Source organism: Niallia yueguangensis, from assembly GCF_052663115.1.
Window position 1 is genome coordinate 115,344 of the sequence record NZ_JBQTCX010000007.1, and the last position, 57,671, is coordinate 173,014.

The 57,671-nt window shown below is 36.5% G+C and carries 52 protein-coding genes and 3 other annotated features (1 of these 55 only partly in view); of the genes, 47 read left to right on the forward strand and 5 right to left on the reverse strand.

Annotated features, from left to right (window positions below):
* From hemB to ysxE, 4 genes are all read left to right on the forward strand, one after another.
* Positions 1-379, forward strand: the end of a protein-coding gene (gene hemB, locus ACTYA4_RS08690) for a porphobilinogen synthase (protein WP_443480717.1). It extends 599 nt beyond the left edge of the window; only the last 379 of its 978 coding nucleotides appear in the window; its start codon lies off the left edge, out of view; the stop codon is at positions 377-379.
* 16 nt (positions 380-395) lie between these two features.
* Positions 396-1,685 carry a glutamate-1-semialdehyde 2,1-aminomutase gene (gene hemL, locus ACTYA4_RS08695; protein ID WP_443480718.1) on the forward strand — a complete coding sequence of 430 codons (1,290 nt, stop codon included), beginning with the start codon at positions 396-398 and terminating at the stop codon, positions 1,683-1,685.
* Between the two features lie 345 nt (positions 1,686-2,030).
* The gene (locus ACTYA4_RS08700; protein WP_443480719.1) at positions 2,031-3,290 is read left to right on the forward strand and encodes a LysM peptidoglycan-binding domain-containing protein; all 1,260 of its coding nucleotides are present in this window, start codon (positions 2,031-2,033) and stop codon (positions 3,288-3,290) included.
* Between the two features lie 110 nt (positions 3,291-3,400).
* A complete protein-coding gene (ysxE, locus tag ACTYA4_RS08705; protein ID WP_443480720.1) occupies positions 3,401-4,444 on the forward strand; it encodes a spore coat protein YsxE in 1,044 nt (347 codons plus the stop codon).
* 256 nt (positions 4,445-4,700) lie between these two features.
* On the opposite strand, the gene ACTYA4_RS08710 is transcribed toward ysxE, so the two are convergent.
* Positions 4,701-4,892: a YszA family small membrane protein gene (locus ACTYA4_RS08710; protein WP_443480721.1), complete on the reverse strand. Its 192-nt coding sequence runs from the start codon at positions 4,890-4,892 to the stop codon at positions 4,701-4,703.
* Between the two features lie 257 nt (positions 4,893-5,149).
* Positions 5,150-5,376: a binding site (T-box leader), on the forward strand.
* 72 nt (positions 5,377-5,448) lie between these two features.
* Here ACTYA4_RS08710 and ACTYA4_RS08715 point away from each other — a divergent pair.
* The 24 genes from ACTYA4_RS08715 (at position 5,449) to pheA (ending at position 29,978) form a co-directional block, all read left to right on the forward strand.
* On the forward strand, positions 5,449-8,100 hold the full coding sequence (locus ACTYA4_RS08715; protein ID WP_443480722.1) for a valine--tRNA ligase: 2,652 nt from the start codon (positions 5,449-5,451) through the stop codon (positions 8,098-8,100).
* Positions 8,101-8,187: 87 nt separating this feature from the next.
* The gene (locus tag ACTYA4_RS08720; protein WP_443480723.1) at positions 8,188-9,483 is read left to right on the forward strand and encodes a bifunctional folylpolyglutamate synthase/dihydrofolate synthase; all 1,296 of its coding nucleotides are present in this window, start codon (positions 8,188-8,190) and stop codon (positions 9,481-9,483) included.
* Positions 9,484-9,920: 437 nt separating this feature from the next.
* The gene (locus ACTYA4_RS08725) at positions 9,921-11,636 is read left to right on the forward strand and encodes a sensor domain-containing diguanylate cyclase (RefSeq protein WP_443480724.1); all 1,716 of its coding nucleotides are present in this window, start codon (positions 9,921-9,923) and stop codon (positions 11,634-11,636) included.
* A gap of 838 nt (positions 11,637-12,474) precedes the next feature.
* Positions 12,475-13,251 carry a prepilin peptidase gene (locus ACTYA4_RS08730; RefSeq protein WP_443480808.1) on the forward strand — a complete coding sequence of 259 codons (777 nt, stop codon included), beginning with the start codon at positions 12,475-12,477 and terminating at the stop codon, positions 13,249-13,251.
* Positions 13,252-13,270: 19 nt separating this feature from the next.
* On the forward strand, positions 13,271-13,507 hold the full coding sequence (locus tag ACTYA4_RS08735) for a hypothetical protein (RefSeq protein ID WP_443480725.1): 237 nt from the start codon (positions 13,271-13,273) through the stop codon (positions 13,505-13,507).
* Between the two features lie 72 nt (positions 13,508-13,579).
* Entirely contained in the window at positions 13,580-13,939 is a 360-nt protein-coding gene (locus tag ACTYA4_RS08740; protein ID WP_443480726.1) for a hypothetical protein, read from the forward strand.
* A 102-nt stretch (positions 13,940-14,041) separates the two neighbouring features.
* Positions 14,042-15,109: a hypothetical protein gene (locus tag ACTYA4_RS08745; RefSeq protein ID WP_443480727.1), complete on the forward strand. Its 1,068-nt coding sequence runs from the start codon at positions 14,042-14,044 to the stop codon at positions 15,107-15,109.
* A gap of 219 nt (positions 15,110-15,328) precedes the next feature.
* Positions 15,329-15,910, forward strand: a complete 582-nt coding sequence (locus ACTYA4_RS08750; protein WP_443480728.1) for a Maf family protein — start codon at positions 15,329-15,331, stop codon at positions 15,908-15,910.
* A gap of 62 nt (positions 15,911-15,972) precedes the next feature.
* Entirely contained in the window at positions 15,973-16,656 is a 684-nt protein-coding gene (gene radC / locus ACTYA4_RS08755) for a RadC family protein (protein ID WP_443480729.1), read from the forward strand.
* A 159-nt stretch (positions 16,657-16,815) separates the two neighbouring features.
* On the forward strand, positions 16,816-17,838 hold the full coding sequence (locus tag ACTYA4_RS08760) for a rod shape-determining protein (RefSeq protein WP_443480730.1): 1,023 nt from the start codon (positions 16,816-16,818) through the stop codon (positions 17,836-17,838).
* Between the two features lie 31 nt (positions 17,839-17,869).
* Entirely contained in the window at positions 17,870-18,751 is an 882-nt protein-coding gene (mreC, locus tag ACTYA4_RS08765; RefSeq protein ID WP_443480731.1) for a rod shape-determining protein MreC, read from the forward strand.
* A complete protein-coding gene (mreD, locus tag ACTYA4_RS08770; protein ID WP_443480732.1) occupies positions 18,748-19,263 on the forward strand; it encodes a rod shape-determining protein MreD in 516 nt (171 codons plus the stop codon). The genes mreC and mreD overlap by 4 nt, the downstream gene beginning before the upstream one ends.
* Before the next feature lie 637 nt (positions 19,264-19,900).
* Entirely contained in the window at positions 19,901-20,578 is a 678-nt protein-coding gene (gene minC, locus ACTYA4_RS08775; protein WP_443480733.1) for a septum site-determining protein MinC, read from the forward strand.
* 1 nt (position 20,579) lies between these two features.
* A complete protein-coding gene (gene minD, locus ACTYA4_RS08780; RefSeq protein WP_443480734.1) occupies positions 20,580-21,383 on the forward strand; it encodes a septum site-determining protein MinD in 804 nt (267 codons plus the stop codon).
* Between the two features lie 163 nt (positions 21,384-21,546).
* Positions 21,547-22,323, forward strand: coding sequence for a peptidoglycan DD-metalloendopeptidase family protein (locus ACTYA4_RS08785; RefSeq protein WP_443480735.1), 777 nt, complete (start codon positions 21,547-21,549; stop codon positions 22,321-22,323).
* On the forward strand, positions 22,316-23,182 hold the full coding sequence (locus ACTYA4_RS08790) for a site-2 protease family protein (protein ID WP_443480736.1): 867 nt from the start codon (positions 22,316-22,318) through the stop codon (positions 23,180-23,182). The genes ACTYA4_RS08785 and ACTYA4_RS08790 overlap by 8 nt, the downstream gene beginning before the upstream one ends.
* Positions 23,183-23,317: 135 nt before the next feature.
* Complete coding sequence (locus ACTYA4_RS08795) at positions 23,318-24,754, forward strand: Rne/Rng family ribonuclease (RefSeq protein WP_443480737.1); 1,437 nt, start codon at positions 23,318-23,320, stop codon at positions 24,752-24,754.
* A 78-nt stretch (positions 24,755-24,832) separates the two neighbouring features.
* Positions 24,833-24,914, forward strand: a sequence feature (ribosomal protein L21 leader region).
* A 15-nt stretch (positions 24,915-24,929) separates the two neighbouring features.
* Positions 24,930-25,238: a 50S ribosomal protein L21 gene (gene rplU, locus ACTYA4_RS08800; RefSeq protein WP_443480738.1), complete on the forward strand. Its 309-nt coding sequence runs from the start codon at positions 24,930-24,932 to the stop codon at positions 25,236-25,238.
* Positions 25,239-25,250: 12 nt separating this feature from the next.
* A complete protein-coding gene (locus ACTYA4_RS08805; RefSeq protein ID WP_443480739.1) occupies positions 25,251-25,583 on the forward strand; it encodes a ribosomal-processing cysteine protease Prp in 333 nt (110 codons plus the stop codon).
* 16 nt (positions 25,584-25,599) lie between these two features.
* Positions 25,600-25,890: a 50S ribosomal protein L27 gene (gene rpmA, locus ACTYA4_RS08810; RefSeq protein ID WP_443480740.1), complete on the forward strand. Its 291-nt coding sequence runs from the start codon at positions 25,600-25,602 to the stop codon at positions 25,888-25,890.
* A gap of 337 nt (positions 25,891-26,227) precedes the next feature.
* A complete protein-coding gene (locus ACTYA4_RS08815) occupies positions 26,228-26,776 on the forward strand; it encodes a Spo0B C-terminal domain-containing protein (RefSeq protein WP_443480741.1) in 549 nt (182 codons plus the stop codon).
* Positions 26,777-26,857: 81 nt separating this feature from the next.
* Positions 26,858-28,147 carry a GTPase ObgE gene (gene obgE / locus ACTYA4_RS08820; RefSeq protein ID WP_443480742.1) on the forward strand — a complete coding sequence of 430 codons (1,290 nt, stop codon included), beginning with the start codon at positions 26,858-26,860 and terminating at the stop codon, positions 28,145-28,147.
* Positions 28,148-28,174: 27 nt separating this feature from the next.
* Positions 28,175-28,630 (forward strand): transcriptional regulator ThrR, encoded by a 456-nt coding sequence (gene thrR, locus ACTYA4_RS08825; RefSeq protein WP_443480743.1) that lies wholly within the window; start codon positions 28,175-28,177, stop codon positions 28,628-28,630.
* Between the two features lie 496 nt (positions 28,631-29,126).
* Complete coding sequence (gene pheA, locus ACTYA4_RS08830) at positions 29,127-29,978, forward strand: prephenate dehydratase (protein ID WP_443480744.1); 852 nt, start codon at positions 29,127-29,129, stop codon at positions 29,976-29,978.
* 36 nt (positions 29,979-30,014) lie between these two features.
* On the opposite strand, the gene ACTYA4_RS08835 is transcribed toward pheA, so the two are convergent.
* The gene (locus ACTYA4_RS08835) at positions 30,015-30,554 is read right to left on the reverse strand and encodes a transcription repressor NadR (RefSeq protein WP_443480745.1); all 540 of its coding nucleotides are present in this window, start codon (positions 30,552-30,554) and stop codon (positions 30,015-30,017) included.
* Between the two features lie 577 nt (positions 30,555-31,131).
* Between ACTYA4_RS08835 and safA the strand changes: the two genes are divergently transcribed.
* The 10 genes from safA (at position 31,132) to yajC (ending at position 41,502) form a co-directional block, all read left to right on the forward strand.
* Positions 31,132-32,928, forward strand: coding sequence for a SafA/ExsA family spore coat assembly protein (gene safA / locus ACTYA4_RS08840; protein ID WP_443480746.1), 1,797 nt, complete (start codon positions 31,132-31,134; stop codon positions 32,926-32,928).
* Positions 32,918-33,898: a phosphotransferase gene (locus ACTYA4_RS08845; RefSeq protein WP_445505595.1), complete on the forward strand. Its 981-nt coding sequence runs from the start codon at positions 32,918-32,920 to the stop codon at positions 33,896-33,898. Before safA ends, ACTYA4_RS08845 begins: the two co-directional genes overlap by 11 nt.
* A 532-nt stretch (positions 33,899-34,430) precedes the next feature.
* Positions 34,431-35,078, forward strand: a complete 648-nt coding sequence (locus ACTYA4_RS08850; protein WP_443480748.1) for a YhcN/YlaJ family sporulation lipoprotein — start codon at positions 34,431-34,433, stop codon at positions 35,076-35,078.
* A 184-nt stretch (positions 35,079-35,262) separates the two neighbouring features.
* The gene (locus tag ACTYA4_RS08855; protein ID WP_443480749.1) at positions 35,263-36,171 is read left to right on the forward strand and encodes an NAD-dependent epimerase/dehydratase family protein; all 909 of its coding nucleotides are present in this window, start codon (positions 35,263-35,265) and stop codon (positions 36,169-36,171) included.
* Between the two features lie 197 nt (positions 36,172-36,368).
* Positions 36,369-36,899 carry a BofC C-terminal domain-containing protein gene (locus tag ACTYA4_RS08860; protein WP_443480750.1) on the forward strand — a complete coding sequence of 177 codons (531 nt, stop codon included), beginning with the start codon at positions 36,369-36,371 and terminating at the stop codon, positions 36,897-36,899.
* A gap of 148 nt (positions 36,900-37,047) precedes the next feature.
* On the forward strand, positions 37,048-37,656 hold the full coding sequence (gene ruvA, locus ACTYA4_RS08865; protein ID WP_443480751.1) for a Holliday junction branch migration protein RuvA: 609 nt from the start codon (positions 37,048-37,050) through the stop codon (positions 37,654-37,656).
* Positions 37,657-37,722: 66 nt separating this feature from the next.
* Positions 37,723-38,724, forward strand: a complete 1,002-nt coding sequence (ruvB, locus tag ACTYA4_RS08870) for a Holliday junction branch migration DNA helicase RuvB (RefSeq protein ID WP_443480752.1) — start codon at positions 37,723-37,725, stop codon at positions 38,722-38,724.
* A 244-nt stretch (positions 38,725-38,968) separates the two neighbouring features.
* On the forward strand, positions 38,969-39,997 hold the full coding sequence (queA, locus tag ACTYA4_RS08875) for a tRNA preQ1(34) S-adenosylmethionine ribosyltransferase-isomerase QueA (RefSeq protein WP_443480809.1): 1,029 nt from the start codon (positions 38,969-38,971) through the stop codon (positions 39,995-39,997).
* A 49-nt stretch (positions 39,998-40,046) separates the two neighbouring features.
* Positions 40,047-41,186 carry a tRNA guanosine(34) transglycosylase Tgt gene (gene tgt / locus ACTYA4_RS08880; protein WP_443480753.1) on the forward strand — a complete coding sequence of 380 codons (1,140 nt, stop codon included), beginning with the start codon at positions 40,047-40,049 and terminating at the stop codon, positions 41,184-41,186.
* Positions 41,187-41,217: 31 nt separating this feature from the next.
* Positions 41,218-41,502 (forward strand): preprotein translocase subunit YajC, encoded by a 285-nt coding sequence (gene yajC / locus ACTYA4_RS08885; RefSeq protein ID WP_443480754.1) that lies wholly within the window; start codon positions 41,218-41,220, stop codon positions 41,500-41,502.
* 38 nt (positions 41,503-41,540) lie between these two features.
* Here the strand turns inward: yajC and ACTYA4_RS08890 are convergent, their stop codons facing one another.
* Positions 41,541-41,927: a TIGR04086 family membrane protein gene (locus ACTYA4_RS08890; protein WP_443480810.1), complete on the reverse strand. Its 387-nt coding sequence runs from the start codon at positions 41,925-41,927 to the stop codon at positions 41,541-41,543.
* Between the two features lie 354 nt (positions 41,928-42,281).
* A complete protein-coding gene (gene spoVB, locus ACTYA4_RS08895) occupies positions 42,282-43,826 on the reverse strand; it encodes a stage V sporulation protein B (protein ID WP_443480755.1) in 1,545 nt (514 codons plus the stop codon).
* Positions 43,827-44,034: 208 nt separating this feature from the next.
* Between spoVB and ACTYA4_RS08900 the strand changes: the two genes are divergently transcribed.
* The 7 genes from ACTYA4_RS08900 (at position 44,035) to dtd (ending at position 53,423) form a co-directional block, all read left to right on the forward strand.
* A complete protein-coding gene (locus tag ACTYA4_RS08900; protein WP_443480756.1) occupies positions 44,035-44,334 on the forward strand; it encodes a post-transcriptional regulator in 300 nt (99 codons plus the stop codon).
* Positions 44,335-44,808: 474 nt separating this feature from the next.
* Positions 44,809-47,058, forward strand: a complete 2,250-nt coding sequence (gene secDF, locus ACTYA4_RS08905; protein ID WP_443480757.1) for a protein translocase subunit SecDF — start codon at positions 44,809-44,811, stop codon at positions 47,056-47,058.
* An 82-nt stretch (positions 47,059-47,140) separates the two neighbouring features.
* Positions 47,141-47,440 (forward strand): LapA family protein, encoded by a 300-nt coding sequence (locus ACTYA4_RS08910; protein ID WP_443480758.1) that lies wholly within the window; start codon positions 47,141-47,143, stop codon positions 47,438-47,440.
* Between the two features lie 177 nt (positions 47,441-47,617).
* Positions 47,618-49,987, forward strand: coding sequence for a single-stranded-DNA-specific exonuclease RecJ (gene recJ / locus ACTYA4_RS08915; protein ID WP_443480759.1), 2,370 nt, complete (start codon positions 47,618-47,620; stop codon positions 49,985-49,987).
* Positions 49,978-50,490: an adenine phosphoribosyltransferase gene (locus tag ACTYA4_RS08920; protein WP_443480760.1), complete on the forward strand. Its 513-nt coding sequence runs from the start codon at positions 49,978-49,980 to the stop codon at positions 50,488-50,490. Before recJ ends, ACTYA4_RS08920 begins: the two co-directional genes overlap by 10 nt.
* 285 nt (positions 50,491-50,775) lie before the next feature.
* Complete coding sequence (locus ACTYA4_RS08925; protein WP_443480761.1) at positions 50,776-52,971, forward strand: RelA/SpoT family protein; 2,196 nt, start codon at positions 50,776-50,778, stop codon at positions 52,969-52,971.
* A gap of 11 nt (positions 52,972-52,982) precedes the next feature.
* Positions 52,983-53,423, forward strand: coding sequence for a D-aminoacyl-tRNA deacylase (gene dtd / locus ACTYA4_RS08930; protein ID WP_443480762.1), 441 nt, complete (start codon positions 52,983-52,985; stop codon positions 53,421-53,423).
* Positions 53,424-53,983: 560 nt separating this feature from the next.
* Here dtd and ACTYA4_RS08935 read toward each other — a convergent pair.
* Positions 53,984-55,498 carry an N-acetylmuramoyl-L-alanine amidase family protein gene (locus ACTYA4_RS08935; RefSeq protein ID WP_443480763.1) on the reverse strand — a complete coding sequence of 505 codons (1,515 nt, stop codon included), beginning with the start codon at positions 55,496-55,498 and terminating at the stop codon, positions 53,984-53,986.
* Positions 55,499-55,724: 226 nt separating this feature from the next.
* Here ACTYA4_RS08935 and ACTYA4_RS08940 point away from each other — a divergent pair, with 226 nt between their 5' ends.
* Positions 55,725-55,907 (forward strand): hypothetical protein, encoded by a 183-nt coding sequence (locus ACTYA4_RS08940; RefSeq protein WP_443480764.1) that lies wholly within the window; start codon positions 55,725-55,727, stop codon positions 55,905-55,907.
* Positions 55,908-55,967: 60 nt separating this feature from the next.
* Positions 55,968-56,201, forward strand: a binding site (T-box leader).
* A 177-nt stretch (positions 56,202-56,378) separates the two neighbouring features.
* Complete coding sequence (gene hisS, locus ACTYA4_RS08945; RefSeq protein ID WP_443480765.1) at positions 56,379-57,653, forward strand: histidine--tRNA ligase; 1,275 nt, start codon at positions 56,379-56,381, stop codon at positions 57,651-57,653.
* Positions 57,654-57,671 lie beyond the last annotated feature (18 nt).

Genomic DNA, 57,671 nt, shown 5'->3' on the forward strand with positions numbered 1-57,671 from the left:
TTACGGTCCATTCCGTGAGGCAGCAGACAGTACACCGCAATTTGGGGATCGAAAAGCCTATCAAATGGACCCTGCCAACCGTTTAGAGGCGTTAAGAGAAGCAGAATCGGATGTGGCAGAAGGGGCAGATTTTCTTATTGTAAAACCTGGTATGCCATATTTGGATATTGTTCGCGATATGAAAAATGCACTTCATCTTCCGATTGTTATTTACAACGTAAGCGGTGAATACAGCATGGTAAAAGCTGCAGCACAAAACGGCTGGATTGATGAACAGAAAACAGTAATGGAAATGCTTGTCGGCATGAAACGAGCAGGTGCGGATTTAATTATTACCTACTTTGCGAAAGATGCAGCACGCTGGTTAAAAGAACAATAGGAAATGAGGGGAAAATATGCGTTCATATCAAAAGTCAGAAGAAGCATTTAAAGAAGCGGTCCAGTTAATGCCAGGTGGTGTTAACAGCCCAGTTCGAGCGTTTAAATCGGTTAAAAGAGATCCGGTATTTATACAGTCAGGAAAAGGCTCTAAAATTTACGATTTAGATGGCAATGAATATATTGATTATGTGCTGTCATGGGGACCATTAATTTTAGGACATGCGAATGATCAAGTAGTGGCAGGTATTAAAGAAGTAGCGGAGCTAGGAACAAGCTTTGGTGCGCCTACATTAATTGAAAACAAGCTTGCTACCCTTGTAAAAGAGCGTGTTCCATCGATCGAAATTATTCGCATGGTATCCTCTGGAACAGAAGCAACGATGAGTGCCATTCGTTTAGCACGCGGGTATACAGGTCGAAATAAGATTATTAAATTTGAAGGCTGCTACCATGGACATGGTGATTCCTTATTAATTAAAGCAGGTTCAGGTGTTGCTACATTAGGATTGCCGGACAGTCCTGGTGTGCCAGAAGGAGTTGCCGCAAATACGATTACGGTAGCGTACAATGATTTGGAAAGTATCAGATATGCTTTTGAAACATATGGCGAAGATATTGCAGGTATTATTGTCGAGCCTGTTGCTGGAAATATGGGTGTAGTACCGCCTCAACCAGGATTTCTGCAAGGACTTCGAGATATTACGACACAATATGGTGCCTTGTTAATATTTGATGAAGTAATGACTGGCTTCCGTGTAGATTATGGCTGTGCTCAAAGCTATTTTGGCATTACGCCTGATTTAACTTGCTTAGGAAAAGTAATCGGAGGAGGACTGCCAGTTGGGGCATATGGCGGAAAAGCAGAAATTATGAATCAAATTGCGCCGAGTGGTCCGATCTATCAAGCAGGTACGCTTTCTGGTAATCCGCTGGCTATGACAGCAGGTTATGAAACGTTATCCCAACTAACAAAAGAAACGTATCAAACGTTTATCGAAAAAGCAGACAAGCTAGAAGCAGGCTTATATGAAGCAGCCAAAAAATACGATATTCCATTTACGATTAATCGTGCTGGCTCCATGATTGGCTTCTTTTTCACAAATGAGGAAGTAAAAGATTATGATAGTGCAAAAACGTCCAATTTAGACTATTTCGCTGACTTTTATAATGCAATGCTTGAGCAAGGCGTATTCCTGCCGCCTAGCCAATTTGAAGGATTATTTTTATCGACTACATTAACGGATGAAGATATTGAAAAAACAATTACAGCTGCAGAAACAGCATTTTCTCAGTTGAAAAAATAAAATAAAGTAATGTAAAGATGACTCCAAAGTTTGTAGAAACTTTTGGAGTTATTTTTTTTAGAGAAAAAGGATGGCGTGAACGGGGGGCGGCCGGACGAAGAAGGAAACTCGTCGGACGGAGAGGGAAACTCGCCGGACGAAGGAGTAAATTCGCCGGACGAAAGAGGAAACCCGCCGGACAAAAACAGAAAATGGAAATTAGAAGACAGGCTGTTTCTAGATATCTTTAATTTTGTAAAAGAAACAATTGTTTTGAACCAGATTCTAATCATAAATTGAATATTCTATTCATAAATTGTAATTGACATAGTGATAAACGTGAAAGGAATGAAAGGAGGAGTCGCTTTGTCTCAAGAAAATTCGTCTACTTTGCGGTTTTCATTGGAAGAGTCAGTCTGGTTTCAAAGAGGACAGGAAGTAGCTGATCTGCTTTCCATTTCACTTGACCCAAATATAACAATTCAAGAAAATGATCAGTATATTACGATTCAAGGTTCATTAGAATTAACGGGAGAATACACGCGGTCACAAGAAAATCAACTAGAGGAAGAGGAGGTTTTTAAGGCTCCTAAATTAATTCATTCCGTTATGGAAAGAGAGGAAGGGGTTTGTGAGTTTTTACACCATTTTCCTGTTGATATAACGATTCCGATTTCAAGAATTACTAGTATAGATGATATTGAGGTAGAAATTGAAACATTTGATTATGTATTTCCTGAAAGCAGCTGCTTAAATTTATCAGCCGATTTATCGATTGCAGGATTGACAAATGGTGAGCAGCAAGAGTTTCAAGAGGAGGAGGTGGAAGAGGACGAATTAGACCTTGCTTTTAGAGAGCAAGAAGGGGAAGAAGAATTTGCTTTTCACGAACAAGATAGGGAAGAGCAAGAAGTAGAAGAAGAATTTGCTTTTAGAGGGCTGGAAGATACAGTGGAACTAGAAGATAACCAATATGAAGAAGAACCTGTTGAAATCACGGTAAGCCCTTTTCAAGCAGTGAGTCCTCTTTTAGAAGAAGTTCGAACTTCAAACGAAGAAGCTGAAGATGACAATGAAGTATATGAACCATTTGAAGTGGAAGTACGAAAGTCTCCCGAAATGGAGGTTGGATCGGCAGAAAATAATATTGTCCCATTTGTTTCGGAAGAAAACAAAGAAAAAGAAGATATTCCAACATACAAAGACAATGTAGAGGAACAAGACATGAAAGTGGCTATATTTCGAAATAACAAAGAAACATACCAAGCTGAAGATGTTTTTCAAAAGCCGCCACAAGAATCTTCTGAATCTTCTTATGAGCAAGAACAAGATGTGATGGAAGCAGAAGAAGAGATTGAAGAATCTTCTTCTAGTGATGACAAAGAATTGAAAAAGAAAAAAGGTATTTTCAAAAAAACAAAAACATTAACATTTACCGAATTTTTTGCAAGAAAAGAGGAAGAAACACATACGAAAATAAAGGTTTGCATTGTGCAGCAAGGCGAAACATTAGAGAAATTAAGTGAACGCTATAATATTCAAGTTCATAGTATTTTAAAAGAAAACCGTATGGAAGCAAATCAGGATATATACGAAGGACAGGTGTTATATATCCCTGTTAAATAAGCAGATAGGTAAGAAAAAGGAACAGGCAAGTACGGTCATCATCCCTGCTTGACTGTTTTCTTTTTTCAAAAGATGGAATTTGTTTTTGTTTTAAGAAAGAGTGGGAAAGTATGAGTGAAAAAAACACAATAAAAAAATATACCCCGATTTTAAAGCCTTACGCAGTGGAACCACATTTTGTGGAGGAATTTGGCCATCTTACAAAAATCTACTGCAGTAAAGGAACCTTTGCTTTAAAGGGGATTGATCCACATAAAGGATCTGATTTTATCAGGCATGTCCGAACCCTTTATCAAAAAGGATACAATCGTATTGTTCCGATCTATCCAACGGTCGATGGAAGATATGCGATACTCTATGAGCAAAAGCTGTATTATTTAATGCCCTGGCTCCCGAATGAAGATCGAGAAAATTATTTCAAAAAACATCAGCAAATGTTTCGGGAATTAGCAAGACTTCATATTTTATCATCGAAGGAAGTAACGATTGAAAAGGAAGACAGACAAGAACACTATGAAAATACGTTATTAGAGCTGGAGAAGGAACAGGAATTTTTGGATGGATTTATTGAGCAGTGTGAAAATACGGAATATATGTCCCCTTTTGAGCTCATGTTTTGTATGTATTATCATGATATTAGGCAAGCATTAAAATACTCAGAAAATAAATTAAAAGATTGGTATGAACAAACAAAAGAAGATGAAAAAGCAAGGGTTTCGATTATTCACGGCAAAATCTCTCCAGAGCATTTCCTTTATGATGACCGAGGATATGGCTATTTTGTTAATTTTGAAAATGCTAAATATGGTTCCCCTAGTCATGACTTATTGCCATTTTTAGCCCGCTCATTAAAAACAACTCCAAAACAAAATGAAGACAGTATGGATTGGTTGTATACGTATTTTAACTATTACCCGCTGCGTTCGGATGAAATGTTATTGTTTTTAAGTTATTTAGCCCACCCAGGCCCTGTCATAAAAATATGTGAACGATATATACAAGAAGATTTCATTGCCAACGAACGAAAATTTGTGCAAAAGCTGTTGAAAAATTATTGGCTGTTAAAAAATACAGAATATATTGTGATGAGAATAGAAGAAATCGAGAAGCAAAAAAAAGCGCAGCAAGAGGCGCAGAAAGAGACCCAAGATTAAGATCATCTTGGGTCTCAGAGTATAGAAAAATTATATATGTGCAGGAACTTTAGGCTGATCGAAAACGTTTGTATTTCGAGGCGTGAAGCCTTGGGAGGAGCGGCGGGCAACAGGATGTTGGTCAGAACGACGTTGTCACAGGACGTGACGTACTTAGTCGTTCATCCTCTGTTACCCAGTAATGAGCATCCGAGCAAGGCGAACAACGAAGAAATCGAGCGTTTGTCGACAGCCTGAGATTGAAGCAGCTTGGGTCTTAAATTATGTCTAGGTATATGGATAATGCAAGCACAATTAGAAGAGAAAGAAATAATACGTCAAATGTGGTTGGCAATAGCATCGTGCGGATTGCCTGAAATATACAAAAGGGAATAATAAACTTTGAACAGCCATTCCGAACCGCTCTTAACCATGGCGGCATAGAATAGGGATTAAACTTTCGCTTCATAAAAATGATACCTCCTTAACCCTCTTTACACATAGTATATGTACAGATAGCCCATAAAGTACCTACTAAAACAATGAGTTCCCCATATGGAATGGACATTTTGAAAAACGCAAAATTGTTTCCACGAAATAATTCACACCTTTTAAAAAACAGACATATTATTTTATAAAAAAATACTTGTATAATTTTAAAAAATAATGGGTAACCTTATTGACGAAAATCACTTTTGTTCGGTAGTATATCATATATACATAATGAAAATAGCGATGACAGGGAGTAGTACAATGGTAAGTTGTTTTGCAGAGAGGAAATCAGCTGCTGAAAGATTTCTATTCAACCCATTTGAAGTAGCCCTAGAGCTTCTTTTGCGAACGGTAAACCTTATTAGTGAGAGACGGAGAGAATCCGATATCATCTTTAAAGAGCCAATGATTTTTATTGGAAAAAAGGTGGTACCGCGAAAAAAACTCCATTCGTCCTTTTATGACGTTTGGAGTTTTTTTATTTGCAAAAAATCCCTTTAGAAAAGGAAAAATAGATAGCAGGAGGAAATTAAATGGAAACAAATGATCTTACAATGCCGACAAAATACGACCCGAAGGAAATAGAAAAAGGGCGCTACGATTGGTGGGTAAACGGCAAGTTTTTTGAAGCAAAACCGGATGAAGGGAAAGAGCCTTATACAATTGTAATTCCTCCTCCGAATGTAACAGGAAAACTTCATTTAGGACACGCTTGGGATACGACGCTGCAAGATATTTTAACAAGAATGAAACGTATGCAAGGATACGATGTATTATGGCTGCCTGGCATGGACCATGCTGGAATTGCGACGCAGGCAAAGGTAGAAGAAAAGCTTCGCAGTCAAAATATTAGCCGATATGACCTTGGAAGAGAAAAGTTTGTAGAAGAAACTTGGAAATGGAAAGAAGAATATGCAAGCCATATTCGTGAACAGTGGGCGAAATTAGGATTAGGCTTAGATTATTCTAGAGAGCGTTTTACTTTAGATGAAGGCTTGTCAAAAGCAGTTCGCGAAGTATTTGTTTCTTTATACAAAAAAGGGTTGATCTATCGCGGCGAATATATTATCAACTGGGATCCATCGACAAAAACAGCTCTTTCTGACATCGAAGTAATATATAAAGATGTTCAAGGTGCTTTCTATCATATGAAGTATCCGTTGGCAGACGGATCTGGCTATATTGAAGTAGCAACGACTCGTCCAGAAACGATGCTTGGAGATTCTGGAGTTGCCGTACATCCTAAAGATGAACGCTATCAGCATTTAATCGGCAAAAAGGTAATTTTACCGATTGTGGGAAGAGAAATTCCGATTGTGGCTGATGACTATGTAGAAATGGACTTTGGTTCTGGTGCAGTAAAAATGACGCCTGCACATGATCCAAACGACTTTGAAGTTGGTAACCGCCATAACCTAGAACGAATTCTTGTGATGAATGAAGACGGTACGATGAATGAGCGTGCAGGCAAATACGAAGGAATGGATCGTTTTGAATGTCGCAAACAAATCGTAAAAGACTTACAAGAAGCAGACGTATTATTTAAAATCGAAGAACATATGCATTCTGTTGGACATTCAGAAAGAAGCGGTGCCGTTGTAGAACCATATCTTTCTACCCAATGGTTTGTAAAAATGCAGCCGTTGGCAGATGCATCTGTTGCCCTTCAAGGCAAAGAAGAAGAAAAAGTCAACTTTGTTCCAGAGAGATTTGAAAATACGTATTTGCGCTGGATGGAAAACATCCGCGATTGGTGTATCTCTCGTCAGCTTTGGTGGGGGCATCGAATTCCTGCTTGGTATCATAAAGAAACAGGCGAAGTATATGTTAACCAGGAAGCACCGGAAGATATCGAAAACTGGGAGCAGGACAAAGATGTATTGGATACATGGTTCAGTTCGGCATTATGGCCGTTTTCTACAATGGGCTGGCCACATGCAGAAGCAGCAGATTTCAAACGCTATTATCCAACAGCAGCACTAGTAACTGGTTATGATATTATCTTTTTCTGGGTATCCCGCATGATTTTCCAAGGAATCGAATTTACGGAAGAAAGACCATTTAAAGATGTCTTAATTCATGGTTTAGTTCGTGATGAACAAGGCCGCAAAATGAGTAAATCATTAGGCAATGGTGTTGATCCAATGGATGTAATTGCTCAATATGGCGCCGATTCCCTTCGCTTCTTCTTATCAACAGGAAGCTCTCCAGGTCAGGATTTGCGTTTCAGCATGGAAAAAGTAGAATCTACTTGGAACTTTGCAAATAAAATCTGGAACGCATCTCGTTTTGCTTTAATGAATATGAATGGCTTAAAATATGAAGAAATAGATTTATCTGGAGAAAAATCTGTTGCAGATAAATGGATTTTAACAAGACTAAATGAAACAATCGAAACAGTGACAAGACTTTCCGATCGTTATGAATTTGGAGAAGTTGGCCGTGTGCTTTATAACTTCATCTGGGATGATTTCTGTGACTGGTATATTGAAATGGCGAAGCTTCCTTTATATGGAGAAGATGAAGCAGCGAAATTGACAACTCGCTCCATCCTTGCCTATGTATTAGATAACACGATGCGTTTATTGCATCCGTTTATGCCGTTTATAACAGAAGAAATCTGGCAGAACCTTCCTCATGCTGGTGAAACGATTACAGAAGCAAAATGGCCAGAAGTAAATCCAGACTGGACAGATGAAAAAGCTGCAAACGATATGAAACTATTAGTAGAAATCATCCGCTCTGTACGTAACAGCCGTGCCGAAGTAAATACACCAATGAGCAAAAAAATCAGCATTCTTTTAAAAGCAAAAGATGCAGAGGTTCAAAGCACGTTAGAAGAGAATAAAGCATATATTGAACGTTTCTGTAATCCTGAAACGCTGGAAATTGCGACAGAACTAGCGATTCCTGATAAGGCGATGACTTCTGTTGTAACCGGTGCAGAAATTATTCTTCCATTAGAAGGATTAATTAATATGAAAGAAGAAATCGCACGACTTTCAAAAGAATTGGATAAATGGAATAAAGAAGTAGAACGTGTTCAAAAGAAATTAAGCAACGAAGGCTTTGTGAAAAAAGCTCCTGAAAAAGTAATCAACGAAGAAAAAGCAAAAGAACAAGATTATTTAGAAAAAAGAGCGACAGTGGAAGCGCGCATTAAAGAATTAAAAGGAGAAGCTTAATTATTAGCTTTTTAAGGAGGCGAATCCGATTAGGGTTCGTCTTCGGTTTATGAAAGCAACAATTAATAAGAAAAGCAGGTGAATTAGATGTTCCAAACATATGAGGAAGCATTAAATTGGATCCATTCTCGATTACGATTAGGAATAAAGCCCGGTTTAACAAGAATGAACATCATGATGGAGAAATTGAATTTTCCGGAAAAAAAAATAAAAACAGTCCACATAGGTGGAACAAATGGCAAAGGATCAACAGTCACCTACTTGCGCTGTATATTACAAAGTGCGGGCCTTTCCGTTGGAACGTTTACTTCTCCATATATCGAACAATTTAATGAAAGAATCAGCGTAAATGGCATCCCGATCAGTGACGGAGAAATTAAAGATTTAGCAAATAAGTTGTATCCTATTGTGGCAGAAATGGATCAATCAGACCAAGGCGGACCATCAGAGTTTGAAATTATAACAGCTATGTCTTTGTATTATTTCGCTTATGTTCATCCAGTAGATCTCGTTATTTATGAAGTAGGTTTAGGCGGTCGATTTGATTCAACTAATGTAATTTCACCGCTTTTATCCATTATTACAAGCATCGGGTTAGATCATACTGCTATTTTAGGAAACACATACGCAGAAATCGCCTATGAAAAAGCAGGAATAATAAAAAAGGATACCCCGATTATTACTGCTGTGAAACAAAAGGAAGCTCAAGAAGTTATTTTGAAAAAAGCCGATGAGGAGAAGGCGCCGGTTTATTTATTAACGAAACATTTTATCCTCGAAAATCACCAATCCATTGATAAAGGAGAAAGTTTCTCTTTTAAAACAGCTGTAGAAAATATGCATGATTTATGTATTAATATGATGGGTGTCCATCAAATAGAAAATGCTTCTTTAGCGATAATGGCAGCAATTTTATTAAAAAAGGCAACTTTTCCAGAAATAAAAGAAGAATCGATTCGAACTGGCTTACTGGAGGCAAAATGGCCGGGCCGTTTTGAAATAATTGCCGATCAGCCTCTTATTGTTTTGGATGGTGCTCATAATGAAGAAGGAGTACAAGCATTATCAAAGGAATTAACAAAAAGATTTGCCAATCGAAAAAAGACAATCGTTTTCACAGCACTTTCCGATAAAAAAACAGATAAAATGATTCAAAGCCTAGATGAAATCGCAAATAAAATAGTGTTTGTTTCATTTGATTTTCCACGAGCTGCTTCAAGTTATGACCTTTATCAGGAAAGCAGTCATCCGCAAAAATCTTATCAAGACGATTGGAAGCATGCAATAAACGAGCAAATTGAAAAAATGGAAGATAATGACATGTTAGTAATAACAGGCTCCCTTTACTTTTTATCGGAAGTAAAAGCATTCTTTAAGCAATAAAAAACGAGCATAGGTTTTCACCTATAACTCGATATGGAAATGAGACTTTTTATTATAGAGTCTCATAAGGGGAGAGCGAAGCCATTCCATACAAATATTTATTAAAAAAAACTAAAGACGCATTCTATTTTTAACATCAAAACTAAAACAAGTGGAGCCCATCCCCTTCTCCAAAAGGGCTGATAAAAAGTAGCTCTATCTGTAAAATGGATATGTTATCTAGTGATTTAGGATACAAAAAATAATGGAATTTTGTACAAAAATTACCTAAAAACGAGAAAAAAACGATAGATTATTAGGACAGAAAGGGTTAGTATTATAATAATAGGTGAAAAGTATGGATAATTTGGAATCATTACTTTTGTCATAATAAATGATGAAAATAATGTTTCTGAAAAACTATAGTAATATATCATCGTGGAAATTAGGTGAGATTTGTGGTTAATTCCTCTGTCAAAGTAGTAATTTGGACGATTTGGAGTATTGTTTTTCCTGTTGGATTGTGGTATATCTATCATAATTTTCCGCCTACCCTAGCAGAGCGTAATTGGCATGTTGCAGTATTTTTGTTTTTTATGTCTATTGTTGCATCGATGCCAATGATCATAAATGGGCGTCCTGTTTTCTTTTTGCAATGGGCTAGCCTTTCTGTTTTTTTAATCTTTGGTTTGTTTGTCGAGACAATGCTTGTACAGATTGCTTTAGTTGTTGTACTTTTGCAGACGAAGGTAAGCAAAAAAGGATTATATCTTTTTCCATTGAACTCCATGATGTTCCTCGTTGTTTCAGTATGCAGTGGCTTTATTTATTACGGTTTAGGTGGTAAACATGCTGCTAATATTTTATTAGATATACAGTCACTTTCGTTAGTTATTCTTTATCCGTTTCTTTATTTTGTGCTTAATACTTTGTTGATTTTTATGATTAGTCGTTTTGTTTACCAAAATAAGGAAAAGTTTATGACCCGTGATTTAGTGTGGGAGTTTATTGCAACAGTTATTACGTATCCTGCAGGCATTGCCTTATATATTATGTATGAGGATATTGGTTTAATGGCCCTTATTTTAATAGGAATCCCGTTTATTTGTCTTTCTATTATTTTACGATTATATCACTCTAGCGAATCAATTAATTATTATTTAAAAAAAATTGCCGAGATTGGCCATCAATTATCGCAAAATTTATATGCAAAAGAAGTAGTCGATTTTTTTACTGCAACATTATTTGATCTGCTGAAAGTCGATGTTATTTTTATTCTCGAAGTGACTGGAAATAACGAACTTAAAATGATTGCAAGAGTGGAAGAGAATAAGCAAATGCCATTACGGACATGGAGACTAAAGGAAAATGAAGGAATATGCGGGAACGTATTAGCGTCGAAAGAAATGGTTATTTATCATAAGAAAACGGACTGGCAGCCTATTAATAAAGGCTATACCCCAATCTCAGCTGATATGGAAAGTGTATTATGTATGCCTTTAGTAAAAAACAGCCAGGTAATTGGTACTTTATTATTAGGAAGCAAAAAGAAAAAAGCATTTGCTCATGTAAGATTAATGATTCTAGATCTACTTTGCACTCAGTTTGCCGTAGCTTTTGAAAACGCGAAATTTTTTGAAAAAACGAAAGAACACAGTGAACGCTGTGCACTGACGAAATTGTATAACTACCGTTTTTTTGATCAGATTTTAGCAGAAAAATTTATAGAACTGAATAAGCAGCAAATTAATAATATCGGGTTGATCATGTTAGATATTGACTATTTTAAATCGGTTAACGATACATACGGACACCAAGCTGGGAACGAAATATTAATAGAGTTTTCTGAGAGGCTTCAAAATATAATCGGAGAAAATGGAATTGTTGCTAGATATGACGGGGAAGAATTTATTGTTTTATTAACCAATACAGACGCAAAAGATGCATGGAATTTAGCAGAATTTATTAGAAAAAGTATTGAAGCAAGGTCGTTTACAATAAAACAGAATATGCACGAAAAGCAAAAACAGGTCCACATAACAGCGTCATTAGGACTTGCCATTGCCCCACACGATGCAGATGAGCCATTAGCATTAATTAGACACGCAGACAGAGCCCTTTATGTAGGCGCAAAACGAGAAGGTAGAAATCGGGTTGCGAGTTATATACGGTAAGTAAAATTTTGAACTTCGATATGTGAAGTTCTTTTTTTATGAGGTCTTTAGATTCATAATAAGAGCAGAAAAAACTATCATAGTAAAAAAGTGCTTGATATAATGAAGTTGATAGCAGATTATTTAGGGGATTTGTAATGTAATTGGAGTGAACACAATGAGGAAAAATTCTTTTTCTAGTAAATATATCGTGTTTTTTGTGTTATTAATGGTAATGGTCCCGACGACTACTAGTGCAGCAGCAACTGCTCTTGCTGTAAGTTTTACGGTGACGCCGGCTCAAAGCGTGATTGTTAAACCAAGCGGTTCAACAGACGAGACAAATTATTTTAATGTGAATTATTCCTTAAAACCTACAAATCTTGTAAATGATAAAGAAAGCGGACAGTTGAAGAACTTAGTAATTGAACAGCAGCTTCCGAACGGTGTAAGATTCGCGGGAAATACTTCCAATGCTGTCGAGGAGAAGAGAGACGGTAAATATTATGTGATTATTACACCGCCGAATAATACAATCAATTATGCAAATGGAAGGTTTTCAACTAATGATGTTCCTGTGAAAGTGCCATTGAAAGTCGAGTATGCTGTTTATAATGTAACCATGCCAAGAGCAGAATTAAAGTATACAGATTCACGTTTTCCAGGAACCAATACAACAAGTATACCTGCTTCGACTCAGGCTATAAATATGACTGTTCAATTAAAAGAAGCACAAGTGAATAAATATATAGGTGACTCAACAGGGATGATAGAGAACCGAGATCAAGCAACCAATAAAAAACTTGCGAGTACGGCATTTCCCAATGATTATGGTCTCTCTAATAAAGCTATTAAGGACATGATATTTAAAGAAGGTTCTCACAATCAGGCAATTGAGATACTAATCTTCCTATACGGAATCACCCTTGGCTCTTTCTACAACGTAGTCGGGCTGAGGGTGCCTAATAAGCAATCGATTATAAGGCCTAGATCTCATTGTACAAGCTGTGGGCATACATTGTCGCTGGCAGAATTGATACCAGTTTTAAGCTATATGTTATTAAGGGGGAAATGCAGGTGCTGCAAGGCATCTGTTTCCCCTTTATATCCTATATTCGAGCTTTTGACAGGTGTTCTGTTTGTGTTATGTCCTCTTATTCTCGGCTGGAGATCTGAGCTGTTTGTTGCATGGACACTTATTTCATTATTTATGATTATTACGGTTTCCGATATCACTTATATGATTATCCCTAATAAAGTATTGTTGTTTTTTTCTGGTTTATTGCTTGTGGAAAGAATCTTCATTCCGTTAACCCCGTGGTGGGATTCTTTATTAGGTGCAGCTGTCGGATTTACCCTATTATTGCTTATAGCCATTGTTAGTAAAGGCGGAATGGGCGGCGGTGACATAAAACTATTTGCCGTAATTGGTTTTGCGGTTGGTACAAAGCTTGTGTTAACGGCGTTTTTCTTATCGACATTATTTGGAGCTATTGGTGGACTGATTGGCATGCTGTTTGGAAAAGTGAATAAAAGAAAGCCAATTCCATTTGGTCCTTTTATTGTAATCGGAACATTGGTAAGTTATTTTTATGGCAATGATTTGATAGATTGGTATATGCAATTCTTTTATTGATAATGAACGAGTATTGATCATGGCATTATTTAGCTTTGGAAAAAACAAAGTCATCAACTTAATCATTAAGGACCATGTCATTCGTTTTGTCGAACTTAAACATACAGAAGATCTTCTCGTGCAAAACTGGGGAGAACGCTACCTTTCTGTTGGATTGATTCATGAAAGCACGATTCAAGATGTAGAGACGTTGTCGATGATATTGGATGAATGTATCCAAGATTGCGAAAAAGCAAGTGCGTTTTCTTGTTCCTGATTCTTCCGTCGTCATCGAAAGATGCCAATTCCTGATGATGTAAGCGTCGATGAAATAAAAGGGTATTTGTATATGGAATTCGGCACATCAATCCATGTACCTTTTGAAGACCCTGTCTTTGATTATTATTTATTACAAGAACGGGAGCATAATAAACAGCAAATTTTATTATTTGCAGCACCTGAACATGCGGTTTCAAGCTATACGGACTTGGTAGAAGAGGCAAAAGCTAGTACCGGTTTCTGCGGATATTTCTGCCCTTGCTTTATATCGTTAATATGTAAAAACAGCTATGTAGTCATTCAAAATAATACAGCGACTGCTGTGTGTGTAAAAGGGGTTAAAAGGAATTTGTGCACAAAAGAAGAAGTTGAAACTCCGATTGAATACAGCGACTTGAAACCAAGTCTAATTGTGAAGAAAGCTAACTAAATTTGACGAAATACTTTTATAACAAGACGACAAAAGTCTTGTTATTTTTTTTTGCTAGTATGATAGGATGGGACAAAACTAGTGAAAATGGGGGTAGGAAGAGTGAACGAAAACTCAGGAAGCCGTAGCAAAACGATTACGATCAAAATCAACGGTAAAGAACGTTCATTCCAAAGGAAAGACAAGGAAGAAAATTCAACCTCTTTTGTTGAAGCAAAAAAAGATAGTCAGGATAAAAACTTTACAGAAGAAATTGCTGCCGGAAGTGAGACAATCGGAGAAGAAAGTTTTGATTGGATTCTTCCAAATGATGAACCAGTAGAAGAAATAACAGAGTTGCCAATTCCTGAACAAGAAACAAAAAAGAAGGCAAGTTTTTTTGATAGAAACAAGAGAAATACGAATAAAAAAACTTTGCCAAAAGGAATGGTTCAATCGATCTTTTTTACGGTGCTGTTTGCTGTTATTTTAGGGACAGGCTTTGGATTTATTTTATTAAATATCGTCAGCAGCGATCAGAAGGCCTCTGCCCCAACAACCTCAGCTGCCCTTCAGACGAACACAACAGATAAAATAGGCACAACAACTAGGACTACGGTGGCAGTAAAAAAAGAAATTTCTACTTATATGGTCCAGCATATCATTTTATCAAAAGCAGAGGCAGTCAACCAGGAACAATCGCAATTGTTAAAAAAAGGATATGTTAGCCAGAGAATCGACATAGACGGAAAGATGATTATTTATTTAGCGGCAGCAAGCAATATAGATGATGCAAAAAAAATGCAAAAAGAGATACAGGAAAATAATGTCGCTGCTTTTGCAAAAGAAATAACATTTAGCGGCGGGAAAGTAAATGACATTAGCAAAAATGAAAAAAGCTTTATTGAACGCTCTCCAGATATATATGCTGTGCTGACAAGTGCTGTTACAGCTGCTCAATTTGATCAATCGATTCCAAACGATGTCAAAGAAGAACTTAAAAAACAACAAGCATCATTAAATCAATTAAAAGTAAAAGAATTTAAACATCAACAAATAAAATCGATGGCAGCAGAATTATCGACAAGCTTAGCAAATGCAATGTCCTTGTCAGGAAACAGTTCTAAAGAAGAATTACAATCCATTCAAAAAAGTTTATTGGCGTTTTTAGGAGAGTATTCGACACTTTAAAAAAAAATACAACAATTACCTGGGAAATAATATAAAGTTCTTCGGAGAGCGCCAGTCGTTTCTCCTTTTTTGTCGGAAATTTTTGATAAATTTCGACAAGATTACATATCATCTACTATTTCATAAAAAATTTAGGTTCTAAATTGTCTATTAAGACATTCTTTGATACGATTAACTTGTATCTCCCAAATATTATTGAAACTAGGCAGGTGGAAAAAATTGAAGCAAACGCAAACCCTCATATTAGCCTCATCTTCTCCTCGACGAAAAGAACTCCTTGAAGATCTTCGTTTATCTTTTGAAGTTTCCAGTAGTGATGTGGATGAAAGTTTTGATCATGCACTCTCACCAGAAGAAGTTGTCATGGATTTGGCAAAAAGAAAAGCAGAAGCTATATCTAGCAATAAAAATAATACTTTTATTATTGGTGCTGACACGATTGTATTTTATGATGGAAATATATTAGGAAAACCGAAAACACGTGAACAAGCCTTTTCCATGTTAAAACAGCTGTCAGGAAAGACTCATTCTGTTTTTACTGGTGTGGCGATTGTTGCTAATGGAAGCAGTTCACAATTTTACGAAAAAACAAATGTATTATTTTGGGAATTGTCAGATGAAGAAATACACCGTTATCTAGACACCGGGGAGCCATTTGATAAAGCGGGAGCGTATGGAATTCAAGGAGTTGGCAGAATTCTGGTGAAAAAAATAACAGGAGACTATTTTACAGTAGTAGGACTTCCGGTTTCCCGATTGATGCGAGAATTAAAAGCTGTTGGATTTTCCAGCCCTTTCTAACATTTATCATCTCCCCCATCTATTATTCATGAGATAGTAGAAAGAGAGGGATAAAAGAGTAAATGGATTCTTTATTGATTCGTGACTTTCCTGATGATGAACGACCGAGAGAACGTTTTATGAAGCAAGGACCTGAAAGCTTATCGAATCATGAGCTAATCGCACTCCTTATACAGACAGGTTCTAAAAATGAATCTGTATTAACATTAGCAAATAGATTGCTAGTCCATTTTGATGGACTGCGTTTGCTAAAAGATGCTAGCCTTGATGAATTAATGACGTTAAAAGGAATTGGAACTGCTAAAGCCATTCAGCTTTTAGCAGCAATAGAATTAGGAAGAAGAGTATCGAATTTAGCATACAGCGATCGTTATTGTATTCGTTCACCAGAGGATGCAGCAAAATACATGATGAATGAAATGCGTTTTCTGACGCAAGAACATTTTGTATGCTTATACTTAAATACAAAAAATCAAGTCATGCATAAACAAACAGTCTTTATTGGCAGTTTAAATGCATCGATTGTACATCCGAGGGAGGTGTTTAAGGAGGCTTTTAGACGCTCTGCTGCTTCTATTATTTGTCTGCATAATCATCCGTCCGGTGACCCAACTCCAAGCAGGGAAGATATTGAGGTGACAAAAAGATTAGTGGAATGCGGAAAAATTATTGGGATAGATTTATTAGACCATGTGATTATTGGCGAAAATAAATTTGTCAGTTTAAAGGAAAAAGGATATGTATGATACTGTTCATTTTTCTTGTTATAGGATATAATAATGTTTATGATTTTTTGACTGAAAATGTCTTTTTATGACAAAAAAACACACATATATTGAGATATGAGGGAAAATCTATCTGCTAGTAAATAATAGCATTTAGTTTCAAGAAAGGGAGATACAACGATGTTTGGAATTGGAACAAGAGATCTTGGAATTGATTTAGGAACTGCAAATACATTAGTTTATGTAAAAGGAAAAGGAATTGTCGTAAGAGAACCTTCCGTTGTAGCCTTTCAGACAGATACAAAAAGTATTGTCGCTGTTGGAAATGATGCAAAAAATATGATTGGAAGAACTCCTGGAAACGTGGTTGCGCTTCGTCCGATGAAAGATGGAGTAATTGCAGATTATGAGACAACTGCAACGATGATGAAATATTACATTAAACAAGCAATGAAAAATAAAAGCTATTTTTCTGGGAAGCCATATGTAATGGTTTGTGTACCATCCGGAATAACAGCGGTAGAAGAAAGAGCGGTTATTGATGCTACCCGTCAAGCAGGAGCTCGTGATGCCTATACGATTGAAGAACCGTTTGCAGCAGCAATTGGAGCAAATCTTCCTGTATGGGAACCAACTGGAAGTATGGTCGTTGATATTGGTGGAGGTACAACAGAGGTTGCCATCATTTCATTAGGCGGGATTGTCACAAGCCAGTCCATCCGAATTGCTGGTGATGAAATGGATGATGCAATTGTCAATTATATTCGCAAAACGTATAATTTGATGATTGGTGAACGTACATCAGAAAGCATTAAAATGGAAATTGGATCTGCAGGAAATCCCGAAGAAATTGAAAACATGGATATCCGCGGCAGAGATTTATTAACAGGTCTTCCAAAAACGATCACTATCAGTGCAGATGAAATTGCGAAAGCATTAAAAGATACAGTTACTGCGATTGTAGACGCTGTGAAAGTAACGCTTGAAAAAACACCACCAGAATTAGCGGCAGATATTATGGATAGAGGAATTGTATTAACTGGCGGTGGTGCTTTGCTTCGCAATCTTGATAAAATTATTAGTGAAGAAACGAAAATGCCTGTATTAATTGCGGAAGATCCGTTAGACTGTGTGGCAATTGGCACAGGAAAAGCACTAGACCATATTCATCTATTCAAAAATAAGGCAAGAGATTCACGATAATATTGTTAGGTAGATTGAGGGGTAAAGAAGTATGCCACAGTTTTTTATGAATAAAAGATTGATTATTTTGCTCGTCAGTATTATTATTCTCGTGGCATTAATAGGGTTTTCGATTAAAAGCCGTGATAAGCTTACCTGGCCGGAGCAATTCATTAAAGATACAACCGGCTGGGTGCAAACCCTAGTATCAAGACCTACACATTATGTTGCAGGCCTTATTGAAAATGTCCGTGATTTGCAAAATACATATGAAGAAAATAAAGTGTTAAAGTCTAAAGTGCAAAACTTAGGAATGCTTGAAGCGCAAGTGCAAGACTTGCAAAAAGAAAATGACAAGCTAAACGCAATACTAAAAGAAAAAGAAAGTTTAAGTGATTACGAATTGATGAAAGCGACCGTTATTAGAAGGAATCCTGATGGCTGGAATGAGCTGTTAACCATTAATAAAGGGACAAGCAACGGAGTAGAAAAAAATATGCCTATTATTACTGCTGAAGGATTAATTGGAAAAGTGAAATCTGTCAGTTCTGGTACGGCAACTGTTCAGCTGCTAAATTCGGAAGATCCGACAAATCGCATCTCTGCAGTCATTCAAGAAGATAAAAAGAAAAAATTGAGCAGTATTTTTGGATTGATTGTAGATTATGATAAAGAGTCTAAACAGCTTATCATGCAATGGACAGAAGAGCCGAATAAAGCAAAGGTAGGTAAAGGTCAATTGGTTACTACTTCCGGACTGGGTGGAGTGTTTCCAAAAGGTCTGCTGATAGGAAAAGTAGTAAAGGTTGAACCGGATGAAGATGGATTAACGAAAAAAGCCTATTTAGAACCAGCTGCTGATTTTTATGATATTGAGCATCTTATGATTGTGAAAAGACTAATGCAGCAGGTGAAGGAAGAGGACGGTTTATGAGAAAGTATGTAGTAGGTGGCTTATTAGCATTAATGTTCATATTAGAAAGCATTTTTGTAGAGCTGCTTCCAGCAGAGCTTTTTCATAGTAATCGAATATTAATTCCACATTTTCTTATTTTAACAATCCTGTTTCTTTCCATATACGGCAGTCGGAATATCGGGATTGTTTATGCATTTGCTTTTGGGTTATTATTTGATATTGTATATACAGAAATTTTAGGCATTTATTTTTTTATCTTTCCTTTTATTGTATATGTTTGCAGTAAAATCATGAAGGTTTTTCATCCTAATATTGTAGTGGTTTCTGTCGTATCATTGATTGGAATGAGCTTATTAGAAATAGTCGTGTATGAGATGATTTTGATTATTCATCGTACAAGCATGGATTTTAATAGTTTTATTCATTTGCGTCTGATCCCAACATTAATATTGAATACTGCTTTTCTTATTATTGTAGCTCACCCTATTAAACGTTGTTTTGAAAAATATGCTGCTGAAAGAAGAGAGTAGCAGCAAACTGCTAGGAAAATAGTATAGGTGCATAAAAATGTGGCAACAAATAACCCTTTCATTTAAGGTGGCGTGAACGAAGCTAAACCTTTTCACTTTCTAGGAAAACAGAAAGAAAAAGCAACTTAATGATACGGATGCTGTTCCAATATGTGCAGCTCCGTCCCCTTTTCCACAGAAAAGGGGTTTTCTAGTAAGATAAGAAAGTATAAAATTTCGAACGTAGTTTAGTGTCTAGCTCGGGCGCCTAGCCCCTGTGAAAGATAACCTCTTGCCTCTAAAAGTAAAAAACACTTTTTGAGTCAAGAGAACATTTTTCTTCGGGGCTGAGCAAGGCGCCTGCGCTTTTCTTATAACGTTTACATACGTAGAGTTAATTCAATGATTTAAAAAGTAAATGTCGTTTTATATAGAGAGGATTTTACAAAAGTTTTGTCGAATGTAATGATGAATCATTTTATATTTTTAATCATTGTGATTAATCAAATAATAGATGGATAAAAGATATATTTCAAACTTTATATTTGTTGTGAAAACACTTGTGTCATACAGCAGGTTTTAACGTTTGGAATAAGTACAACAAATAAAATATTTGAGAAATGCATTCCTTTTTCCTAGCAGAGGTGAACATCTTGAAATGAATAAAAAGCAGTTAGTAACAATTAAAGGAACAAAAAATGGCTTAAGTCTTCATCTGAATGATAATTGTTCATTTGAAGAACTGAAACAAGAGTTAGATGCAAAGCTGAGTGAAAGTTTAACTATTCAGGAGGATCGGCCAGATATTAAGGTAAATGTGGAACTCGGCAATAGATACTTATCTGAAGATCAACAAGAAGAAATTGCAACCGTCATACAAGCGAAAAAAAACCTTTCTGTTCATGCAATCAACAGCAATATTGTCACAAAGCAAGAGGCGGAAAAATGGGCAAGTGAAAAGGAACTAGTTTCTGTTACCAGCATTGTCCGTTCTGGTCAAATATTAGAGGTGCCAGGAGATTTATTATTAATTGGAGATGTTAATCCTGGCGGAAAGGTAATTGCTGGTGGAAATATATTTATTATGGGGCAGTTAAAAGGGATTGCTCATGCAGGCTACAATGGAAATGATCAAGCCATTGTTGCTGCTTCTGTAATGAGGCCTACTCAGCTGCGAATCAGCAGTTTAATTAATAGAGCACCAGATCATTATCCTGATGATGAGAAGCGTGAAATGGAATGTGCTTATGTCGATAATAGCGTGATTTTAATTGATAGATTACAAGTTTTGACACATTTAAGGCCAAATTTAACAAAATTGGAAGGGGGAATTTAGGATGGGAGAAGCAATCGTTGTAACATCTGGCAAAGGCGGAGTTGGCAAAACAACAACTACTGCAAATATTGGAACTGCACTTGCCTTACAAGGGAAAAAAGTATGTTTAATAGACACAGATATTGGTCTTAGAAATCTAGATGTCGTAATGGGACTTGAGAATAGAATTATTTACGACCTAGTAGATGTAGTTGAAGAACGATGCAAAATACATCAAGCCCTTGTAAAAGATAAACGTTTTGATGATCTATTATACTTATTGCCTGCAGCTCAAACGAGTGATAAAACAGCCGTTCATCCTACCCAAATGAAAGAATTGGTAATGAAATTAAAGCAGGACTATGATTATATTATTATTGATTGTCCTGCTGGGATTGAACAAGGATATAAAAATGCAGTGGCAGGTGCAGATAAAGCAATTGTAGTTACTACTCCGGAAGTATCTTCCGTAAGAGATGCTGACAGAGTAATCGGTTTATTGGAAAAAGAAGAAAATGTTGCCCCGCCTCTGCTTGTAATTAACCGTATTCGCAACCATATGGTGAAAAACGGAGATATGTTGGATATTGACGAAGTAACTACTCATTTGTCGATTGATTTATTAGGAATTGTTGCGGACGACGATGAAGTTATTCGCGCATCTAACAATGGAGAGCCAATTGCTCTTAATCCAAACAGCAAATCATCGATCGCATACCGAAATATTGCCCGCAGAATACTTGGAGAATCTGTTCCACTGCAGCATTTAGAAGAAGAATCTAAAGGCGTATTTGCGAAAATAAAAATGTTTTTTGGCGCGAAATAGTGAACGGATAGAAAAAACGGTTTCCTTTATGGAAATCGTTTTTTCTTTGCAAAAATTATTTCTTTACTAAAAATTCTATTTTTCTTACCAATTTGTCATACTCTTTCCACCACATTCATAAACTTGTACCAACCAAGAACGAACCGTAAGGGAGGGGTGTGTAATGAGTTCTAGAATAGATGATATTCGGAAAAGAATTGAAAAAAGGAAACGAGAACAATCCAGAATGGAAAAAAATGTGGATAGTCGAATAGTATGGACGGATGAAGACAATTCCTCTTTTCCTCGTAATAATGAGCCGTATGATGATGACAGGCATCATGTCCATCCGCTTTTTCGCAAAGAATTATTTCTTTTGAAAATTTTAGGTGCAGCCATCCTATTTTTGGCTGTTGCTATCATCACAAAACAACAGTCTGAGACATTTGCTCCCGCTGAAAACGCAATCAGGCAAGCGATGAATCAAGAATTTAACTTTGCAGGCGTTTCTAAATGGTATGAAAACCAATTTGGCAAACCGCTTGCTTTTTTACCGAGTGATATGGATGGAAAATCCAATAACGAAACGAATCACTTACAACAATACGCTCTTTCTGCTTCTGGAAAAATATTAGAAGACTTTAAAGAAAATGGACAAAGGGTTGCGATTGAAACAGGAAGTGATACAACTGTTCAGGCAATGAATGAAGGAACGGTTGTTTTTGCAGGTGAGAAAGAAGGATTTGGAAACACCGTGGTTATTCAGCATAGTGATAAAAGTGAATCTTGGTATGGAAATTTAAAAGAGATAGATGTAAAAATATACGATACGTTAAAACAAGGTGACAAAGTGGGAGTTGCGTCCAGTTATGAACATAATGATTCGTTGGGATTATTCTACTTTGCCATAAAAAAAGGCAATGATTTTATCGATCCAATTCAGGTGATTGATTTTGAATAAATATGTTCGTGTTTTTCGATATTTATATATCCATCCATTATTATGGGTTGTCATTGCGATTGGGGTCATGACTGCTCATTTTTATGAATTATGTTTACTTTTATTGATTATTACGATACATGAATTAGGACATGGAATGGCAGCATCCTTTTTTTCTTGGAGGATCAAACGGATTGCTTTATTGCCATTCGGTGGTGTTGCAGAGATGGATGAACACGGAAACCGCCCTCTTAAAGAAGAAGCGATTGTGCTGATCGCAGGTCCGTTGCAGCATATTTGGATGTTTGCTGTTGCTTATTTGCTTCATATAAATGGATTTCTTTCTCTTTCTCTTTATGAAGCATTTTGGCAATATAACACGATGATTCTACTGTTCAATTTGCTACCTATATGGCCGTTGGACGGTGGGAAATTCGTTTTTCTTTATTTATCATTAAAAAAATCCTTTCCAGTTGCTCAAAAATTATCTTTAGTCTTCTCGTTAATTTGCGTTTGTTTATTTATTCTCCTAGTAGTGAGTATAATGCCAACGAATCTAAATGCATGGATCATTATATGTTTTTTAGCTTTTTCCCTTTATTTTGAGTGGAAGCAAAGCAAATACATCTTTATCCGCTTTTTATTAGAACGATATTATGGCAATGCAATTGAGTTAAGGCAATTAAAACCGATTGAGGTAGATGAAGGGGAAAAGATTTTTCAAGTATTACAACATTTCCATCGAGGCTGCAAGCACCCGATTATTATTACTTCAAAAGAAAAAGACAAAAGAATGCTGGATGAAAATGAAGTGCTTCACGCCTATTTTACCGATAAATTAGTTTCGGTGAAGATAGGGGATTTAATATATCCAGTATAATTTTTTTTGGAAAAGTGTTGTTTGAAGAAAAATTCAATATATTTAAGATGATCCTAAAAGAAAGTTTCCCTTTTGATAAATTTATTATAATATCGTGTATGAAGATATTATCGTGGAAGATAAAGGGTGAACTAGTTGGATAAAGTACTAATTAATGTAAAAACAACAGAAAAACGTTTTGTTTATATAAAAGAAAATAGGCTGGAGCGGTTGTATGTTCAGCAGCCGCAGCAAGTATCATCGGTTGGCAATATTTATTTAGGACAAGTGACTAAAGTAGTTCCGGGCATGAATGCTGCTTTTGTAGAAATTGGCGAAGGAAAAGGCGGCTATTTATCGAAAGAAAAAATTGCCTCCTATGCTTGCGATAACCGGAATATAGAACAGAAGAAAAATATCAGCATTTCTTCCTTCGTTAAGCAGGGAGAACGTGTGCTAGTACAAGTTGTAAAAGATGCTTCTGGTACTAAGGGACCGAAACTAACAGGTATTTTGGAGTTTTCTGGGGAAAATATCGTGTATATGCCCTTTGGCAGATATACGGCTGTTAGTAAAAAAATAGGCGATGCAGAAAAAACTCGTTTTTTACGTGGATTAGGAAATGAGATGACGACAGAAAATGAAGGTATTATTTTTCGAACATCTGCAGCAAACTTAACAAAAGAACAATTGACTTTAGAACTTGATCATTTGCGAGAACAGTTCCAGGAAGTTGCAAATAAAGCGGCCATGCTAAAAAAGGTCACCGTATTAAAAGAAAAGGACGATTTTGAAAAAGAATTAATCAATGTGTTAGACCAACTGCAAGATGCAGAAGTAATGGTAGATGACTTAGAAGATACAAAAAAATGGGCTCGAAAATATCCTAACTTAATAGTCCAATTTTATCAGCATAATAAAGATATGTTTTCTTATTATGGTATTGAAAAAGAAATCGATAAAGCGTTAAAAAGGATTGTGTGGTTAGAGAACGGTGCTTATATCATTATAGATGAAACAGAAGCGTTAACGATGATTGATGTGAATACAGGTAAATTTTCTGGGAAAAATCGGTTGGAAGATACCGTTTTTCAAACAAATAAACTTGCTGCTAAGGAAGTGGCAAGACAGTTGAAAATCCGCGATATATCAGGGATTGTTTTAGTCGATTTTATTGATATGACAGCGTTTAATCAAAAGCAAATTCAAGAGGAAATGATAAACGCTTTACAACAGGATAGCAGGCAGACAAAAGTGCTTGGGTTTACGTCGCTTGGCATTCTGCAATTAACGAGAAAGAAAACAGTAAAGGCTTTAAAAGAGGTGCTGCATACAAAATGCACCGTATGTGATGGGACAGGTTTTGTATTAAGCCCAGAAAGTGTGGCGTTTCAATTAGAAAGAGAACTCTGGGAGTATCGGTACACAGATTGTGAACGGATTTTAATTGAAGCCACCGCTGATGTGATCCAAGTATTTTCTGGTCCAAAAGACATCCATAAGTCAAGGTTAGAAGAAATCTTAGGCATCAAGCTGGAATTTCAATCCTCCAGCATGGCTAAACCGCATTATTCGATTATCTATACAGGTTAAGAGTGTGGAAAATCATGATAGGTTCTTGTTGACAGTAGGAAAGAATCATGATAGTATTTTACTGTTGTTTGTAGCACCCGTGCTCTACAACCGCTCAGAACAGGTAGATAAGTTTTTGCTGGTTGCAAAACGCCTGTGATTGGCGAGTCTTAGTCTAACAAGGAGGTGCAGTTTAATGTACGCAATTATTGAAACTGGCGGTAAGCAAATTAAAGTTGAAGAAGGTCAAGCTATCTACATTGAGAAATTAAATGCAGAAGCAGGCGAGACTGTTACTTTTGACAAAGTTCTTTTCGTTGGCGGAGAAAATGTAAAAGTAGGAAGCCCAGTTGTTGATGGAGCTACTGTTACAGCTAAAGTTGAAAAACAAGGCCGTCAAAAGAAAATCATCGTTTTCAAATATAAAGCGAAGAAAAATTACCGTAAAAAACAAGGTCATCGTCAACCGTACACAAAAGTTGTTATTGAAAAAATCAACGCGTAAGGTTGTTTTTGGATGATCGATATTACGATTAACAAAACAGATTGTGGTCTTATTGATTCGTTTACAATTAGCGGTCATGCTTTATTTGCAAATAAAGGGAAAGATATTGTTTGTGCAGGAGTTTCAGCTGTTTCGATTGGAACCATTAATGCTGTTATTGCCCTTACTGGTATTACCCCTATTATTAAGCAAGGAAAAGATGGTGGATTTTTAAGCTGCACGATTCCAACAGAAATAGCGGATGAGAGCAGACAAAAAATACAGCTTCTTTTAGAAGGGATGATTGTTTCATTCGAAACGATTGAAAGGGACTATGGAAAATACGTAGCTATCACTTATAATTAAATAGGAGGTGGAACGAATGTTAAGATTAGATCTTCAGTTTTTTGCATCGAAAAAAGGGGTAGGTTCTACAAAGAACGGACGCGACTCTATTTCAAAACGTTTAGGTGCTAAACGTGCAGATGGTCAATTAGTAACTGGTGGAAGTATTCTTTACCGTCAACGCGGTACAAAAATCTATCCAGGAGTAAACGTTGGTCGTGGTGGCGATGATACACTATACGCAAAAGTTGACGGAATCGTTAAATTTGAGCGTCTTGGTCGTGATCGCAAACAAGTTAGCGTATACCCAGCAGCACAAGAAGCTTAAGCTTTTATGATAGGCTGACTCATACTTTGAGTCAGCCTATCAATTTGTATAGAGCAAAATAATTGTTTGTCCTTCAACTCTTAGACAGCAAGTAAGCTAAGCTTCTTTCTGTCTAAGAGTTGAATTTTCTATTAAAGGATGTTCAAAAAGGCACCAAACTAAAACTGTGAAACTCTTCGTTGGCTTGCTTCTAATTTGTTACCTTTTTGAACACACATTATTATGCTGGGTGGAATTTTTCATTTTTTCGTATATAATTTTTACTCCAGGTTTACTTTTTTGTTATACTAATTTCAAGCCGTCTTCTGACACTTAATAATCGTGTAGGAGTACAGAAATGAATAAAGACTGGAATACAATAGATTTCTTAAGACATGTACGTCATGATTGGTTAAATAAGATACAATTAATAAAGGGTAATTTGGCATTAAATAAAGAGGAACGTGTGAAGGAAATTATTGAAATGATTATAATGGAAGCGAAGCATGAGGCAAAGCTTTCTAATTTACATATGCCTCAGTTTGCATTATTGCTGTTAACATGTAATTGGGAAAATAATTGCTTTCAATTAGAATATGAAGTATTAAATGAAGAAAAGTGTCTATTTATAGAAGATGCAGCACTTACGGATTGGACTGTTACATTTTTTGAAGTGTTAAATTCTTGTATTAAAACATACGCAGAAAATCATTTGTCTGTATCGATTGATCCTCAATCGAAAGGCGTTAGTTTGTATTTTGATTTTAGCGGAATAATAGAAGATAAAGTATCTATCGAGCATTTTTTAAAATCAAAAACTTCTGATACTATAAAAGTAACGCTTTATGAGTTAACAGAAGAAGAGTTAACTCTAGAATTATTCGTATACTCAAATCACACGAAATAAGTTGAAGAATATGCATTTCTATAGCTTGGATCGTTTTCGGAAAACAAGAATGTTTTCGACGTTTACAGGAGGAAAAAAGATATGTTTGTCGATCAGGTCAAGATTTATGTAAAAGGTGGAGACGGTGGCAATGGAATGGTTGCTTTCCGTAGAGAAAAATATGTACCAAAGGGTGGTCCCGCTGGAGGCGATGGCGGAAAAGGTGCGAATGTAGTATTTGAAGTGGAAGAAGGGTTACGTACATTAATGGATTTCCGCTATCAACGACATTTTAAGGCGCCTCGTGGGGAGCACGGAATGTCAAAAAATCAACATGGAAAAAATTCGAAAGATATGATCGTGAAAGTACCACCTGGAACGATTGTGTCTGATGCCGAAACGAAGGAAGTTATTGCAGATTTGACTGAGCACGGTCAACAAGCAGTTATAGCCCGAGGCGGAAGAGGAGGACGGGGAAATTCAAGATTTGCAAGTCCTTCTAATCCAGCTCCAGAACTTTCAGAAAATGGAGAGCCGGGACAAGAAAGAGAAGTCGTGCTTGAATTAAAAGTATTAGCGGATGTAGGGTTAGTTGGATTTCCGAGTGTTGGAAAGTCCACTTTGCTTTCTGTTGTATCTGCTGCCAAACCTAAAATTGCGGATTATCACTTTACAACGATTGCGCCAAATTTAGGAATGGTAGAAACAGAAGACGGCAGAAGTTTTGTGATGGCAGATTTGCCTGGGCTAATTGAAGGAGCCCATGCAGGTGTTGGTTTAGGACATCAATTTCTTCGTCATATTGAACGAACAAGAGTAATTGTTCATGTAGTGGACATGGCTGCAATTGAAGGAAGAGATCCTTATGAAGATTATGTAACCATTAATAAAGAGCTGCAAGAATACAATATGCGCCTATTAGAACGTCCACAAATCATTGTTGCAAACAAAATGGACATGCCGGATGCAGAAGAGAACTTGCAAACCTTTAAAGAGCAGTTAACAGAAGATTATCCTATTTTCCCTGTGTCTGCCCTTACTAGGTCTGGGTTAAGAGATCTTTTATTTGCTATTGCGGATAAATTAGAACATACTCCTGAATTCCCATTAGAAGAAGTGGAAGAAGAAGCAGGAATTCACCGCGTTCTTTATAAACATGAAGCAGACGAACGAGAATTTTATATTTCAAGAGATTCTGATGGAAGCTTTATTCTATCTGGTGATGGAATCGAGAAGCTCTTTAAGATGACGGATTTCTCTCGTGATGAATCTGTTCGCAGATTTGCCCGCCAAATGCGCGGTATGGGTGTCGATGAGGAGTTAAGACAACGTGGTGCAAAAGATGGAGATATTGTCAAGCTAATGGATTACGAATTCGAGTTTATCGATTAATGTGGATAATCCTTATGAGGTGAGGAAATGAAACAGTATAAATTCGATCAGAAATTTTTCCTTGTTCGAGAAGATGTGCTTCCAGAAGCAATGAAAAAAACACTTGATGCAAAAGAATTGCTGGAAAGAGGAAAGGCGGAATCTGTTGCTGATGCCGTGCAGCAGGTTGATTTAAGTAGAAGTGCTTTTTATAAATACAGAGACACCCTTTTCCCCTTTCATACCGTTGTAAAAGAACGTTTAATTACTTTGTTCTTTTTTATAGAAGATCGGTCAGGAACGCTTTCCAAATTGCTTGGTGTAGTTGCTTCTGGAGGATGTAATGTTTTAACGATTCATCAAACAATCCCTTTGCAAGGCAGGGCAAACGTAACGCTTTCTTTAAATACTGCTGATATGGAAATATCCATTAATGCATTATTGGAAAGACTGCGAGAGCTTGAGTTTGTAGAAAGAGTAGAAGTATTAAGCTCTGGGGCTTAATGTGTTTAACATAGAGAATGATAAAATAATGGAAGAGATTGATGAAGAAAAATGATCTACTAATTCTTCTGTTCGTTCATTCCTATTATTTTGTCAGTCTCTTTTTTATAAAAGGCTATGTTAAAGCTCATTGTTGATTTTGGCACTATGTTGATTTTCGTTCCAGGCGAGAGACAAATTTAACAGAGCCTTGAATAAAGCAATATATATGGTTGAAGCACTGAGCAGCCTGAATACACGTAGACTCCTGCGGGAAAAGCGAGAAAGACGAGACCCCACAGGAGCATAGCGACGAGGAGGCTCGGCACTCGTCCGCGGAAAGCGAAGTGTATTCAGGCTGCGGGTTAAATAACAACAATCTATACGAAAAAAGCCAAAGTAAAAAACACTTTTTGAGCCAAGAGAATATTTTTCTCCGGGGCTGAGCAAGGCGCTTGCGCTTTTCTTATAAGATTCAGAATATAAATAAGAGTGGAAATACGTGGAGGAGAGAAAAGTGAAAGTAGGTTATTTAGGACCAAAAGCAACCTTTACAAATATAGCAGTAAATAGTATGTTTCCAAACGAAGAAGCCATCCCTTATTTAACCATTCCAAATTGTTTTGATGCTGTCATGCAAAATAAGGTAGATGTTGCGTTCGTACCTATTGAAAATACACTAGAAGGTTCTGTTAATATTACATTAGATTATTTGATACATGAAGTGAATATCCCAATTAAAGGGGAAATAACCGTACCAATCAAACAGCAATTAATGGTTCATCCGATACATAAAGAGAATTGGAAGGAAATAGAGGTTGTTTATAGCCATTCCCATGCTATTGCACAATGTCATAAATTTCTTCATTCAGAATGGAATGGCATTCGATGTGAAAACACAACTTCTACTGCAGCTGCAGCGCAATTTATTAAAGAGCATCCTGAAATAAAAGGTGCTGCAATAGGAAATGAACTGACAGCAGAAGAATACGGATTAACGATAGTAAAAAGAAATATTCATGATTTTGATAATAATCATACTCGCTTCCTTATCCTTGCAAAAGAAGAGATAGAATTTTCCACTCCATATTGTTTACATAAAGGGGATAAAACAAGTTTAATGGTCACATTGCCATCTGACAGGTTTGGAGCTTTGCATCAAGTGCTATCTGCATTTGCTTGGAGAAAGCTTAATTTAGTAAAAATTGAGTCTAGACCAACGAAAACAGGACTGGGAAATTACTTTTTTATCATTGATCTTGATAGAAAAATGGATGATGTATTGATTCCTGGCGCTATTGGAGAACTAGAAGCAATTGGCAGCAAAGTTCAAATATTAGGAAGTTATCCTTTTTATACAATCAAGTAAAACAAAAGGTTAAGGCTATGATGCAGCCTTAACCTTTTATTGATCCTCCATTAAAAAATGTGCCGCTCGTAATGCTTCTTCTGCTTCATCCAAAGCTTCCATGGAAGAAGCAGTTATTGTATGTAGGTGAATGCCCTCTGTCAATTGGGATAAATAAGCAGCATTAGTATTCTTTATTTTTTTCATAAATTGCTTTACTTCTTTTCGGTTGGATACAAGAATGGAGGCTGTTAAATCACCATAAACAGGATGTTCAATTTTCACATCTTTTACGGTTACACCATTGTCGACTAATAAATTTAGCTCTTCTTCTGTTCTTTCCGGACCATGGTTGCATGCGACGATTTTTTCGTAAAGAGCAGGTTTGGATTGCTGCAAGTATAAATATCCTTGACTTGTAGCGATAATTGGTTCATTTTTTGCCTTGAGCAAAGTAATATCCCCTACAATAATTTGTCTGCTCACTTTTGTACGATTAGCGAGTTCAGTACCTGTAAACGGTCGTGCATGATCTTGTAATAAAGAGAGAATATACGCTCTTCTTTCCTCACCGAAAAGTTTTTTTGAATCTGTCATACCATTTTCTCTCCTTTTTCAATTGATTATCTTAAAACATCTTTAAAAGCGAACATAAATGTATCAGAAGGAAAGTTAACGATCTTTATGTGCTCCCGATCCTTATTAATGAGTTAATCCTATAATAGGAAAATAAAAAACACTACTTGTACTATTTTATCAAAAGGTTTCATATTGTTGCTAATAAATTTAGGCTGTTTTCGTATAGATTGTTGCTTTTAAACTCGCAGCCTGAATACACTTCGCTTTCCGTGGACGAGCGTCGAGCCTCCTCGTCGCATGCGCTCTGCTTAAGTCTCGTCTTTCTCGCATTCCCACAGGAGTCTACGTGTATTCTGTCTGCTGAGGACTTCTTCTCCCATTTTTTCACGTAAAAAACAACAAATTTTGAGAAAACAGCCTAATTTTATATTCTAATAATAAGAAGGAGTTATCTCTTTATTTAATCCATGATAAAGGTCCTAAAATATGTGGAACATAATTTTTTGAAAAGCGGCATAGATTTTTGTGTAGAACAATAACAATTTTATCCTTACAACATAGACTATATGGACATATGCATAGGAGGGAATCTATAGTGAAGATCCATATCGTACAGAAGGGGGATACTCTTTGGGAAATCGCGAAAAAATATGGCGTGAACTTTGAAGAGTTAAAGATGTTAAATTCCCAGCTCAGTAATCCAGATATGATTATGCCCGGAATGAAGATTAAAGTTCCAACAACAGGAGGAAGTATAAAAAAAGAAGCTCCTATTACTGGAACAAAAAAAGAAATGCCAAAAGCAGAACATCCTTTTGTAAAAGAAAAACCGAAAACAATGCCAATTAAGGAAGAAATACCGAAAAAAGAAATGCCAATAAAAGAAGTACCAAAAAAAGAGATGCCAATTAAGGAGGTGCCAAAGGAGAAACCATTTACTCCAAAAATGCCAACACCTATTATTCCTGAAATCGATATTAATAATTATTATTCTATGAATATGACGAATGTGGATGTTGATGTAGTTGATATAGATATTGAAAAAACAATACCACAGCCCCCGCCAAAACCTATTGTAAAAAAAGAAGCACCAATTAAACAAGAGGTCTGTCCACCTATTATCCCATATCAACCAATTTGTGTATCACCGATGATGCCTGGATCTGGATTTCCACCAGGAGTTTGTCCTCCGGATCCATGTGCTGCAGAACAAATGCCAACACATTATGAAACACTGCCAGGTGTAGAACATACACACTATCAACATTGGAAAGATGAATCTTCTTCCTCTTCGCATATGCAGTATCACACACACCATAAAGGAGTAGAAGGTTATGCAATGCCAACCTATCATGAGACAGGTAATATACCAAAAGAATATTATCAGCAGCCATTAGTAGCATACGGGCAAATGCCTGCCGAACATGGTCATGTCCTTCCTAAACAGTATAAACAGGAGTCGTCTTCTGATTTTATGGGAAAAATGCATATGCAACCAACGCAAATGCCTTATAGCAGTCCTCCAGCAGCTGATGATTGTGGCTGTGGTGGCCCTTCCATGCCACAACTCGGGTATGCATCTCCTGAAGCAGGCTTTAGTCCGCAAATGGGAGCATATCCATATCCGGAAAGCTTTGGAGGGGGAATGCCACAGATGCAACCAGGAGTTAGTCCGCAAATGGGAGGCTATCCACAACCGGAAAGCTTTGGAGGGGGGATACCGCAGATGCAGCCAGGAGTTAGTCCGCAAATGGGAGGCTATCCACAACCAGAAAGCTTTGGAGGAGGAATGCCGCAGATGCAGCCGGGCTTTAGTCCGCAAATGGGAGGCTATCCACAACCAGAAAGCTTTGGAGGGGGAATGCCGCAGATGCAGCCAGGCTTTAGTCCGCAAATGGGAGGCTATCCACAACCGGAAAGCTTTGGAGGGGGAATGCCGCAGATGCAGCCAGGTTTTAGTCCGCGAATGGGAGGCTATCCATATCCAGAAAGCTTTGGAGGAGGAATTCCACAGATGCAGCCAGGTTTTAGACCAGATATGCTAGCAGCACCACCTTTCCCAGGCGTATACAATCCAATGGGGCCACATGCACCAATGATGCTGCAGAATCCATACCCACCAGGATCTGTTGGCAACACACCAACATCTGAATATGCAATAAATGATGACATTCAAAATGGTCATTTACAACCTGATTCTTTTGGCAATATAAATCAGCAAGAAATGGCACCGCCTGTTTTTGGTCCGGGTGGAACTGCTCCAGTTTATATGCCTCCGTATCATGGTAATTTTGCACAGCCGCCATTAATAAATCCATATGGGGTAGATGCAAGAACTCCATTCGGAATGCCACAATACCATGACGATGAAAGCAGTGACTATGGAAATTAACAACAAAGGGGACGATTATTTCTTCTATCGTCTCCTCTCTTTATTACAAAAACAAATTCCCTATTCAATAAAGGAAATAGCAAGAATTAGAGACGATGTGTATTTAATCAAGACAGATCAAGTATTGTTTATATTAAAAGGGTATAGCAGCTATCAAAAACTCAAAATACAAGAAGCGTTTACACACTCCTTACATAAAGAAGGGTTTACACAAACGTACCGTTTTTATTTATTATCTGAAGAACCGCTCATATTGGATCGAATGCTGTTTGGTTGTATCGAATATATTCAGCCAAGTGATCAAACGTTTTCTTATCAAAGCAAAGTATACAGAAAGGAAGCTCTAGCATTATTAAATACGTATTACGAAACTACTGCAAAATTAGTCGATAGCTATAAGCATATTCTTCCGAAACACCAAATGATCGAAAAATGGATGGAAAGAAGTATTCAATTTAAACGAAATGTACCGATTATTCGTTATTTTTTAGACGAGCAAGTAATCAATACGATTGTTTATTGGGCAGATTGGTCATTAGCAACTTTAGAAACGGAAAAACATTTTTTTGAAAATGGGAAAAAGGTCATTTTACATGGTGATGTTGCTCACCATAATTTTTTGCGAGGGCAAAATGAATTATTATATTTAATTGATTTCGATTTAATAAGTATTGGACCTACAAGTGTCGATTATGTACAATTTGCGAACCGAATTTTACCAATAATTAATTGGTCTTTTTACCAATTAGAAAAAATGGCTGTATTTCAGCCATTGGTTAAAAATAAAGCTTTTTTAATTGCATTAGCTTATCCAACAGATTTATTTCGTGAATGGAATCGTTTAATAAGACAAAATAATTGTAAAGATAAATTTACACTACATCGTCTCGTTCAATTAACGTCAAATCAATTCACAAAAAGAAAAAAATTTATTCATAAGATAATGAAAATAATAGAAAAAATGGAATAATAATACTCTTGTGGACAACTGTTCCTCCCTATTCATTCGAAAAAAACAAAATATTGCGCATAGAAAGAGTAAATTTTCAAATAAATCACGTAGCTCCAGCTCCTTTTCCATAGGCTACCCTGAAATATGGCTTTGTTAAAAGGGGTTTTCCGAAGCTTATCGCTCGCTTTCCGCGGGGCGAGCGCCGAGCCTCCTCGTCGCTTTGCTCCTGCGGGGTCTCGCCTGTCTCGCTAATCCCGCAGGAGTCGAGCGAACGCTTCTCCAAACCAACATCATTTTTAGCTCTAACTCCTTATATCTTCAGCTGAATGAACACTACTTATTTTCATCCCCCATGGTGCGAATTTTATTAGCATGGGTGTCTCTGTTAAATTTCAGTGTTGATTTCCGCTCCAATCAACAATTAGCTGTAACACAGCATTTCCATAAAAGAAAAACTGCCTATACTTAACAGGATGAAAGTTTCCCTTTGTACAGAAAATAAAAAGGGCGAAATAAAGCCCTAAAAAATACAAAGGGGGACAAAGGTATTTTGAAAAATATAAAAAAGGCTGCTTCTATTCTTTTTGGTCTTTCGATTTGTTTAACTGGTTGTGGCATTCAGGATGAAGAGGCAAATAACAAAGAATTAAATAATGCAAAACCGCTCGGTTATTATTCAAATGAACATCATGAAGATACGAATGGTGGAAATGCCAGAGTGTTAGACGGAGAAGATAATGATGGACCACTCACCGAAATGATGGACCATACTTTCGGGGAAGAAGGACAACAGCGGGATCAAGTTGTTCGAAATGTAAACAATGACCGTTCCAAAAATCAGGATAACAATCGAATAAATCAAGATATCAACTATGACATAGACTTATCACAAAAAATTGATGCAGCTGCAGCGAAAGTGGAAAATGTACAAGATGTTAATACGTTTGTTTATGGAGATCAGGTGCTAATTGCGTTACAGGTAAATAACCGAAAAAATATGGATAGAACTGAAAGAAGAACGAAAGAGGAAATTAACCCATATATAAACAATAAAAATGTTTCCATTGTAACAGATCAAGGAATTTTTTCCGGGATTGAAGAAATTAATAAAAAAATTAGAGAAGGTCAGCCAGAAAAAACAATTTCTACTAACATCGAAGATATGTTGGAGAAAGTGGAAACAGATGTTAATAAATAATCATATGGGAGCGAAGTTCTGCTTCGCTCTCAGGCTGTTGAAAAATGTTGGCTTTCTTATTTCCTATCCTTATGATGCATGTTTTGTTCTTTATAAAGAAATAAAAGTTGTTTTTCTCTAATTAAATACTTTATAATAAAATGAATATTCGTTATAAAGAACAGTTTGTGGTGGAGGGGAAATCGTGAAGGTTTTAATAACTGGTGGTGCAAGCAGTTGTATTGGTCCTGAATTGATAAAGGGACTTGCAGAAAAACAAATAGAAGTAGTCGTAGTAGATGAGGTAAGCAGCAACAAAGTATCCTCTCTTTCTTCCATAGTAACGTATTATCAAACAGTGATCGATCAAGACTCTCTAATAAAAATTATCATGAAAGAACAAATTGAATATGTGATTCATTTAAAAACAAACCCTTTACTTGTTAACAGTGTAAAAGATTCTTTTTATGCTTCAGAAGAAAATATTACAGCAACTATCCATGTATTAGAGGCTTGTGCACAAACAAAAGTAAAAAAAATAATTTTCCCTTCCACTGTAGCTGTTTACGGAAAGTCTGATCAAGTGCTAGAAGAAACAGCATTGTTGCAGCCACATTTATTTGCAGGGCTATCAAAAAAAATCGAAGAACAATACATAATAAATTTTCATCGTTTATATGACTTATCCTATAGTATTTTACGATTTTCTACCATATACGGACCGTTATCTGCTTATCAGGGAGAGCCAGAAATTATTGCATCAGCTATTAATCAATATATGAATAAAGAAACACCGAGTATAAAATGGAAGGGAGAAAAGCAAACAGACTTTATTTATGAAAGAGATGCGGCTATGGCTATTTGTGCAAGTTTAGAAGGCGGGGATAATGAAATCATTAATATCGCATCAGGAAAATCTTCTTCCTTCTGTGAGGTGGCTGCAATTATTCAAAAAGAAAGCAATTTAATAGCTGCTCCGCTTTATCAACCTAAAAATCAACCTACTAATAGTCAAATTTCAATTAAAAAGGCACAATATCTTTTACACTGGCAGCCAAAAATGACGTTGGAGGATGGAATAAAAGAAATGATGGCGCATGCTAACAACACGTAAAGTTTGTGGCAGAATTCATTCGTATATTTTGTTGTATGCAAAGTTCATAAAATTTTAGAATGAAAAACAGTATTATGGTGAGAATAATAGCGAATGAAACAAAATGATTAGTAGCTTGAATTCAAAGAAACTAAGTTCATTTTGTCTTGAAAAGACGTAGTATTCGTTTTTTCCAGTAACTAAAGAGGTGGTTATTGATGAAAACCAGATTCCTTTTAATCTCAACTGTTTTTCTTTTCCTTTTATTAACTTCTTTTTTGACATTTGAAAATAAGCCAAGTTATGCGAACAAAATGCATGAAGGCGATGAGCATCCTACAAGAATAGATGTTGTGTTAAAAAGGATCTATTTGGATGGAGAAATAAGTGAAGAGTCTCTCGAGGAAACGGTTTGGTCTATGAAAGACTTCTTGTCAAAATATGATAAATGGCAGATAGAAAAGATGGGAAAGAACAAGCTCGTATTTACAAAGGAAGTAGATGATATTTCTCCATTATTAAAAACGAACGGTTATTTTGGTATTTCAGATGAAGGGATTCTTACTATTTATAATGGAAAACCTGAATACTCCCATATTATTCAATCTTTTTTTCAAATAGATTTAAAAAAATTAGAATCAAACGAGCAAAAAAATTTACAAAAAGGAATTCGGATTAAAACAAAAGACCAGTATGTAGAGGTGCTTGAAACCTTTAAGCAATACACAACAGACAATAAAGCAAATTAATGGACAATAGCTAATAAGAAAAATCGGGCGAGTTATTGCCCGGTTTTTCTTATTAAGACGAAATATTTTGAAAATCATCTTAGATGGCAGATTTTCTTTAATATATGATAAAATAAGCAATAGGTTTTAAAAGGGGAGCGAAAAAATTTTGTATGAATATATTAAAGGTAAGATAGATTATGTAGGACCAGAATACATAGTGCTTGAAAATAATGGGGTTGGCTATCAGATAAAAACGCCAAATCCTTTTTCCTTCTCTGCTTTAATTGGGCAAGACAATACGGTTTTTACCTATCATTATGTGAGAGAAGATATTATTAGTTTATATGGTTTTCGATCAAGAGAAGAAAAAACATTGTTTACGAAGCTGCTGAATGTATCTGGAATTGGTCCAAAAGGTGCGCTGGCGATATTGGCATCAGGTGAGCCAGGGCAAGTGATAACAGCAATTGAGAATGAAGATGAAGCATTTTTAGTGAAATTTCCTGGTGTCGGAAAAAAAACGGCACGACAAATGATTCTCGATTTAAAAGGAAAACTTCCAGATATTATGCCAGATTTCATTCCCAATCTCTTTACTGCAGAGATTGCTGCGAAAAAGCAAGAGGGCTCAGCAGCGTTGGAAGAAGCATTGTTGGCATTATCAGCACTTGGATATTCCGATAGAGAAATTAAAAGGATTACACCAAAGTTAAAGAACGAGCAGTTAACAACCGATCAATATATTAAATTGGCGCTGCAACTACTTTTAAAATAAATCGTAACTCACCCAAAAAAGATCTTATTTTAATTTTGATTTCTTTGAATGAGGGGGGAGAATGATATGGATGAGCGGATTATTTCAGGGGAAGCGGATGTACAAGATGTATCGTTTGAACAGAGCTTACGGCCAGTTCGTTTAAAAGAATATATTGGACAAGAAAAAGTGAAAAGCAATCTAGAAATCTTTATTAAAGCGGCAAGATTGCGAGAAGAGTCCTTGGATCATGTTCTTTTATATGGTCCCCCAGGCCTCGGAAAAACAACATTAGCTACTATCATTGCTAATGAAATGGGCGTAAATATACGGACGACGGCAGGACCAGCAATTGAACGTCCAGGCGATTTGGCTGCAATATTGACGGCATTAGAACCAGGAGATGTCCTTTTTATTGATGAAATTCACCGCTTGCCAAGATCAATTGAAGAAGTGCTTTACCCGGCAATGGAAGATTTTTGTTTAGATATCGTGATTGGCAAAGGAGCGGATGCACGATCTGTCCGCATTGATTTGCCTCCATTTACCCTTGTTGGCGCAACAACACGGGCTGGGTCTATTTCCGCTCCTTTAAGAGATCGTTTCGGTGTATTATGCAGATTAGAGTATTATAAGGAAGAGCAATTAAAAGATATTGTCGAGCGAACGGCAGAAGTGCTGCAAACGGAAATAAATGACGATGCAGCTTGGGAAATTGCCAGACGGTCAAGAGGGACACCGAGAATAGCCAATCGCTTGCTGCGCAGGGTGCGAGACTTCGCCCAAGTAAAAGGGGATGGAAGCATTACGAAAGATATTTCCCATTTATCTTTAGAGCTGTTGCAAGTAGACCGTTTAGGTTTGGATCATATTGACCATAAATTATTAATGGGGATGATTCATAAATTTAAAGGCGGTCCGGTTGGGCTGGAAACGATTGCTGCTACAATTGGAGAAGAAGCACATACAATTGAAGATGTGTATGAGCCTTATTTATTACAGATTGGCTTTATCCAAAGAACGCCAAGAGGAAGAGTAGTTACGCATCTCGTATATGAACATTTTCATATAAAAGATGAAACCGATTAAAAAGAAATGGCTGTTTTCTCAAAGTTTGTTGTTTTTTACATAAAACATTAGAAAAGTTTTTCTTAGCAGCCTGCATACACGTAGACTCCTGTGGGAATGCGAGAAAGACGAGACCCCGCAGGAGCGTATGCGACGAGGAGGCTCGACGCTCGCCCACGGAAAGCGAAGTGTATGCAGGCTGCGCGCTTAAAGCAACAATCTATACGAAAATAGCCAAAGAAATAAGAGAAAACAGGTGACAAGATTGAAAGTAGAATTATTTGATTTTTATCTGCCAGAAGAACTGATTGCCCAAACGCCTTTAGAGGATAGAACGAGCAGCAGACTAATGGTTGTTAATAAAACAACTGGCAGCCTAATCAATCGAAAATTTAAAGATATAATCGACTATATAAATCCGGGAGACTGTCTTGTTTTAAATGATACAAGAGTACTTCCAGCAAGACTATATGGGGAAAAAGAAGGAACTGGCGCTCATATTGAGGTTCTGCTATTAAAGCAGCAAGAAGGCGATCAATGGGAAACACTCGTGAAGCCAGCTAAACGGGTAAAAGCTGGTACGGTTATTTCCTTTGGGAATGGCAAATTAAAGGCGGTATGTGTAGAAGAATTAGAACATGGCGGCAGAATTCTTGATTTTCAATATGACGGCATCTTTTATGAAATATTAGATGAGCTGGGAGAAATGCCTCTTCCTCCGTATATTAAAGAAGTATTAGACGATCAAGACAGATATCAAACAGTCTATGCAAAAGAAAGGGGATCTGCTGCGGCTCCAACGGCAGGACTGCATTTTACAGAAGCGCTATTAGAGGAGTTAAAGGCAAAAGGTGTTCATATTGCTTTTATTACACTTCATGTTGGCTTAGGGACATTCCGGCCAGTAAGTGTTGATGATGTCGATGCCCATGAAATGCATGCGGAATTTTACCAGCTAACAGCGGGAACGGCAACGTTATTAAATAAAGTAAAAGCAGAAGGCGGCAGAATTATTTCTGTAGGCACGACGTCGACGAGAACACTAGAAACGATTGCATCAGCAAATGATGGCGTATTTGTAGAAAAAAGCGGGTGGACGAATATTTTTATTTATCCAGGCTATGAATTTAAAGGAATAGACGGGATGATTACGAACTTTCATCTTCCTAAATCTACGCTTATTATGCTCGTAAGTGCACTTTGCGGCAGGGAAAATATTTTACATGCCTACGAAACAGCTGTAAAAGAAAGATACCGTTTTTTCAGTTTTGGGGATGCGATGTTTATTCAATAGCTTGTATAATTAGGTAAGAAAATTAGAGATGATTAAAGGAGAAAACACATTGACAGCAATACGCTATGAATTAATTAAAACGTGTAAACAAACGGGAGCAAGATTAGGAATCGTCCATACTCCCCACGGATCTTTTGAAACACCTACGTTTATGCCAGTAGGAACATTGGCAACGGTAAAAACAATGGCTCCAGAAGATTTAAAAACAATGGGCGCCAATATTATTTTAAGTAATACGTACCATTTATGGCTGCGCCCAGGTCATGAAATCGTTAAAGAAGCTGGTGGTCTGCATAAATTTATGAACTGGGATAAAGCAATTTTAACAGATTCAGGCGGGTTCCAAGTATTCAGTTTAAGCGATTTTCGCAAAATTGAAGAAGAAGGTGTACACTTCCGCAACCACTTAAATGGAGACAAGTTATTCCTTTCTCCTGAAAAAGCGATGGAAATTCAAAATGCATTAGGCTCTGATATTATGATGGCATTTGATGAGTGCCCTCCGTATCCAGCTGAATATGATTATATGAAGAGATCAGTCGAAAGAACATCCAGATGGGCAGAGCGCTGTTTAAAGGCACATCAGAGATCGCAAGACCAAGGGTTGTTTGGCATTATTCAAGGCGGGGAATACGAAGAATTAAGAAAACAAAGTGCAAGAGATTTAGTTTCTTTAGACTTTCCTGGCTATGCTATTGGCGGGTTATCGGTTGGAGAACCAAAAGATGTGATGAACCGAGTATTAGAGTTTACGGCACCATTAATGCCAGATAATAAACCTCGCTATTTAATGGGAGTAGGCTCGCCGGATTCGTTAATTGACGGCGCTATTCGTGGAATTGATATGTTTGATTGTGTGCTTCCAACAAGAATTGCAAGAAATGGTACGGTGATGACAAGTGAAGGCCGGTTGGTTGTAAAAAATGCAAAATACGCAAGAGACTTTAGTCCATTAGACCCTAATTGTGACTGTTATACTTGTAAAAATTATAGTCGTGCATACATTCGTCACTTGATACGATGTGACGAAACATTCGGAATTCGACTTACATCTTACCATAATCTTTATTTTCTGTTAAACTTAATGGTGAATGTCCGACAAGCGATCCGCGAAGATCGACTAGGTGACTTCAAAGAAGAATTTTTTGAACGTTATGGATTTAATAAACCGAACGCTAAAAACTTCTAAATAGAAAACAAGTTGAAAGGAGGGGAAATAGATGCAACAACTTATTAGCATAGCTCCATTTATTGGAATCTTTGTCCTGTTTTACTTTTTGTTAATTCGTCCACAGCAAAAACGCCAAAAAGCGGTGAGACAAATGCAAAGTGAACTGAAAAAAGGGGACAAGGTGGTAACAATCGGAGGTCTTCATGGTATTGTAGATGCAATTAATGAAGGTACAGTTGTTATCAAATGCGGAGATGGCAGCCGTCTTACATACGATCGTAATGCTGTTCGTGATGTAACACCAGCTTCTAGTCCTGTATTAGATAAGGCTTAATAAAGCACAGAAAGCAGCAGGGACTCCTGCTGCTTTTCTTATATGGAACTGCTTTTTGAGAGGTTTACTCCTAAAATGCCGCCCATCATGCATATTAACGTATAGCATATATGATAGATGAACTGTTCTGCTGTAAATAGCTGATCTAGACCTAAATACGTGAATAAAAACACAATAACAGAATAGATTAATCCTGTTACCCCTCCAAGAAACCAGCCTTTCTGCTTTCCTTTCCCACCAGAAATAAATCCACCAGAAAATAAAGTAATAAATGAGACAGCAGTAATGATGTACTGGAGTGAAGATTCTTGCAGAGATGTAAATCTTAATAGTAAGGAAAATATGATACTGCTTGTAATTAACAGAATAAATATGGAAATCAGCCCATATAAAACGGCGCTTCCAACATGTTTACTTTCTTCGATTGTAACCCTCTCCCTTCCAAACTCTCTTTATGCATTCTAGTACAAGCATATTCACCATTTTGAAAAATAGAATCAAAAAATAATGGCTGTTTTCGTATAGATTGTTGCTTATAAACTCGCAGCCCGAATACACTTCGCTTTCCGGTGGGCGAGCGTCGAGCCTCCTCGTCGTATAAGCTCCTGTGGGGTCTCGTCTTTCTCGCATTCCCACAGGAGTCTACGTGTATTCAGTCTGCTGAGTACTTCTTCTCCCATTTTTTTTCGTAAAAAACAATAATCTTTGAGAAAACAGCCAAAATAATAAAGGAAGCTTTTGCTGAACAAGTATAGGGACTAGTCCACAGAATAGATGAATTAAGCAAAAAGGGGACCAATCCACGGGAATTTCTTTAAATCTTCTTTTTTTATTAAGTTAAAAATCAATAATAGAAATAAATAAATGATGCTTATGATGCAGGTAATTATGATTACTTTAACCGGCAAGGACATAATGGAAATCATGTTCGTTAACTTTGTCCCAATATAACCGGTAACAAAGATAATCAACATCATTTTTATGTAATCTCTCACATAGATGGAAAAGCTGATTGTTTTTATAATGGTTGCCAAATGAAGCATAGTCACAAGGACAAACCCAACAATTAAAGCAATGGCAACTCCGTATATTCCAAATTCAGGGCGGCTGGCTAAAAATAAAATTACAGCTGTCTTCACAGCAGCCCCGATAAAACTGTTGATCATAGCAGCACGGGCAAAATTAAGTGCTTGAAGTGTTGCCTGAAGAGGGCCTTGATAATAATTTAAAATAAAAAAAGGTGCCATTAGCTGAATAAAAGTTGTTCCTCTTGAACTATGATACATAACGGACATCAGTGGTTCTGCCAGCACAAACAAAACAACGACGGCAAGACCTCCTGTCATAAAAGTGAATAAAAGCGCCTTCTGCAATAAATAATCGATTTTTTCATATTGATTATTTGCTTTCGCTTCACTAATCGCAGGAACAAGGGAAGTGGAAAGCGATTGGGTAAAAAAAGACGGCAGCATTAATAAAGGAAGGGCGAACCCTGTTAAGACACCATATTGTTTTGTTGCATTAACCGCTGTTAAACCTGCTATTGATAAACTATGTGCCACAACAATGGGTTCTAAAAACCAGGCAATGCTTCCGATTAATCTGCTTCCAGTTGTCGGCAGAGCAACTTGCATCAATTCCTGAAAGGTCGATTTTCCGTTTACGACATACTGAAAAAATTTTTTCCGAAAAGGAAATGATTTTTTCCATTTAAAAGATGTTAATAAAAAAAGCAAGGAAGCTAGTTCCCCTAGCACAGATGCTAACATGGCGCCAGCAGCGGCGTATTCAATGCCAAACGGTAAAAATGCTTTTGTGAGAGCTGCTATAAGGGTAATGCGGATGACTTGTTCGATGACTTGTGATGTCGCAGCTGGCCGCATATTTTGGCGCCCTTGAAAATAGCCTCTTAGTATAGATGAAACAGCGATAATAGGTATAATTGGTGAAATTGCTATGAGCGGCTGCAATGTTCTAGGATCTGTAAATAAAGTATGTGATAAATAAGGGGCAAGCAAAAATAAAGCAGGTGTAAACAAAACAGTAAGAGCTAATGTAGTAGCTAATGATACAACTAATATGGATTTGACTTTTCGATTATTTCCTTCTGCCTCAGCCTCGGCAACATTTTTCGAGATTGCAACAGGCAGTCCAAATTGAGTGATGGTTACGACAAGGATAAGCGTAGGATATACCATCATATATAAGCCAACGCCATCTTCCCCGATAAATCTTGCAATCACGATGCGATTAATAAATCCTAGTACCCTTGTGATAAATCCTGCTACTAATAAAATCATGGTTCCTTTTAAAAACTTAGACATTTAATTCCCTGCCTTCTCAAATTGCGATTCATGCTATACAATTAACTATATGCAATAAAGTGGACAAAGCATGACAAGGAATGATGATTTTTTGTTGTTTGTCTTATAGAAAGAGTTGTTATAAGGGCAATGTATATGAATTGGAAAGTAATGAAAAAGTGAACGTGTTTGATCAGACTGATTAAATAAACAGAGGAGCTGTTGTAGTATGTCATCAGCGCATTTATATGATCATTATCGAAAAGAACTGCAACCTGTGTTAAAAAGTAAATTAGAAGAATTTCATTTACTAGGATATGAAACGATAACAGAAGATGAATTATGGTTTTACTTAACAAAGAAAAAGTGGAAAAAACCTTCCGATAGCGGCAGAATGTTTATTTTGGTACAGGATATATTACATGTGAAAATCGGAGAATTTATGAATTTTACTACTATTGAAGCATATAAGATGGAAGATTTCTTTTCTGTATTATCAGAAGAAGAGAAAAAAGAATTGCTAAAGTAAGTAGGTTATTTTCCTGTATATATAGGTAGTAAGACCTCCGTCAATAGAAGGGCCACTTTATGATATTTTTTTGAACAAATTGACAGCTATCTTAATCTGTTTCATAATGGGGGTATTCCATAAACAAAATAGTGATTGATTGAAAACTATATCTTGATTATGATTGACCCGACAATAGCTGCTTAACTTCAAGTTTACATTTTAAAGTGTGTATTCAAAAAGGAAACAAATGAGAAGTTTTAATTTGCTGTCTTTTTTGAGAAACTACTAAAGTTATATCTGTAGCCATCCTGTCATGAAATAGAGGTGATGTTTCCTCTTCAGTAGGATGGCTTGCGTTTGTAATGACAAAAATGTAACTATATTCATATTACATAGTAAAAAATAATAAATTCATGAACATAATAATAGTTAGTTATTGTTAAGTTTAAAAAAAGTCATCTTTTGTTTATCTTTGAGGAGGATCAATACATAATGGTAAAAAGAAGTAGAATTATTGCTTTCTTGTTAATTATCCTACTTTGTGTCGGCTTAATGGGCGGTACAACAAAAAATATTTTAAATCATATTAAATTAGGATTAGACCTTCAAGGGGGATTTGAAGTTCTTTATGAAGTAACGCCAATTGAGGGCGGGCAAAAAATAACGAAAGATGTTCTAACCAGTACTGCACAAGCTCTTAATAAACGGGTAGACGTATTAGGCGTAAGTGAACCAAGCATTCAAGTTGAAGGCGAAGATCGGATACGAGTACAGCTTGCTGGTGTAACAGATCAAAACAAAGCAAGGGAGATTCTTTCAACAGAAGCCAATCTTTCTTTTCGTGATGTCAATGACAAGAAGTTAATGGATGGATCTGATCTTGTCGAAGGTGGAGCTTCTCAAGGTTTTGATCAAAATGGAAAACCTAGTGTGTCGCTTAAGCTAAAAAGTGCAAGCAAGTTTAATGATGTGACGCAAAAAGTTTTAGGAAGTGCACTTGTTATTTGGATGGATTATGAAGAAGGCGATTCCTTTAAGGAGGAATCAACAAAAGAACATCCTAAATACTTATCTGCACCAGGAGTTAGTCAAGTATTTAACCAAGATACCGTTTCTATTACAGGAAACTTTACGGTTCAAGAAGCAAAAAATTTAGCGGATTTATTGAATGCAGGAGCATTGCCTGTAAAGCTTGATGAAAAATATTCAACAAGTGTAGGGGCACAATTTGGTGACCAAGCATTAAAAGATACGGTTTTTGCTGGCATCGTTGGGGTAGGAATTGTCTTTTTATTTATGATTCTATACTACCGTTTGCCAGGACTTATTGCGGTTATTACACTTACGGTTTACGTATATTTGAATCTTCTTGTATTAGATTTAATGAATGGTGTATTAACATTGCCGGGGATAGCAGCATTGATTCTCGGGGTTGGTATGGCAGTCGATGCCAATATCATCACGTATGAACGGATTAAGGATGAACTGCGTGTCGGCAAATCGCTGCGTGCTGCTTTCCAGGCAGGGAATAAAAACTCGCTGTCGACTATTTTTGATGCAAATCTGACAACCATTTTAGCTGCTGTCGTTCTATTTGCATATGGGACAAGCTCTGTTAAAGGGTTTGCTACATTATTAATTGTCAGCATCCTTGTCAGCTTTATTACAGCGGTATACGGGTCAAGGTTATTGCTTGGATTGTTAGTAAACAGCAAAGCTTTTAATAAAAAGCCAACATGGTTCGGTGTGAATCGAAAAGATATAAAAGATATTAATGAAAACTATGACACATTAACATTGCCGACAAAATTTGATCGTATCGATTTTGTTAAATATAAAAACATTTTTTTCGCCATCTCAGGTGTATTGATTGCGGCAGGTATTATCATCCTATTTGTGTTTAAATTAAATTTAGGCATTGATTTTTCAAGCGGATCCCGTTTGGAAATTATGGCAGATAAATCGTTGACGACAGAAGAATTAAAACAAGAGCTGAAAAAAGTAGGTATTACAGCAGATGATGTTGTGGTGTCTGGAGAAAATCAGCAAGTTGGCGCTGTTCGCATTAAAGGAGATCTTAGTAAAGATAAAATTGCCGAATTAAAAACGGAATTAAAGAATACGTACGGACATGAGCCGAATATAAGCACTGTTTCACCTACTATAGGTAAAGAACTTGCTAAAAATGCATTTTATGCACTGTTGTATGCTTCTATTGGCATCATTATCTATGTAACGATTCGTTTTGAAATATATATGGCACTTGCTGCCGTAATCGCTTTGCTGCATGATGCGTTCTTTATAGTCGTTATTTTCAGCTTTACAAGACTAGAAGTAGATATAACATTTATTGCGGCTGTATTAACGATTGTTGGTTATTCGATCAATGATACGATTGTTACATTCGACCGTATTAGAGAAAACTTAGCGAAGCAAAAACGTATTCAAACTGCCCAGGAAATTAAAGACATAATTAATAGAAGTTTAAGGCAAACATTTGCCCGTTCTATCAATACAGTGTTGACGGTTGTTATCTGTGTTACTGCATTATTAATTTTCGGCAGTGATTCAATTAAAAACTTCTCACTTGCATTGTTAATCGGCTTAATCGGAGGCGCCTATTCTTCCATTTTCATCGCATCACAATTATGGTATGTGTGGAAGAAGAAGGAACTGAAGAAAAAAGGTGTCCTTATTACGGTGAAAGAAAAACGCAAAAATACAGATCAGCCTCAAGTTTAATGGGCTTTATAAAGGCAGGACCATATCCTTATCAATAAAAAGAATGTGGTTCTGTTTTTTACAATTAAGGGAGGGAAGAAAGATGAAAAGACAATGGAGTTTATTATTTGGGATATTATTTGCAATTATTGTTGCAGTATTTGCTGTTATAAATGTTGAACCTGTTACCGTAAATTATTTATTTGGGAAAAGTGAGTGGCCTCTAGTATTAGTGATTTTGATTTCTGTATTGCTTGGAGGCTTAATGATTGGATCAACGGGTATTGTAAAAATTTTTTCTTTGCAGCGAAAATTAAAGACCGTTACGAAAGAAAAAGTAGAATTGGAAGAAAAATTAAGCAAATACGAGGAAATGCAGCCAGTAGTCGAAGGAGAAAATTAATAATTCATGGGGCTGACTCCAAAGGTCGATAATGATTGATCTTTGGAGTCAGCTTTTTTGTATGCAGGCTGCGCGTTTAAAAGCAACAATCTATACGAAAACAGCCAATCCCTTTAACGAGTTCTCCATTGATAGGATAAGATACAGCTTGTATAATGATTAGATTGGGGTGATGATATGTTACGTTCAAAAACAAGATGGATTACACAAAATAATCAATCAGAAGCGATTGTCGCTGAATTGGTACAACAATTAAACATTACACCTCTTGTTGCTTCTCTGCTCGTTAATCGCGGGATTAGAACGGTTGCTGAAGCGCAAGAGTTTTTATTTGATCATAATCAAGAATTTCATGATCCTTATTTGCTATTACATATGGAAACGGCAGTAGAAAGAATTCGCACTGCAATTAACAAGGAAGAGCAGATATTAATTTTTGGAGATTATGACTGTGACGGAGTAACAAGCACAACGGTCATGATGAAAGCATTGGAAGATTTAGGAGCGAATGTGCAATTTTATATTCCAAACCGTTTTACAGAAGGTTATGGTCCGAATGAAGCTGCATTTCGTTATGCTGCAAGTATAGGAATAAATTTAATTATTACTGTAGATACAGGGATTGCAGCAGTCCATGAAGCAAATATTGCAAAAGAATTAGGAGTAGATTTGATTATTACGGATCACCATGAACCTGGTCCAGAATTACCAGATGCGTATGCGATTATTCATCCGAAAATTCCTGGCAGCACCTATCCTTTTCACGAGTTGGCTGGTGTCGGGGTATCCTTTAAAGTGGCTCACGCCTTATATGGTGAAGTTCCTGAGCATTTACTGCAGTTTGCAGCAATTGGCACCATAGCGGATTTAGTTTCTCTAACGGGAGAGAACCGGTTAATCGCCAAACGAGGCATCAAAAAACTGCGTCAAACAAGCAATGTTGGATTAAAAGCTTTACTAAAGCAAATGAATGTAGAAGCAAATGCAATAGATGAAGAAACAATCGGTTTTATGATTGCACCTAGAATTAATGCAGTAGGGCGTCTTGATAGTGCAGATCCTGCTGTTGAGCTGCTGTTAACAGATGATGAGGAAATGGCAGGACCCCTTGCGTTAGAAATGGAAGATATCAATAAAGAACGTCAATCCATTGTAAATAAAATAACTGAAGAAGCGGTAGAACAAGTAGAATCACAGTTTCCTTTAGAGGAAAACCGGGTCATCATTGTTGGAAAAGAAGGCTGGAACCCTGGCGTTGTCGGCATCGTCGCATCACGTTTAGTAGAAAAGTTTTACCGACCGACTATTGTTCTTGGATTCGATGAAGAAAAAGGGATTGCAAAAGGATCGGCAAGAAGCATTGCAGGCTTTGATTTATATAAAAACTTGTCTACATGCCGAGATATTCTTCCTCATTTTGGGGGACATCCAATGGCGGCTGGAATGACTTTGCAGTTAGAGAATGTAAACGAATTAAGACAAAGATTAAATAGGCTTGCTTTTGAACAGCTGCAAGAGGAAGATCTCATTCCGTTAACTTCTGTAGACGGCAGCTTTACATTAGGAGAATTAAACCTTGAAGCCATTCAAGAAATGCAGCAATTGGCGCCGTTTGGCGTGGATAATGTAAAACCGAAAGTAGTGTTAAACAATACGGAAATGGAAAGCATTCGAAAAATTGGAGCCAATCAAAATCATTTAAAGATCTTATTAAAACAAGGAGAAGATAAGCTTGATGGTATTGGTTTTGGAATAGGAGATTTGTATGAACATATTTCTCCATCAGCAAAACTAGACATATTAGGACAGCTATCCATTAATGAATGGAATAATATAAAAAAAGCGCAAATTTTTATTCAAGATATCATGGTGAAAACTTGGCAGCTTTTTGATTATCGCGGTGCTTTGCAGGTCGAAAAGATAGTCGATAAAATCCCAAAAAAAGATTCAATATGGATATTTTTTCAACAAGATACGTTAAATGCTGAGATGGAAAAGCAAGTGCCGAATTATCTCCTTGTAGAAACGATGGAACAGGCTGCGGCTTTTTCATGCAAAGAAAAAGTAATGGTGTTAGCTGATTTTCCAAAAAACATAGATATTGTCAAGCAGCTTTTATCTAATGTAGAACTAGAAAGAATTTATGCTGTCTTTTATAAACAGCAAAGTGACTATTTTAGCACGATGCCGACAAGAGAGCATTTTAAATGGTTTTATGGATTTTTAGCCAAACAAGGTAAATTCCATTATGAAAAGTATCGAAATGAACTGGCAAAAAGACAAGGGTGGAGTAATGAAACAATTGTTTTTATGACAAAGGTGTTTTTTGAGTTGAATTTTGTTACAATGGAAAATGGATTTATTTCGTTGAATAAGAATACAGATAGAAAAGATTTGACAGAGTCACCGTCATTTCAACAGAAGCAAGCACAGTTTACGCTTGAAAAAGACTTAATTTACTCATCATATGAGCAATTAAAAAATTGGTTTGATCTTATTCTAAAAAAATCCGTTCATAATGAGGAGGAAGTAAAAAAATGGATTTGAAACAGTTTGTCACAATTGTTGAAGATTGGCCAAAACCAGGAATTAGATTTAAAGATATTACAACATTAATGGATAATGGTGAAGCATATAAATACGCAACAGACCAAATTGTTGCCTATGCAAAGGAAAAAGAAATTGATCTTGTTGTTGGGCCAGAGGCTCGAGGGTTTATTATTGGATGTCCGGTTGCTTATTCTTTAGGAGTTGGTTTTGCTCCAGTAAGGAAAGAAGGAAAGCTTCCCCGTGAAACAGTTAAAGTAGAATATGGGTTAGAGTATGGACAAGATGTGTTGACAATGCATAAAGATGCGATTAAACCAGGTCAAAAAGTGTTGATTACTGATGATCTTCTTGCAACTGGCGGAACAATTGAAGCAACAATTAAACTAGTAGAAAGCCTTGGCGGAGTAGTTGCAGGTATTGCTTTTTTAATTGAATTATCTTATTTGGAAGGCCGTAAAAACCTTCAAGGTTATGATTTATTAACGTTAATGAAATACTAATTTTTTATGTAGTAGAGCGCTGGAAACAGTGCTTTTTTTTAAATGGATAATTTTGTCATTGGATAAAGATAATGACTTTTTTCGACATTGTTTTTATTTACTTAAGAAAATTTCCAGTATTCTCTTTACAAGCCTCTTTATTTTAATAATAATAGAAATAATGATTCTAAAATTATCACTATTCTAGCAAGAGTTGTTATGCTAAGCAAAACTTCCTGGTAGAATAGAAATAATGTAATTTTTATGATAAATTTTAATAATAAACGGAATATGAAAGGTGATTACATGGCGAATGATCAAGTATTAACCGCCGAACAAGTCATCGACAAGACGAAAGGGTATTTAAACGAAGAGCATACAGCATTTATTCAGCAAGCATATGACTATGCTAAAGAAGCTCATCGTGAACAATATAGAAAATCTGGGGAACCATATATTATTCATCCCATTCAAGTTGCAGGAATTCTGGCTGATTTACAGATGGATCCAGCTACAGTTGCTGCAGGTTTTCTCCATGATGTTGTTGAAGACACAGATGTCACATTAGATGATATTAGCAATAGCTTTAACAAAGAAGTGGCCATGCTCGTTGACGGCGTTACAAAGCTCGGAAAAATCAAGTATAAATCTCATGAAGAACAACAAGCGGAAAATCATCGCAAAATGTTTGTTGCAATGGCACAAGACATTCGAGTCATTTTAATAAAACTTGCGGACAGACTCCATAATATGCGTACATTAAAACATTTACCTGCCGAGAAACAGCGTCGCATTTCTAATGAAACATTAGAAATATTTGCTCCATTGGCGCATCGGTTGGGGATATCAACGATTAAATGGGAGTTAGAAGACACTGCATTACGATATATGAATCCACAGCAATATTATCGTATTGTTAATTTAATGAAGAAAAAACGGGAAGAGCGAGAGCAATATTTAGATGAAGTTGTTTCGGAAATACGTCAAGGAACAAATGAAGTCAAGATTGACTCCGATATTTCAGGACGACCGAAGCATATATATAGCATTTATCGAAAAATGATTCTTCAAAATAAACAATTTAATGAAATATACGATTTACTTGCAGTTCGAATCATTGTCAATAGCATTAAAGATTGCTACGCGGTTCTTGGTATTATTCATACACGCTGGAAACCGATGCCAGGACGATTTAAAGATTATATTGCAATGCCAAAAGCAAATATGTATCAATCTTTGCATACAACAGTAATTGGTCCAAAAGGGGACCCTTTAGAAGTGCAAATTCGGACAACGGATATGCATCGAATCGCAGAGTTTGGTATTGCTGCACACTGGGCTTATAAAGAAGGAAAATCTGCTGAAGAAGGAACTTCACTTGATGAAAAATTATCTTGGTTTAGAGAAATTTTAGATTTTCAAGAAGATACAATTAATGCAGAAGAATTTATGGAAAATTTAAAAATTGATTTGTTTTCCGATATGGTGTTTGTTTTTACACCAAAAGGAGATGTGTTTGAACTTCCTTCTGGTTCTGTGCCAATCGATTTTGCCTATAGAGTTCATTCCGAAATTGGCAATAAAACAATTGGAGCAAAAGTAAACGGTAAGATGGTTACCCTTGATTATAAATTAAAAACCGGGGATATTGTTGAAATACACACAAGCAAGCATTCGTATGGTCCAAGTCAAGATTGGATTAAAATAGCACAAACATCCCAAGCAAAAAATAAAATTAGACAATTCTTTAAAAAACAGCGTAAAGAAGAAAATGTGGAAAAAGGGAAAGAGTTAGTAGAAAAAGAAATTCGCAATATGGAGTTTGATTTAAAAGAAATTCTAACCCCTGAAAACATTAAAGCTGTTATGGAAAAATACAACTTTATTTATGAAGAAGATATGTTTGCAGCCGTTGGCTATAATGGAATTACCGCGTTGCAGGTAGCGAATCGTTTAACGGAAAAATGGCGCAAAAAACGGGATGCCGAACAAACTGCGACAATTTCGAATGCGGTTGCAGAACTTAAATCTTTTCCAACAAATAAAAAAAGAGCATCTGGTGTTCGCGTGTCTGGGATCGACAATTTACTTATTCGTCTTTCACGCTGCTGCAATCCTGTTCCAGGAGATGATATTGTTGGTTTTATCACAAAAGGAAGAGGGGTATCTGTACACCGAGCAGATTGCACCAATATTGATACAGAAGATGCAAAAGCCCGATTAATTCCAGTTGAATGGGAAACGAATTTAAATGACCGGAAAGAATATAATGTTGATATTGAAATCAGCGGATATGACCGCAGAGGCTTATTGAATGAAGTATTACAGGCGGTTAATGAATCGAAAACCAATATTTCGGCTGTTTCTGGTAAATCGGACCGCAATAAAATGGCGACTATTACGATGTCAATCTTTATTCTTAATGTGAACCACCTGCAAAAAGTAGTCGATCGTATAAAACAAATTCCAGATGTATATTTTGTACGAAGAATTATGAATTAAGGAGAACAACAATGCGTGTCGTTTTACAAAGAGCAAAAAAAGCAAAAGTTGAAGTGGACGGAACAGTTGTCGGAAGTATCCAAAAAGGGTATGTGCTACTAGTTGGCATCACCCATGAAGATACATTAGAGGATGTTCAGTATTTAGCTGAAAAAATAGCAGGTTTACGTGTTTTTGAAGATGAGACAGGTAAAATGAATACGAGTATTGTAGAAGTAGACGGTTCAATTTTATCGATTTCTCAATTTACCTTATATGGAGATACACGTAAAGGCAGAAGGCCAAACTTTATGAATGCAGCTAAACCTGAATATGCAGAAAATTTATATAATGAATTTAATGTAGCATTAAGAAATAAAGGCTTACTCGTTGAAACCGGCAAGTTCGGCAGTATGATGGATATATCCTTAATTAATGATGGACCAGTGACCTTAATTTTAGAAAGTAAATAAAGAGACAAGGAAAAAAATCGTTTTTTTGGACAAGTTAGCTTCTAGCAGCTAATTTATTAAAAAACGATTTTTTTTTGCAAATAAAAGGTTAAGTCTAATGGTTTTTCTAATCAAAAGGCTCTGTTAAATTCCATTATTAATTTTGGTTGTTTTTTCAAAGTTTGTTGTTTTTTACATAAAACATTTGGAAAAGTGTTTCTTAGCAGCCTGCATACACGTAGACTCCTGTGGGAATGCGAGAAAGACGAGACCCCGCAGGAGCGTATGCGACGAGGAGGCTCGACGCTCGCCCACGGAAAGCGAAGTGTATGCAGGCTGCGGCGTTTAAAAGCAACAATCTATACGAAAACAGCATTAATTTTCAAAAGGTCAGGGAATCTACGCATTTTACGTGGACGAACCAGCAAGTCTTCTCGCTCGTACCTCACTGCGGGGTCTTGCCAGCCCGTTTTTCAGCGAAAGTCTCGCAGATTCCCTTCTCATAAACAACATTATCGTTTATTTGAGCCAATCAAAAGAAAAAACTGTCCCTAATAAAAAGGGACAGCACTCTTTAATGTTTATTGAAAATAATTTGCCAATCCTTGATAAATGGCAGTTGAAACGGTTTCTTGATACTTTTGGGTCGCTACTAACTGCTCTTCTGATGCGTTGCTTAAGTAGCCTAGCTCTAATAACGTGGCAGGCTGAGTATTTTCTCGAAGTACGAAATAATTATTTTGCCTAACACCACGATCGGTTAAGTTTGTCGCTTCAATGATGCTTTCATGCAGTTCATTTGCCAGCTCTTTTTGAGAAGAAGTATAATAATAGCTCGTCATTCCCATGATGGTAGGGTCTTGGACACTATCGTAATGAATGCTGATAAAGGCGTCAGCATGTAAACTGCTGCTTAAATTCACCCTATTTTGCAATGAAAGAAAACTATCATTGGACCTTGTTAAAATGACATTGCTGCCAGCAGCTTTTAATTTATCTGCCAATAAATGAGCAGTACGGATCGTTAAGTCTTTTTCTAATGTGCCAAATATACCAATGGTTCCACTATCTTTGCCCCCGTGTCCGGGGTCAATGACAATTACTTTGTCTTTTAAGTCGCCTTTTTTCGGTTCTGCATTAGCTTCTTTTATTGGATGAGATGCTTCTTTTACAATCCAATTTGCAACATACCCGACATCCCCATCTGATAATTCTATCTTATACCAGTCGCCGATTTCTCCAATTGTTTGAAAAATATCGCCTTTATTAGCAACTAATTTTACATTGGAATGAACAGTGGCATTACTTCTTATATTGGTTCCGTTATAAAGAATCGCTATTTTTGTGTTTGATTTTTTTTCAACAGTATCTTCTTTTTTGTTTTCAAAATCGAGATAATCACTATTTACCCATGCGGAATTTCCAGAATATTGGATGTTCGACCAATTTCCTTGTTGAGAAACAATATGAACAATCGAATCTTTTGCAAGTTTCCCAATAATATCTCCTGTGGTGGATGGGCTGTTCCGAACATTTATTTCTTTTTCTGAGACAGTTGCGGTCTCGGTGTTCGTGCTCACATCCGTTTCCTCAGGTGGGGTGTCCGCATTAACTTCGACAAATTCCTTATGTACCCATCCAGTCCCAACTGCTGTTTCAATTTTTATCCAATCACCATTTTCAGAAAGGATAGTTACAGAAGAATCCTTGCTTAGTGTGTTTATTACAAGGTAGTTTGTTCCGGGACCATTTCGCAGGCGAAGTCCATTTTCTTTCACAAAACCTGTTTGTGATTGAATAGTAGTTGAAGTATCACCAGAATTGCTTTTTGAAACGAGCCAGCTAGCGACCCAGCCTGTTTTTCCTGTATGTAAGTTAATTTCGATCCAATCGGATTGTTCTTGAACAATAGGGTATTCTGTATTTATTTCCATTTGACCGATAATAGCTGCATCGGTATTTGGGCCTTCTCTTATATTAATAATGCTTGCTGAGCTAACCGTTTGGCTGCTTTCCGCCATTCCTTTCATAGTAGGAAAAAATAGAATCATCAATAAAGATAGAAGAAAATAAATGACGTTTTTTCTTGTATTCAATCAATAGAACCTCCTTTCTTTAATAGTAGAAATAAAAATAAAAAAAAACAATGATTTTTTTGTCCTAGTTTTGAACAACCTCATTTACATACCTTTCTAGCCTTAAACTACTTATTCCTTCAAAAACTTTCTTGTATTTATTTTCAAAATTAGACAATAAAAATAAGAAATGAGGCAATTTTTTTCTAAGCTTAGGGAAAAATAGAAGTAACTTTAAGAATAAAGGGTGATTTTCTTGAGATTTGGAGAAAAAAGTTCAGCAGTAAATCAAATTGATGCAAAATTATTAGGCGTTAATCTTCATGACTTTATGGAAAAAGAATCAAATATAACAATTGAATTAGCTTCTGAATTCGGATTATCCCTTGAAGCGGTTAAAAAGCTGAAAAAACAATTAGAAAGAAACTGAAAAGCCTATTGACAATAAAATATATCCTCATTATTATTAAACAATGGATAAGTTATGATGAATTAACCAATGATAGAGAAAAGTAATTAAGAAACACATGAAAAGAGAGGAAATGCCTTAGGCTGCAAGCATTTCTGCATGATGACTTAATGAAAGAACACTCTTTAGGTTTTCTTCTGAACACGCTTTAATAGCCTCAGTAGGAATGAAACGTTAGCAGGCGTTAACTGCAAAGTGGAAGATAAAGATCTTCAATTAGGGTGGTACCACGGGATATAAACTCTCGTCCCTTGTATGGAATGATACAAGGGACGAGAGTTTTTTGTTGTATAAAGGGAAGTCATTAAATGATAAGCGGCGAATCACTACGTTGGTTTGCTTCTAATTTGATGACTTTTTGAACACACATTTAGACAAGTTGGTACTACATTAAAATGAGTGTAATTTGCGGAATAAGGAGGATACATATAAATGCCAATCAATATACCTAGAGGAACGCAGGATATTTTACCTGGTGAAGTAGAAAAATGGCAGTATATCGAAAAAAAGTTAAGAGAAATTTGTGAAAGATTTCAATATAATGAAATTCGCACACCGGTTTTTGAACATACAGAACTATTTTTAAGAAGTGTTGGGGATACAACGGATATTGTGCAAAAAGAGATGTACACATTCCAAGACAGAGGGGAAAGAAGTCTGACATTACGTCCAGAAGGAACTGCTTCAGTTGTTCGCTCATTTGTGGAAAATAAAATGCACGGATATGCTAATCAGCCAATTAAACTTTATTATTGCGGACCAATGTTTCGTTATGAACGTCCGCAGGCAGGACGATTCCGCCAGTTTGTTCAGTTTGGCGTGGAAGCGATCGGAAGCAATGATCCGGCAATTGATGCAGAGGTAATGGCACTGGCGTTTTCCGTATATGAAAGCTTAGGTCTTTCGAAACTAAAGCTAGTAGTAAACAGCCTTGGTGATAAAGACAGTAGAATTGCTCATAGAGAAGCGTTGATTGCTCATTTTAAACCGAGCATCGGTGAATTTTGCCATGATTGTCAAACGCGATTAGAAAAAAATCCAATGAGAATATTAGATTGTAAAAAAGATCGTGAGCATCCATTAATGAACACAGCACCGTCGATTCTTGATTTTTTAAATGAAGCATCTCAGGCATATTTTGAAAAAGTACAGAAATATTTAACGGCTTTAAATATTCCATATGTAGTGGATTCTAATTTAGTTCGTGGATTAGATTATTATAAACATACTGCCTTTGAAATTATGAGTGAAGCAGAAGGATTTGGTGCGATCACGACACTTTGCGGCGGCGGCAGATATGATGGCTTAACAGAAGAATTAGATGGACCAGAAGCACCGGGAATTGGGTTTGCGATGAGTATTGAACGATTGCTTGCATCCCTAAAAGCAGAAAATATTGAATTACCGATCGAAAAAACGATTGATGTTTTTCTTGTTTCATTAGGAGAAGAAGCAAAGGACTATACAGTCGGCCTTCTTAATACTTTGCGACAAGCTGGTTTCTCTGCTGAAAGAGATTATTTAAATCGAAAAATAAAAGGCCAGTTTAAAGCGGCGGATCGTCTTTGTGCCAAGTATGTTGCAGTACTAGGGGAAGATGAATTGCAAAACAATAAAATTAACGTAAAGTCATTAGAAACAGGCGAACAAAAAGAAATAGAATTAAAAAATCTAGTAGATGCTTTAAAAGATTTTTCAGCATATTAATAAAAATAGAGTAGAGTT

What these genes read in the sequence shown, in the direction of transcription:
- hemL (WP_443480718.1), top strand. Translation starts at nt 396, where the DNA reads ATGCGTTCATATCAAAAGTCAGAAGAAGCATTTAAAGAAGCGGTCCAG.
- ysxE (WP_443480720.1), top strand. Translation starts at nt 3,401, where the DNA reads ATGAGTGAAAAAAACACAATAAAAAAATATACCCCGATTTTAAAGCCT.
- ACTYA4_RS08710 (WP_443480721.1), bottom strand. Translation starts at nt 4,892, where the DNA reads ATGAAGCGAAAGTTTAATCCCTATTCTATGCCGCCATGGTTAAGAGCG.
- ACTYA4_RS08715 (WP_443480722.1), top strand. Translation starts at nt 5,449, where the DNA reads ATGGAAACAAATGATCTTACAATGCCGACAAAATACGACCCGAAGGAA.
- ACTYA4_RS08720 (WP_443480723.1), top strand. Translation starts at nt 8,188, where the DNA reads ATGTTCCAAACATATGAGGAAGCATTAAATTGGATCCATTCTCGATTA.
- ACTYA4_RS08730 (WP_443480808.1), top strand. Translation starts at nt 12,475, where the DNA reads ATGATATTTAAAGAAGGTTCTCACAATCAGGCAATTGAGATACTAATC.
- ACTYA4_RS08735 (WP_443480725.1), top strand. Translation starts at nt 13,271, where the DNA reads ATGGCATTATTTAGCTTTGGAAAAAACAAAGTCATCAACTTAATCATT.
- ACTYA4_RS08740 (WP_443480726.1), top strand. Translation starts at nt 13,580, where the DNA reads ATGGAATTCGGCACATCAATCCATGTACCTTTTGAAGACCCTGTCTTT.
- radC (WP_443480729.1), top strand. Translation starts at nt 15,973, where the DNA reads ATGGATTCTTTATTGATTCGTGACTTTCCTGATGATGAACGACCGAGA.
- ACTYA4_RS08760 (WP_443480730.1), top strand. Translation starts at nt 16,816, where the DNA reads ATGTTTGGAATTGGAACAAGAGATCTTGGAATTGATTTAGGAACTGCA.
- mreC (WP_443480731.1), top strand. Translation starts at nt 17,870, where the DNA reads ATGCCACAGTTTTTTATGAATAAAAGATTGATTATTTTGCTCGTCAGT.
- mreD (WP_443480732.1), top strand. Translation starts at nt 18,748, where the DNA reads ATGAGAAAGTATGTAGTAGGTGGCTTATTAGCATTAATGTTCATATTA.
- minC (WP_443480733.1), top strand. Translation starts at nt 19,901, where the DNA reads ATGAATAAAAAGCAGTTAGTAACAATTAAAGGAACAAAAAATGGCTTA.
- minD (WP_443480734.1), top strand. Translation starts at nt 20,580, where the DNA reads ATGGGAGAAGCAATCGTTGTAACATCTGGCAAAGGCGGAGTTGGCAAA.
- ACTYA4_RS08785 (WP_443480735.1), top strand. Translation starts at nt 21,547, where the DNA reads ATGAGTTCTAGAATAGATGATATTCGGAAAAGAATTGAAAAAAGGAAA.
- rplU (WP_443480738.1), top strand. Translation starts at nt 24,930, where the DNA reads ATGTACGCAATTATTGAAACTGGCGGTAAGCAAATTAAAGTTGAAGAA.
- ACTYA4_RS08805 (WP_443480739.1), top strand. Translation starts at nt 25,251, where the DNA reads ATGATCGATATTACGATTAACAAAACAGATTGTGGTCTTATTGATTCG.
- rpmA (WP_443480740.1), top strand. Translation starts at nt 25,600, where the DNA reads ATGTTAAGATTAGATCTTCAGTTTTTTGCATCGAAAAAAGGGGTAGGT.
- ACTYA4_RS08815 (WP_443480741.1), top strand. Translation starts at nt 26,228, where the DNA reads ATGAATAAAGACTGGAATACAATAGATTTCTTAAGACATGTACGTCAT.
- obgE (WP_443480742.1), top strand. Translation starts at nt 26,858, where the DNA reads ATGTTTGTCGATCAGGTCAAGATTTATGTAAAAGGTGGAGACGGTGGC.
- thrR (WP_443480743.1), top strand. Translation starts at nt 28,175, where the DNA reads ATGAAACAGTATAAATTCGATCAGAAATTTTTCCTTGTTCGAGAAGAT.
- ACTYA4_RS08835 (WP_443480745.1), bottom strand. Translation starts at nt 30,554, where the DNA reads ATGACAGATTCAAAAAAACTTTTCGGTGAGGAAAGAAGAGCGTATATT.
- ACTYA4_RS08845 (WP_445505595.1), top strand. Translation starts at nt 32,918, where the DNA reads ATGGAAATTAACAACAAAGGGGACGATTATTTCTTCTATCGTCTCCTC.
- ACTYA4_RS08860 (WP_443480750.1), top strand. Translation starts at nt 36,369, where the DNA reads ATGAAAACCAGATTCCTTTTAATCTCAACTGTTTTTCTTTTCCTTTTA.
- ruvB (WP_443480752.1), top strand. Translation starts at nt 37,723, where the DNA reads ATGGATGAGCGGATTATTTCAGGGGAAGCGGATGTACAAGATGTATCG.
- yajC (WP_443480754.1), top strand. Translation starts at nt 41,218, where the DNA reads ATGCAACAACTTATTAGCATAGCTCCATTTATTGGAATCTTTGTCCTG.
- spoVB (WP_443480755.1), bottom strand. Translation starts at nt 43,826, where the DNA reads ATGTCTAAGTTTTTAAAAGGAACCATGATTTTATTAGTAGCAGGATTT.
- ACTYA4_RS08900 (WP_443480756.1), top strand. Translation starts at nt 44,035, where the DNA reads ATGTCATCAGCGCATTTATATGATCATTATCGAAAAGAACTGCAACCT.
- secDF (WP_443480757.1), top strand. Translation starts at nt 44,809, where the DNA reads ATGGTAAAAAGAAGTAGAATTATTGCTTTCTTGTTAATTATCCTACTT.
- ACTYA4_RS08910 (WP_443480758.1), top strand. Translation starts at nt 47,141, where the DNA reads ATGAAAAGACAATGGAGTTTATTATTTGGGATATTATTTGCAATTATT.
- recJ (WP_443480759.1), top strand. Translation starts at nt 47,618, where the DNA reads ATGTTACGTTCAAAAACAAGATGGATTACACAAAATAATCAATCAGAA.
- ACTYA4_RS08920 (WP_443480760.1), top strand. Translation starts at nt 49,978, where the DNA reads ATGGATTTGAAACAGTTTGTCACAATTGTTGAAGATTGGCCAAAACCA.
- ACTYA4_RS08925 (WP_443480761.1), top strand. Translation starts at nt 50,776, where the DNA reads ATGGCGAATGATCAAGTATTAACCGCCGAACAAGTCATCGACAAGACG.
- dtd (WP_443480762.1), top strand. Translation starts at nt 52,983, where the DNA reads ATGCGTGTCGTTTTACAAAGAGCAAAAAAAGCAAAAGTTGAAGTGGAC.
- hisS (WP_443480765.1), top strand. Translation starts at nt 56,379, where the DNA reads ATGCCAATCAATATACCTAGAGGAACGCAGGATATTTTACCTGGTGAA.